The sequence below is a fragment of the Streptomyces sp. NPDC098781 genome, assembly GCF_044759995.1.
In the GTDB taxonomy this organism is placed as follows: Bacteria; Actinomycetota; Actinomycetes; order Streptomycetales; family Streptomycetaceae; genus Streptomyces.
This window is the reverse complement of record NZ_JBIWAK010000015.1, coordinates 1-57,671: the sequence shown is the minus strand read 5'-3', so window position 1 is coordinate 57,671 and position 57,671 is coordinate 1. Positions and strand designations below refer to the sequence as shown.

Below are 57,671 nucleotides of genomic sequence, written 5' to 3'. Positions count from 1 at the left end.
ACAGTTCCCCGGTCCAGCCGCCGCGCACGAGTGTGATCACCGGCGTGAGCGGCAGCAGTTCGCAGACCGACGCCACCCGGTCGGGCAGCACCTCCAGCGGGACGGCCATCCCGGAGCCGAGCATCGAGACGAACAGCACCGGCAGCGGCGTGACCTGGGCGCTCTCGGTGGTGCGGGTCAACGCCGAGGTGACCGCGGCGAGCGCGGCGCACAGCACGAGACCCAGGAGCAGCGCCAGTACGGCGAGATGGGCCGCGCGGGGCGCGGGGACGTCGAGCACGACCGTGCAGCCGACCGCCAGGAGCAGGCACTGGGCGAGCCCCGTGGCCAGCGACGGCAGGGCGGACCCGGCGAGGATCTCGTTGTCCCGCAGTTCACCGGTGCGCAGCCGCTTGAGGACGAGTTCCTCGCGCCGGGCGGTGAAGACGCCGACCAGCGCCGAGTACACCGCGAAGAGCAGCGAGAACCCGATGGCGGCGGGCAGGACGACGGTGCCGGGGGTGAGGCCGGACTTCTCCAGTTCCATGTCCTTGGTCGCGGACCACACGCTGAACGGCAGGACCAGCGGCACGAACATGGCGGCGACGAGGGTTCCCCTGCTGCGTCCGAGCAGGGTCAGCTCGGCGCGGGCCAGCGCCGACATCCGGCCCGCCGGGGTGGTGACCGTACCGGTGCTCATGCCACGTGCTCCTTCATCTCGGACGCGGACGCCTCCCGCGCGATTCCCAGGAACGCCTCCTCCAGCGACGCCGACCGCACATCCAGCCGCCGCAGCTCCACCCCGGCCTGTTCGGCCCACACCAGCAGCCGGGTGGCCGCCCGCTGGAGCTGATGGGTGCGCAGCCGTACGACCCGTCCGTCGACCTCGTGCCCGGCCACGCCCAGCTCGCCGAGCGGCGGCAGGTCCCCGAGGAAGTAGCCGTCGGGCAGTTCGAAGGCGATCCGCGAGGGCTGGGCCGCGGTCACGTCGGCGGGCGTCCCGGCGGCCGCGATCCGTCCCTCGTGCAGGATCGCGAGCCGGTCGGCGAGACCCTCGGCCTCCTCCAGGTAGTGCGTGGTCAGCAGCACGGTCGTACCGGTGTCGCGCAGCGCCCGCACCAACTCCCAGGTGTCCCGGCGCCCTTCGGCGTCAAGACCGGTCGTGGGCTCGTCCAGGAACAGCACCTCGGGGTCGCCGAGCAGCGCGAGCGCCAGGTCCAGCCGCCGCCGCTCACCCCCGGACAGCTGTTTCACCCGGACTCCGGCCTTTCCCGCCAGCCCGACCCGCTCCAGCACCTCCAGTGGGGGCCGCGCCCCGCTGACGCACCCGGCCCACATCCGCGCGGTCTCGGCGACGGTCAGCTCGGACGGAAACCCGCCCTCCTGCAACATCACCCCGGTCCGGGGCCGTACTACGGCCCGTTCGACGTGGGGGTCGTGCCCGAGCACCCGCACCTGCCCGCCGGCCGGCGGCGCGAGCCCCTCCAGCAGCTCGACCGTCGACGTCTTGCCGGCGCCGTTGGTGCCGAGCAATGCGAAGACCTCCCCGCGGTCCACGGAGAAGGAGATGCCGCGCACCGCCTCGAACCCGCCCCCGTACACACGCCGCAGGTCGGTGACCTCAATCACGTGTTCGTGTTCGTTGATGTTCATGACACCAGCGTCCCGGCGGTACCGGTCCGGCAGCAGTGCGCGGTGTCACCGCTCCGCATGACAAATGTCAGTCGGCGGGGATACGGGGATACCGGGATACGACGGGAGGGGACATGAAAAGACCCCCGGTCCATCAGGACCGGGGGTCTCATTCCCGAGCGGACGACGAGGCTCGAACTCGCGACCTCAACCTTGGCAAGGTTGCGCTCTACCAACTGAGCTACGTCCGCATTGCCCCCGACCGGCTCTCACCGATCGGTGCGAGCACCAGCCTACCTGATCCACATCAGTGCTCAGGACGGCGGTGCGGAGCGGGTGACAGGAATTGCACACTGCGCCTTCCCCCTGGAAGGGGGATGTTCTGCTACTGAACTACACCCGCATGCTCGGCGAGCTGGGATTTCTCGGCCCCGCCCGGCGGCGTGCTCCAGACATTAGCTGATCAGCGGGGGGGTAGCGCAAGTCGGTTGTCGCACCGGCCCAAGTCGTCCGTCCCCAGGGCCCGCTGACGGACCCTGAGGACAAGGACCCGAGAGGGGCCCGCGGGCCGCGTCACTGCGCCGAGGCGAACGCCTCGTAGACCTTCTTGGGGATACGGCCGCGGGCCGGCACCTCCATCTTGTTGGCCTGCGCCCAGGCGCGGACGGCGGCCGGGTCCGGGGCGACCTCCGTCTGCTTGTACGCCTTGCCCGACTTGGACCGCTTGCGGCCGGCGTCCACGTAGGGCGCGAGCGCCTTACGCAGTTTCTTGGCATTGGCTTCATTCAGGTCGATCTCGTACGACTTGCCGTCGAGTCCGAAGGCGATCGTTTCCGCCGCTTCCGAGCCGTCGATGTCGTCAAAGAGAGTGACCACGACCTTCTGCGCCACGAATATCGGTCCCTTCGTACGGCACGTGAACAATTCATTTGTACAGTGCCGGGCAATGTATTGTGAAGCTCGACTAAATCCTCCCGCGTGTCCCAGCGCAATAGGTATCAGGTGTCGATCCGGGATCTTTTCCGGAACTTTTCGTCGACACCCCCTCTTCCTCCGTCCCGTGACAGCGGTCACGTAGATTCCTACAAGTCGACGCGCGTAGAAATTTTGTGCAGGTAGTCTGAAACCACTGTAGGAACCTGCTCAGCACCACACCACCGGGAGTGCACGTGGCACGCGTCGTAGTCGACGTCATGCTCAAGCCGGAGATCCTCGACCCCCAGGGCCAGGCGGTGCAGCGCGCACTGCCGCGGCTGGGATTCGAAGGCATCTCCGACGTCCGTCAGGGAAAGCGTTTCGAACTGGAAGTTGAGGGACCGGTCGACGAGGCCGCGCTCGCCCGCATCCACGATCTTGCGGAATCCTTCCTCGCCAACACTGTGATCGAGGACTTCACGGTTCGTGTGGATGAAGTCGCGGAGGCCGCGAAGTGACCGCTCGTATTGGCGTCGTCACTTTCCCGGGGAGTCTCGACGACCGTGACACCCAGCGGGCGATCCGGCTCGCGGGTGCCGAACCGGTCGCGCTGTGGCACAAGGACAAGAACCTCCATCAGGTCGACGCCGTGGTGCTGCCGGGCGGTTTCTCCTATGGCGACTATCTGCGGGCCGGAGCCATCTCCCGCTTCTCGCCGGTGATGGAGACCGTCATCGAGCAGGCGAAGGCCGGCCTTCCGGTCCTCGGTATCTGCAACGGATTCCAGGTCCTCACCGAGGCCCACCTGCTCCCGGGCGGGATGCTCGGCAACGACCACCTGCACTTCATCTGCCGCGACCAGAAGCTGCGGGTGGAGAACGCGGAGACGGCCTGGACCGCCGACTACGAGTCCGGCCAGGAAATCCACATCCCGCTGAAGAACATGGACGGCCGCTACGTCGCCGACCGGTACACGCTGGACAAGCTGGAGGCCGAGGGCCGGGTGGCGTTCCGCTACCTGGACTTCAACCCCAACGGCTCGCTGAACGACATCGCCGGCATCACCAACGAGGCCGGCAACGTCGTGGGCCTGATGCCGCACCCCGAGCACGCCGTGGAGCCGCTCGTCGGCACCGGCCGCACCGACGGCCTCCCCTTCTTCACCTCGATCCTCAAGAAGCTGGTCAACGCATGAGCCGGACGCCTCTGGACACGGTCGAGCACGCGGCCGCGACCCCCGACGTCGAGCTGCCCTGGGCCGAACTCGGCCTGAAGAAGGACGAGTACGAGAGGGTCGTGGAGATCCTCGGCCGTCGGCCCACCGGTGCCGAACTCGCCATGTACTCGGTCATGTGGTCCGAGCACTGCTCGTACAAGTCGTCCAAGGTCCACCTGCGCCAGTTCGGCGAGAAGGCACCCCAGTCGGACGCCCTGCTGGTCGGCATCGGTGAGAACGCCGGTGTGGTGGACGTCGGCCAGGGCTACGCCGTGACCTTCAAGGTCGAGTCGCACAACCACCCGTCGTACGTGGAGCCCTACCAGGGCGCCGCGACCGGCGTCGGCGGCATCGTGCGCGACATCATCGCGATGGGCGCGCGGCCGGTGGCCGTCGTCGACCCGCTGCGCTTCGGTGCCGCCGACCACCCCGACACCAAGCGAGTGCTCCCCGGTGTCGTCGCGGGCATCGGCGGCTACGGCAACTGCCTGGGCCTGCCCAACATCGGCGGCGAGGTCGTCTTCGACTCCTGCTACCAGGGCAACCCGCTGGTCAACGCCGGTGCCATCGGCGTGATGCGACACGAGGACATCCACCTCGCGAAGGCGTCCGGCGCGGGCAACAAGGTCATCCTGTACGGGGCCCGCACGGGCGGCGACGGCATCGGCGGCGCGTCGATCCTCGCGTCCGAGACCTTCGACGACGCCAAGCCGTCGAAGCGCCCGGCCGTCCAGGTCGGCGACCCCTTCCAGGAGAAGCTGCTCATCGAGTGCACTCTGGAGGCGTTCAGGGAGAAGCTGGTCGTCGGTATCCAGGACCTGGGCGCGGCAGGCCTTTCGTGCGCGACCTCGGAGCTGGCGTCCAACGGCTCGGGCGGCATGCGCGTCACGCTCGACGACGTTCCGCTGCGCGACTCCACGCTCTCTCCCGAGGAAATCCTCATGAGCGAGTCGCAGGAACGCATGTGCGCGGTCGTCGAGCCGGAGAAGGTCGACCGGTTCCTGGAGATCTGCGAGAAGTGGGACGTCATCGCCACCGTCATCGGTGAGGTCACCGACGGCGACCGCCTGGAGATCTACTGGCACGGCGGCAAGATCGTCGACGTCGACCCGCGCACGGTGGCGCACGAGGGCCCGGTCTACGAGCGCCCGTACGCCCGCCCGTCCTGGCAGGACGGGCTCCAGGCCGACGACGCGAACAAGCTGCCCAGGCCCACGACTTCGGCCGAGCTGAAGGACCAGGTCATCAAGCTGGTCGGCTCCCCGAACCAGGCCTCCAAGAAGTGGATCACCTCGCAGTACGACCACTTCGTGCAGGGCAACACCGTCCTCGCCCAGCCCGAGGACTCCGGCATGATCCGCATCGACGAGAAGACCGGCCTCGGCGTCGCCATCGCGACCGACGGCAACGGCCGGTACGCCAAGCTGGACCCGTACGCGGGCGCCCAGTTGGCCCTCGCCGAGGCCTACCGGAACGTGGCCACGACCGGCGCCAAGCCGCTCGCCGTCTCCGACTGCCTGAACTTCGGCTCGCCCGAGGACCCGGCGGTCATGTGGCAGTTCGCGGAGGCCGTGCGTGGACTCGCCGATGCCTGCCAGCAGTTGGGCACCCCGGTGACCGGCGGCAATGTCTCCCTCTACAACCAGACCGGCGAGGTGGCCATCCACCCGACCCCGGTGGTGGCCGTGCTCGGCGTGATCGACGATGTCGCGCGCCGCACGCCGGTCGCCTTCCAGGAGGAGGGCCAGCTGCTGTACCTCCTCGGCGACACCCGTGAGGAGTTCAGCGGTTCGGCCTGGTCGCAGGTGGTCCACGACCACCTCGGCGGGCTGCCCCCGCAGGTCGACCTGGAGCGTGAGCGGCTGCTCGCCGAGATCCTGATCTCCGCCTCCCGCGACGGCATGATCGACTCCGCGCACGACCTGTCCGACGGCGGTCTGATCCAGGCGGTCGTGGAGTCGGCGCTGCTCGGCGGCAAGGGCGCGCGGCTGGTCGTCCCGGACGGTCTGGACGCGTTCACCTTCCTGTTCTCCGAGTCGGCCGGCCGCGCCGTCGTGGCCATCCCGCGCTCGGAGGAGGTCCGCTTCAACGACATGTGCGGTGCGCGGGGCCTCCCGGTCACCCGCGTCGGTGTCGTGGACGGCGACTCGGTGGAGCTCCAGGGCGAGTTCACGCTCTCCCTGGAGGAGTTGCGCGAGACGCACGAGGCGACGATCCCGGCGCTGCTCGCGTAAGCAGTCGTACGGCGTTCAAGCCCCCGTCCGGTCCGCCGGGCGGGGGCTTTCGCATGCGCTCACCCGGCATCGCTTGCACGTAATTACGTAGTTCCGTAATATCGACGGCGTGGAACTCGAAGAACGGGTCGCCGACCTCGAACGCCGACTGGCGGCTCTGGAAGGCGCACAGCACACCGCACCCCGACTGGGCGAAGGCGACTTCTGGGCCCTGGACGGCCTGAAGGAGCGGCTCGCCGGTCTGGGCGCGGCCGACGGAGGTGTCCTGTTCACCGGTGCCGTACGGCTTCCGTCGGGGGAGCAGTACGTCTGGCAGCAGGGCACGACGACGGAAGAGCTGCTGGACGCCGAGTGGACCGAGGCCGCGGAACCCTTCGCGGCGCTCGGACATCCCGTCCGGCTGCGGCTGCTGCGCGAGATCCTCGGCGGCCGGCGCACCGCGGCCGAGCTCGCCGAGCTGGACGAGGTCGGCACGACCGGCCAGATCTACCACCACCTGCGCCAACTGACCGGCGCGGGCTGGCTCCACACCGCGGGACGGGGCCGCTACGAGGTGCCGCCGGGGCGGGTCGTACCGCTGCTGGTGGTGCTCTCGACGGCCCGTCCGTGACAGCGACCGAATTGGGGGAACGATGTCCGGGCGCAAGCTCGTCAAGATGGTCTACCGCCTGCTGCAACTGACCTTCGTCGGCCTGGTGATCGCCGACCTCGCACTGGACCTGGGCCACCCCTGGTGGTGGAACTTCCTGCCGCTGGTGCTGTCCTACGTGATCCTCGTCGCGGCCCACCGCTGGGGCGGCGCCCCGGACAGCCCCCGCGCGGCGCGGGAACCGGTCGAGGTCGAACCGCCCGTCACCGGACGCTGGTCCGCGCTGAACAGCCCGGCCGACCGCACACCCAGTCACGGCACACACGCCTACGGCCAGACCTACGCCATCGACGTGGTCGCCGAGCCCGAGGAGGGCGCCCGCCCCGGCTTCAGCCGGCTGTGGCCCGTCGCCCGCCGCACCACCGACTTCCCCGCCTTCGGCGCCCCGCTGCTCGCGGTGGCCGACGCCACCGTCGTACGGGCCGTCGACGACCAGCGCGACCACCTCAGCCGCACCTCGCTGCTCGGGCTGCTGTACCTGATGATCGTGGAGGCGTCCGTACGCGACCTGTCCGGCGTCAAGCGGGTCGTCGGCAACCACGTCGTCCTCGACCTGGGCGACGGCACCTTCGCGCTCTACGCCCACCTGCGCAACGGCTCACTCACCGTCCGCGAGGGCGACCGGGTCACCGCCGGCCACCACCTCGCCGACTGCGGCAACTCGGGCAACTCCACCGAGCCCCACCTCCACTTCCAGCTGATGGACACCCCCGACCCGGACACCGCCCGCGGCATCCCCTTCACCTGGCGCGGCCTCGGCGTCCCCCGCAACCACCAGATGTTCGAGGCACCCATGGCGCAGGTGCGGCCGGCGTAGCGGCGGACATGCTCCGACGCCGGCACGTCGGCCCGCATAGGCTGCCGTGCATGCCCCCGGCCAAAAAGCGCGCGCGCAGCTACGACCCCGTCAAGACCCGCACCGCCGTGCTCACGCAGTTCGGGCACGTACGGCAGGCCGTCAGCGGTCTCACCGGTGAGGAACTGGCCCTGCCCACCCGCCTGGGGAGCTGGACCGTACGGGATCTGGCCGCGCACGTGGTCCTGGTCGTGGGGGCCGCGAGCCGTGCCCTCGACCGGGACGAGCCGGCCAGGGCGGAGCTCGGCCTCCTGGAGTGGCCCTCCGCGATCGCCGCCCGAGCCGGCGACATCGACGAGGCGACCCGGGAGCTGGCCGGGGCCGAACCCGACCTCGCCGCCCTCTACGCCCGCACCGACGAACGCCTCGCCCGGGACCTGGCCGACACCCCCGGCGACCGCGTCCTCGCCGTCCGCGCCGGCGTGATGACCCTGGCCGACTTCCTCATCACCCGCACCGTCGAACTCGTCGTCCACGCCGACGACCTGAACGCCGCTGTCCCGGGCCTCGACATCCCCTACGACCGCCAGGCCCTCGCCGCCTGCACCCGGCTCCTCGCCGACACGCTCGCCGTGAAGGCGCCCGGCGGTTCGACCGAGGTGCGGATCCCGCCGTACGCCGTCGTGCAGTGCGTCGAAGGACCCCGGCACACCCGGGGCACCCCGCCCAACGTCGTCGAGACCGACCCGCTGACCTGGATCAGGCTGGCGACGGGACGGCTGGCGTGGCGGGACGCCGTCGCGCAGGCCGCGGTGAGCGCGAGCGGGGAGCGGGCGGACCTGGGCGGACTGCTGCCGGTCATGGCCTGAGGAGCACCTCCTCGGGTGACAAGCGGAACCGAGCGGAACCGGTCCCGTGTCCCTCCCGTCCCACCGGCATGGACACACTCGGCATGGACACAAAGCGACTGACCGCCCTCGCCGCGCTCACCCTCCTCCCGCTCGCCGCCGCGTGCGGCAGTGAGGACGCGGGCAGCGAATCGGTCGGTGCCGGGGCCAAGGCCTCCGTCACCGGCGTCCACTGGGCCGTCGACGGCGTCACCGTCGACGGCAAGAAGAGCGACGCCCCGAGCGGCGCCTGGCTGAAGATCGCCGACGGTGGCGAGGTCAAGGGCAACCTGGGCTGCAACCACTTCGGCGCCGACGCCGCCTTCGCCGACTCCCAGGTCACGTTCGGCCAGATGCAGGCCACCGAGATGGCCTGCGAGGGCGTCCCCGTGGACTTCGAGCAGACCCTCGCCGACACGCTCGCCGACGGCGACCTCACCACCGAGGTCGACGGCGACAAGCTGACCCTCACCACCGGCGGCGGCGACCGGATCGCTCTCAGCAAGCAGGAGGCGGCCCCGCTCAAGGGCACGAAGTGGGCCGTCACCAGCCCCGAGACCGACGGCAAGGCCCACCTCACCATCGACCCGAAGACCGGTCAGGTCAGCGGAAGCCTGGGCTGCAACAAGGTGAGGGCCGACGCAACGGTCCGCGACGGCAGTATCACGCTCGGCACCGCGTCCACCACGCGAATGATGTGCGACGCCTCACTCATGAAGACGGAGAAGACCCTCCTGGGGCTCTTCGACGGAACGGTCGACTACCGGATCGATCACCGCACCCTCACTCTGACCAGCGAAAACGGTGAGCAGGTGAACGCGGCCGCCGCCGAGTGATCGTTTGCGGCCGCGCTGATCAGGCGATTCCCCAATTCGGACCAGTGGTCGATCTCGCCTACACTCGGTGCCGTGCCACGTGGTGACGGTCGACTCAATCACGATCTGCTCCCCGGCGAGAAAGGCCCCCAGGACGCGTGTGGCGTCTTCGGTGTCTGGGCTCCGGGCGAAGAGGTCGCAAAGCTCACGTACTTCGGGCTCTACGCCCTCCAGCATCGGGGCCAGGAATCCGCGGGAATCGCGGTCAGCAACGGCTCCCAGATCCTCGTCTTCAAGGACATGGGCCTGGTCTCGCAGGTCTTCGACGAGACATCGCTCGGTTCGCTCCAGGGTCACATCGCGGTGGGTCACGCCCGGTACTCGACCACCGGCGCCTCCGTCTGGGAGAACGCCCAGCCGACGTTCCGCGCCACCGGGCACGGCTCGATCGCGCTCGGCCACAACGGCAACCTGGTCAACACGGCGCAGCTCGCCGAGATGGTCGCCGACCTGCCCAAGCAGGAGGGCGGCCGCACCCCGCGCGTCGCGGCCACCAACGACACCGACCTGCTGACCGCGCTGCTCGCGGCCCAGGTCGACGAGGACGGCAAGCCGCTGACCATCGAGGAGGCCGCCCACACGGTCCTTCCGCAGGTCAAGGGCGCCTTCAGCCTCGTCTTCATGGACGAGAACACCCTCTACGCGGCCCGTGACCCGCAGGGCATCCGCCCGCTGGTCCTCGGCCGCCTGGAGCGCGGCTGGGTCGTCGCCTCCGAGTCCGCCGCCCTCGACATCTGCGGCGCCAGCTATGTCCGTGAGGTCGAGCCGGGCGAGTTCGTCGCCATCGACGAGAACGGTCTGCGCACCTCGCGATTCGCGGAAGCGAAGCCCAAGGGCTGTGTCTTCGAATACGTGTACCTGGCCCGCCCGGACACCGACATCGCCGGCCGGAACGTGTACCTCTCCCGCGTGGAGATGGGCCGCAAGCTCGCGAAGGAAGCCCCGGTCGACGCCGACCTGGTCATAGCGACCCCGGAATCCGGCACCCCGGCCGCGATCGGCTACGCGGAGGCCAGCGGCATCCCGTTCGGTGCGGGTCTGGTGAAGAACGCGTACGTCGGACGTACGTTCATCCAGCCCTCGCAGACCATCCGCCAGCTCGGTATCCGGCTGAAGCTGAACCCGCTGAAGGAAGTCATCAAGGGCAAGCGCCTGGTCGTCGTCGACGACTCGATCGTGCGCGGCAACACCCAGCGGGCCCTGGTGCGGATGCTCCGCGAGGCCGGCGCGGCCGAGGTCCACATCCGGATCTCCTCGCCGCCGGTGAAGTGGCCCTGTTTCTTCGGCATCGACTTCGCGACCCGCGCCGAGCTCATCGCCAACGGCATGACGATCGAGGAGATCGGCACCTCGCTGGGCGCCGACTCGCTGTCGTACATCTCCATCGACGGCATGATCGAGGCGACCACCATCGCCAAGCCGAACCTCTGCCGCGCCTGCTTCGACGGCGAGTACCCGATGGACCTCCCGGACCCCGAGCTGCTCGGCAAGCAGCTGCTGGAGACGGAGCTGGCCGCCGGCCCGGCCGCCACGGCCGCCGCCGACGCGATCCGCCGCCCGTAAGCGCAGCCCCGTGCTGTGCCTTTTCAAAGAACGCCTGCCGTACGACACGAAGGTTCTCTACTGCCATGTCTGAGACAACTGGTGCCAGCTACGCAGCAGCGGGCGTCGACATCGAGGCGGGCGACCGCGCGGTCGAGCTGATGAAGGAGTGGGTGAAGAAGACCCAGCGCCCCGAGGTCCTCGGCGGCCTCGGCGGTTTCGCCGGCCTCTTCGACGCCTCCGCCCTCAAGCGCTACGAGCGCCCGCTGCTCGCCTCCGCCACGGACGGCGTGGGCACCAAGGTCGACATCGCGCGCCAGATGGGCGTCTACGACTCCATCGGCCACGACCTGGTCGCCATGGTCATGGACGACATCGTGGTGTGCGGCGCCGAGCCGCTGTTCATGACCGACTACATCTGCGTCGGCAAGGTCCACCCCGAGCGGGTCGCCGCCATCGTCAAGGGCATCGCCGAGGGCTGTGTGCTCGCCGGCTGCGCCCTCGTCGGCGGCGAGACGGCCGAGCACCCGGGTCTGCTGGGCGAGGACGACTTCGATGTCGCCGGCGCCGGTACGGGCGTCGTGGAGGCCGACCGGCTGCTGGGCCCCGATCGCATCCGTACGGGTGACGCGGTGATCGCCATGGCGGCGTCCGGCCTTCACTCGAACGGGTACTCGCTGGTCCGTCACGTCCTGCTGAACCAGGCCGGCCTGGCCCTGGACGCGCGGATCGAGGAGTTCGGCCGCACCCTCGGCGAGGAGCTGCTGGAGCCCACGAAGATCTACTCGCTGGACTGCCTGGCGCTGACCCGGACCACGGACGTACACGCCTTCTCGCACATCACCGGCGGCGGTCTCGCGGCCAACCTGGCCCGGGTGATCCCGGACGGCCTGCACGCGATCGTCGACCGCTCCACCTGGACCCCGGCCCCCGTGTTCGACCTCGTCGGCAGGACGGGTCAGGTCGAGGGCCTGGAACTGGAGAAGACCCTGAACATGGGCGTGGGCATGATCGCGATCGTCCCCGAGGAGTCCGCCGAGGCGGCCCTGGCGACGCTGGCCGACCGAGGCGTGGACGCCTGGGTGGCCGGCGAGATCACGGAGCGGGACGACCACGACAGCGGCGCCGCGCTGGTCGGCAGCTACGCGAAGTAGGGCAGCCGCCCGACAGGCAGCACGAAACCCGGTCCAGTGCTGGAGGCCCGGACCGGGTGAAGTGCAGTTGTGACGGGAACTGCGAAGGGCGCTACGTCAAGCGCCGCGACGCTGCGACGTCGGACCGGACTCGTCGTCCTCTTCGTCCTCGTCGTCGTTATATAGATCCGCGTACTGCGCGTACGGGTCGTCGTCGTCTTCGTCATCCTCGAACGGCTCGCCGTTCGGCGGCTGGCTCGAAGTCGAAGCGCCCAGCTCGTTGGCCAGACGCGACAGGTCAGTCCCGCCGCTGTTGTACTTCAGCTGGCGGGCGACCTTCGTCTGCTTGGCCTTGGCCCGGCCGCGCCCCATGGCTCGACCCCCTCGGTGACGGGGCTCGACGGCCCCAGAGTCTCGACACGCGTTCATGATCCGGAACGGACTCTCCATGGAGAGGCCGGTCCGTAGGGCTTCCACGGTACCTGAGCCCGCGCCCATACGGTACGTCGCCCGCAGCACGCGCGTGTGCACAGGACCTTCGAGGCGCCCTGTCCTCGCTGGTCAACCGCGATTTTAACCACTTATTGGCGGTCGACCCGCCGGTAGAAGTGAGAGTTCTCTCCAACTACCCACCGGCGGGTACCGCACGAACTCCCCGAGAGGGGTCCGAGCAGGCGGATCACAGCGCTCCGCGTGCCTCCGCCATCCGCTGCTCGGCGATCCGGTCGGCCGCGGCGGCCGGCGGAATCCCATCCGTCTTCGCACGTGCGAATATGGCCAGCGTGGTGTCGTAGATCTTCGCGGCCTTCGCCTTGCACCGGTCGAAGTCGAAGCCGTGCAGTTCGTCGGCCACCTGGATGACACCGCCGGCGTTCACCACGTAGTCGGGCGCGTAGAGGATCCCGCGGTCGGCGATGTCCTTCTCGACGCCCGGGTGGGCGAGCTGGTTGTTGGCGGCACCGCAGACGACCTTGGCGGTGAGCGCCGGCACGGTGTCGTCGTTCAGCGCCCCGCCCAGCGCGCAGGGGGCGTAGATGTCGAGGCCCTCGGCGCGGATCAGCGTCGCGGTGTCGGCGACCGCCGTCACGCCCTCCGGGTGCGCGGCGAGGATCCGGCCGACGGCCTCCTCGCGCACGTCCGTGATGACGACCTCGGCGCCCTCGGCGCGCAGGTGCTCCACCAGGTGGTGGCCGACCTTGCCGACGCCCGCGACCCCGACCTTGCGGCCGCGCAGCGACGGGTCGCCCCACAGGTGCTGGGCGCAGGCCCGCATGCCCTGGTAGACGCCGAAGGCGGTGAGCACGGACGAGTCGCCGGCTCCGCCGTTCTCGGGGGAGCGGCCGGTCGTCCAGCGGCATTCGCGGGCCACGACGTCCATGTCGGCGACGTAGGTGCCGACGTCGCAGGCGGTGACGTACCGGCCGCCGAGCGAGGCCACGAACCGGCCGTAGGCCAGCAGCAGCTCCTCGGACTTGATCATCTCCGGGTCGCCGATGATCACGGCCTTGCCGCCGCCGTGGTCGAGACCGGCCATGGCGTTCTTGTACGACATCCCGCGCGCGAGGTTCAGCGCGTCGGCGACGGCCTCTTCCTCGGTCGCGTAGGGGTAGAAGCGCGTACCGCCGAGGGCGGGGCCCAGGGCGGTGGAATGCAGGGCGATGACGGCCTTGAGGCCGCTGGCGCGGTCCTGGCAGAGCACGACTTGCTCATGACCTCCCTGATCCGAGTGGAACAGGGTGTGCAGGACGCCGTGTGTTACGTCGGTCACTGTGGTGACTCCTGAGTACGGTGCGGCGGTTGGAGCGGAGCTCCCGTGCGGGTGGCGGGGGCTGTGAGCATGAGATTAGACCCGTCGGCGCCTGTCCAACCCGCAGAGCTCAGGATCACCTACTCCCGGAGTACACCCGTGCGACGATTTGCATAGATTTCCCGCACGTTTGTCAGCGGGTTTCGCAGGTTTCCCTGGCAGACGGCGGGGGAGGGAGCAGGCGTGCCCAAGGTGTCCTCGGTGATCGTCCCGTACGCGACCTATCTGCGGGTGTACGAACCGCTTGCGGCCTTCCCGGAACCAGAGCGCGGCCACTGGGCCCGCTACGCCCGCAACCCCGACCGGCCGTCGTACCAGGACGAACTGCGCCGTTCCCTGGCGGACTTGCTGCCCACCCCGCCCATCGCCGTGCCGGTGCACGAGAGCGGCGACGCCTTCGTGCTGGAGATCGACGGCGTGCTGTGCGTGTGCCCGTGGCGCACCCGGCTGCGCGGCTGGCAGGCGCTGGACGAGCTCGGCGACGAGCTGCCGGGGCCGGTGCTGGACGCGGTGCTCCCGGAGGTCGTACGGCGCCAGGCGGCCCAGGACTACGAGCGCTGGCTGGCCCGCAACCCGGACGCCCGGCCGTGGATCCGCACCTCGACCTGGCAGGTGCCGCTGCACTGGTTCGTGCTGGTGTCGGACGAGGAGCGGCGCTTCGACAAGGGCTCCGGCGAGATCCCGCCGATGCTGCGCTACCGGACGCCGATGGTGCAGGCGCGGCGGCGTGTGGCGCGGGCGCTGCGGACGCTGAAGGACACCGTCGACGAAGGGCCCCTCATCGACGGCCTGGTGGACGTGGGGCGCTGGCTGGAGGAGTTCCACCCGCGCTCGCTGGTCGAGTTGGACTACGGCGGTCTGGTGCACGCCCTGCCGGCCGGCGAGCTGGAGGACGACCACTCGGCGGCGGACGTGGCCGACGGCATCGAGGCGCTGCGGCAGGGCGACGGCGCGGGCGCCGGGGAGGCCTACGGGCGGCTCGTGGAGCGGTGGCGGTCGGTGCGGGACCGGCGCTCGGCGAACTGATGTCCCGGTGTGATGCACAGCACTGTGTGATGTAACGAACTGGCGTTTGACGAGACGCCCGTTTTGGGGTTTCGTGCTCGTTCTGAGGTTCTTGATGCCTCGTCAACAAGGGACGTAGGGCCCGATCCGGGCGTATGCATCAAGGAAGCCTCAACACGCGTAAGCGTGATGGACCGCACGTACGCGGCCCTTGCGTCCCTAACCCCCCCTCGTGCCAAAATAGGACAAGGAGTCCGGGGAGGACTCCATCTCGACATTGCACACTTTGGGGGGTCTTGAGACTCCTGCACGCCACTGTGACTGATCGTCACAGTGGCGTGACTGTCCGCTATGGCATGGTCCATCGGCTTCCGTCGCTGATGAACACCTGGAGGGGCAATTCCATCGGTTTGGCCGACGCGGCTGGACAGATGGTGTAGTTGTAGTGCCGAGGACAAGCCGTTCGTCCTATAACCGACTCGACTCGCGTCCGCCATTTCGGGCAACGCGGGTCAAGGTGCAGAATTTAGAGGAAAGAACCGAGAAGGTTCGGTTCTCCCGAGGAGGCCGCTCATGACCGCTCGCACCCCTGATGCCGAGCCGCTGCTGACCCCGGCTGAGGTCGCCACGATGTTCCGCGTCGACCCCAAGACGGTCACGCGGTGGGCGAAGGCCGGGAAGCTTACTTCCATCCGTACGCTCGGCGGACACCGCCGCTACCGCGAGGCTGAGGTCCGCGCTCTGCTCGCGGGTATCCCGCAGCAGCGCAGCGAGGCCTGAACAGCTGCATAACCGGGCAAACCGGCGGTTCCCCCAACTCGCCGCGGCGTCCGGACCCTAGCTCCAAGCGACGCGGGTTCTGCCCCAACAGAGCCCACGCCCAAGCCGTCAGAGCACTTCAGGCACGCAACAAGGGTGCGTCGTAGATCGCGCTGGACTCCGCCGGGTCCAGCGCGATCTTTTTTGTGCGTGGACTGTGCGCCGGCCGGCACTCCTGTGAGTGGGCTTGTCGAAGTCTGGGGAGGGCTGTCGGATGTCCTGTGGACTCACTCTGTGTGGTCGCCGAGAGTGAGGCCGGCCGGGGGGCGCGTGAGGCACGGGTGAGGCCCGGAAGCTGGTGCAATTGCACATATTAAATTGACCTGTTGTAGGCGGGGTGTAAGTCCTACCCAACCGGAAACTTATGCGGTGACACCCGTCACATGCCTCACTCCTTGTTGCCTCCGGTCCAAGTGCGCTAAAGAGCGGGCGCAGGGTTCAGCCGCCCATGATCGGGCGGGAGTTGACGCGGAGACACGGCCCCGGATCACGCGGTGGACGGTGCCTCGTCCTCGATGAGCTCGTCCTCCACGGCCTCCTCCGGAACCGGCTCGTAGATGTGTGTGCCGGGATCCATCGCCAGACGCAGCAACTGATGGCAGATCGGGCAATGGCGGGTGAGATGCCGGTAGCCGGATGCCGCCGACAGATGGGCGCGGAGCAGCGCCCGCGTCTCGTGCCTCGCCGATGCCGCCATACGCCACCTCCAGGGGCCACGCGGGGAAGGGCCCTGATTTCTGGGTACCGAGCGAATGTGACTCCGTCAAGGCGGCGTGGAGGCCCGGGTGCCCGCCGTGGAGGCGTACGCCGGATCCCCGCCCTCGCGAACCCCGGCCCCGGGCAACGAGCGAGGCCCGCCTCCCTCTCGGGAAGCGGGCCTCGCTTCTACTGCGGTCCTGACGGGATTTGAACCCGCGGCCTCCACCTTGACAGGGTGGCGAGCACTCCAAACTGCTCCACAGGACCAGATTTCGCGGCGCCATTCGTGCGTTGCGCTGCGAGAAGAGACTGTACAGGAGGGTGAGCCCACTGGTCGAACTCACCCAACGTACACACCCCGTCACGGTGCCAGCGCGTCGATCGCCTTCACGATCCGCTTGTCCGAGACCGGGTACGCCGTACCCAGCGCATGCGCGAAGTAGCTCACCCGGAGCTCCTCCAGCATCCAGCGGACATCCAGGACCTGCGCCGGCACCGGACGCCCCTGCGGCATCTGCTCCAGCAGCCAGGCGTACTCGTCCTGCATCTCGTGGACCTTCTCCATGCGCGTCGTGTCCCGCTGGACGTTCGTCGGCATCTGCTGGAGCCGGCGGTCCACCGCGATCAGATAGCGCATCAGGTCCGGCATCCGCCCCAGCCCCGCGTCCGTCACGAAACCGGGCTTCACCAGCGCGTCCAGCTGCTTGCGGACATCCGTCAGGTTCGCCAGCAGCACCGGGCTGCGCACGCTCTTCAGGCGGCGCTCGGCGGCCTGCCAGGCGGCGAGGACCTGCTGCACCTGACCCACCGTACGAACCGTCGTGTCGACGATCTCGGCCCGCACCTTCTCGAACAGCTTCCGATACGACTCCTCGTCCCATGCCGGGCCCCCGAAGTCACCGATCAGCTTGTCCGCCGCCGCCCTCGCGCAGTCGTCGAAGAGGCCCTGCATCGAACCGTGCGGATTCGCCGACAACGCCAGCTTCTGCGCGTTGTTCAGACGATCGCTGGCGAATTTCGCCGGATTGACCGGAATGTTCCGCAGGATCAGCCGACGTGTGCCCTTCCACATCGCCTGCTGCTGCTCCGCCTCCGTGTCGAACAGCCGCACCGACACCGTGTCCCCGTCGTCCACCAGCGCCGGATACGCCTTGACCGGCTGCCCGGCCCGCCGCGTCTCGAACACACGGGTGAGAGAGCCGATCGTCCAGTCCGTCAGACCCGCACGCTCCAGGGACTCACCGCCCTGACGGGACGCGGAGGCCGCCGCGGCCTGCGACAGGGCCTGGCGCGCCTTGGGCTTCAGACGCAGCCTCAGGGCCTCCAGATCCTTGTCCTCGGCCAGCTTGCGCCGACGCTCGTCGATGATCCGGAAGGTGATACGCAGGTGCTCCGGAACCTTCGACCAGTCGAAGTCGTCCGCGGTGAACGGCACCCCGACCATCCGCTTCAGCTCACGCGCCATCGTCACCGTCAACGGCTCCTGCAACGGGACGGCCGTGGCCAGGAACCGCTTCGCGAAGTTCGGCGCCGGCACATAGTGACGGCGGATCGGCTTCGGGAGGGAACGGATCAGCTCCGTCACCAACTCCTCCCGCAGACCCGGGATCTGCCAGTCGAAGCCCTCGTCCGTGACCTGGTTGAGGACCTGCAACGGAACATGGACCGTCACACCGTCCGCGTCCGCGCCCGGCTCGAACTGATAGGTGACACGGAACTTCAGCTGCCCCTGCCGCCACGAGTCCGGATAGTCGGCCTTGGTGACCGCCTCCGCCGACTCCCGGATCAGCATCTCGCGCTCGAAGTCCAGGAAGTCCGGCTCCTCGTGCCGCTTGCGCTTCCACCACGCGTCGAAGTGCGCGCCCGACACCACGTCCTCGGGCACCCGCTGGTCATAGAAGTCGAACAGCGTCTCGTCGTCGACGACGATGTCCCGGCGCCGCGCCCGGTGCTCCAACTCCTCGACCTCGCTGAGGAGTCTGCGGTTGTCGGCGAAGAACTTGTGATGCGTGCGCCAGTCGCCCTCGACCAGCGCGTTGCGGATGAACAGCTCCCGGCTGACCTCCGGGTCGATCCGGCCGTAGTTGACTTTGCGCTGCGCGACGATCGGCACGCCGTACAGCGTGACCTTCTCGTACGCCATCACCGCCGCCTGGTCCTTCTCCCAGTGCGGCTCGGAGTACGTGCGCTTGAGCAGATGCCCGGCGAGCGGCTCCACCCACTCCGGCTCGATCTTCGCGTTGACCCGCGCCCACAGTCGGGACGTCTCCACCAGCTCGGCGGACATCACGAAACGCGGAGGCTTCTTGAACAGGGCCGAACCGGGGAAGATCGCGAACTTGGCGCTCCGGGCGCCGAGATACTCGTTCTTCGCGCCGTCCTTCACGTCCTTCATGCCGACGTGGGACAGCAGACCCGCGAGCAGCGACACATGCACCCGGTCGGCCGGGGCGTCCTCCTCGTTGAGGTGAATGCCCATCTGCTTGGCCACGGTCCGCAGCTGCGTATAGATGTCCTGCCACTCACGGATGCGCAGGAAGTTCAGATACTCCTGCTTGCACATCCGCCGGAAGGACGACGAGCCGCGCTCACGCTGCTGCTCACGGACGTAACGCCAGAGATTCAGGAAGGCGAGGAAGTCACTCGACTCGTCCCTGAAGCGCGCGTGCTGCTGATCAGCCTGGGTCTGCTTGTCCGCCGGGCGCTCACGCGGGTCCTGGATGGAGAGCGCCGACGCTATGACCATGACCTCACGGACACAGCCGTTCTTGTCGGCCTCCAGAACCATACGGGCCAGCCGCGGATCGACCGGAAGCTGAGCGAGCTTGCGGCCCGTCTGCGTCAGCCGCTTGCGTGCGTCCTTCTCCGCCGGGTCGATCGCGCCGAGCTCCTGCAACAGCTGGACGCCGTCCCGGATGTTGCGATGGTCCGGCGGATCGATGAACGGGAACTTCTCGATGTCACCCAGGCCGGCCGCCGTCATCTGCAAGATGACGGAAGCGAGATTCGTCCGCAGGATCTCGGCGTCCGTGAACTCCGGCCGGGCGAGGAAGTCGTCCTCCGAGAACAGCCGGATGCAGATACCGTCGCTGGTCCGCCCACAACGGCCCTTGCGCTGGTTCGCGCTGGCCTGCGAGATCGGCTCGATGGGCAGCCGCTGCACCTTCGTCCGATGGCTGTACCGGCTGATCCGGGCGAAACCGGGATCGATGACGTACTTGATACCCGGCACCGTCAGCGACGTCTCCGCGACATTGGTCGCCAGAACGATCCTGCGGCCGGTGTGCGGCTGGAAGACCCGGTGCTGCTCCGCGTGCGACAGACGGGCGTAGAGCGGCAGAACCTCCGTGAAGCGGTACTGCTTCTTGGTGAGCGCGTCCGCCGTGTCCCGGATCTCCCGCTCACCGGAGAGGAAGACGAGGATGTCGCCCTTCCCCTCCCCCATCAGCTCCTCGACCGCATCCGTGATCGCGGTGATCTGATCCCGGTCCGAGTCCTCCGAGTCCTCCTCCAGCAAAGGCCGGTACCGCACCTCCACCGGATACGTCCGCCCACTGACCTCGATGATCGGCGCATCACCGAAATGCCGGGAGAAACGCTCGGGGTCGATCGTCGCCGAAGTGATGACGACCTTGAGGTCGGGCCGCTTCGGCAGCAACTGAGCCAGATACCCGAGCAGGAAGTCGATGTTCAGCGACCGCTCGTGCGCCTCGTCGATGATGATCGTGTCGTAGGCGCGCAGCTCGCGGTCCGTCTGGATCTCCGCGAGCAGGATGCCGTCGGTCATCAACTTGATGAAGGTGCCGTCCGGATTCACCTGATCGGTGAACCGCACCTTCCAGCCCACCGACTCACCGAGCGGGGTGTCCAGCTCCTCCGCCACCCGCTCGGCCACCGTACGAGCCGCGATCCGGCGGGGCTGCGTATGCCCGATCATTCCCCTGACCCCGCGCCCCAGCTCGACACAGATCTTCGGAATCTGTGTCGTTTTACCGGAACCGGTCTCACCCGCGACGATCACGACCTGGTGATCACGAATGGCCTCGGCGATCTCGTCCCGCTTCTGACTGACGGGAAGCTGCGACGGGTACGTGACGGCGGGGACGCGGGCGCGGCGAGCAGCGATACGCTCCTCACCCTTGAGGATCTCCGCCTCGATCTCACCGAGCACAGCGGCCCGCGCCTCCGGCTTACGGATCTTGCGCGCACCTTCGAGCCGCCGCCCGAGCCGGTGCGCATCACGCAGCGACAACTCGGTCAGACGGGGGGCGAGGGCGTCCAGGGCGGGGACAGGGTGCGTAGACATACGGATCCCAGGATCTCATCCCGGCGAAAACGATGGCGAACCCTTTTGCCGCGCCCTGCTGCGCCCGGCCGTGCCGGCGGCAGACATGCAGTGAGGGCCCCGATCCGAAGATCGGGGCCCTCACGGTGACGGTGGCTGGGGCCGGGGTCGAACCGGCGACCTATCGCTTTTCAGGCGATCGCTCGTACCAACTGAGCTACCCAGCCGTCCAAGGCCTTTTTCAAAGCCTTTGCGGTCCTGACGGGATTTGAACCCGCGGCCTCCACCTTGACAGGGTGGCGAGCACTCCAAACTGCTCCACAGGACCTTGCGATGCGTACGACAGTGTCGCACACCGTACTGCGTGCCCCCAACGGGATTCGAACCCGTGCTACCGCCTTGAAAGGGCGGCGTCCTAGGCCGCTAGACGATGAGGGCTATCGGCCCGCCTGGGCGCTTCTCAGCGCGTCGGGGACGTGAGAAGCATATGGGATGGCGGGAGGTATCGCCAAAACGGTTTACGGCGAGGGGCTGGACGGGGGACTCGGTGAGCCGGTCGGGTCGGGCCCGCCTGGCTGGTTCTCCTCGACCAGGTGGCGGCGTACCTCGGCCGTGGTCAGGCCCAGGCCGCCGAGTTCGATCTCGTCCCAGGCCTGGAGGCGGTGGGTGGCGCGGTCGAAGTAGAGGACCGAGGTCTGGATGGGGTCCGGGTGCTCGCCCTCGATGGCGCGCAGCCCGCTGCCGCCCGTGGAGCCTTCGATGCGCAGGCGGGTGCCGTAGGGCAGGAGCTCCATCTCCTGGTGGTGGAGGTGGCCGGACAGGACGAGAGGGACTTCGCCGTCGGTCTGGCGGGCGGCGACGGGTTCGTGCGCGACGGCCACGTCGACGGGGGTGTCGGAGGCCTTCTGGTCGCGCAGGGAGGTGGCGAGGCGGGCGCCGGCGAGTTCGTTGGCGGCGTCGCCGCCGGGGACCGTGGAGCGGTCGGGGGTGAACTGGGGGTCGCCGATGCCGGCGAAGCGCAGGCCGGCGATGGTCTTGGCCTTGCCGTCGTCCAGGACGTGGACGTTCTTGAGGTCTTCCAGGTAGCGCTGGGTGAGGCGGGAGTCGTGGTTGCCGCGGACCCAGACGTAGGGGGCGCCGAGGTCCTCGATGGGGTCGAGGAAGCCGTTCTCGGCGGCTGTGCCGTGGTCCATGGTGTCGCCGGAGTCGACGATCACATTGACCTTGTACTGGTCGACGAGCGAGGCGATGATCTTCCAGCTCGCGGGGTTGAGGTGGATGTCGGAGACGTGCAGGACGCGGATCGTCGACGGGTCGGGTGCGTAGGCGGGGAGCGTGGAGGTGGCGTCGTAGAGCTTGGTCACGTTGGTGACCAGGCGGGCCAACTCCTTCTGGTAGACGTCGAATTCGGTGACGATGCTGCGGGCGTTGCCGACCAGTGACGGGGCTGAGGAGAGCAGGCCGGAGAACTTCGGTTCCAGGACCGACTCCGGGTTCCAGGTGGCGAACGCGGTGCCGCCGGACGCGGCCAGGAGGGTGAGGGCGAGGCCGCCGGCGGCCAGGGCCCGGCGGGGGCGGCGGTAGATCGCGAGGCCGAGGGCGGTGGCGCCGGTGACCACGGCCACGCAGCTGCGTACGGCGAGGTCACGGGTGCCGTCGGCGACGTCCTGGGCGACCTCGTCCTGGAGGCCGGACAGGCGTTCGGGGTGGTCGACGAGGGCTTGGGCGCGGTCCGGGTCGAGCTGGTCGACATTGACGTCGAGGCGCACCGGGGCGATGTGGCTGTCCAGGGTGAGGGCGCCGAGGGGGGAGACGTTGATCTTCGTGCCGCCGGTGACGGAGGGGCGCAGGGTCATCGTCGTGTTCATGGGGCCGACGGGGACGCGTACGTTGCCGACGATGAGCAGGCCGAGCCAGGTGCCGAGCAGGACGACGGTGATGAGGCCGAGGGCGCGGACCCAGGGGTGGGGCTGGGTGACGAGTTCGGGCGTGGGGAGCGGGCGGCGGGTGGCGTAGCGGCGGGCGAGGGCGCGTGGCGCCTTGGGCAGTTGACCTAGGACCTTGGTTGCGGCGGCGGGGACGCGGGCCATTGATCCCGTATGCCCAAGTGCGGCGGTGGGTATGCGGGGCCGTTCGCGGCTCCTTCGTGGGGGTGTCGTGCCTGACAATGGGCGTGTGCTGGAGATGACGCGCGAGGAGTTCGAGGAGCTGGTCGCCGAGGCGCTGGACCGGATTCCGCCGGAGCTGACGCGGTTGATGGACAACGTCGCGGTGTTCGTGGAGGACGAGCCGCCCGCGAACGATCCCGAGTTGCTGGGGTTGTACGAGGGCACTCCGCTGACCGATAGGGGTGAGTGGTACGCCGGAGTGCTGCCGGACCGGATCACGATCTATCGGGGGCCGACGCTGCGGATGTGCGAGTCGCGGGAGGAGGTCGTCGAGGAGACCGAGGTGACGGTGGTGCATGAGATCGCGCATCACTTCGGGATCGACGACGAGCGGCTGCACGCGCTCGGTTACGGGTGAGCGGGCACTGTTACGAAGGTGCGGCCGTGCTGTGTCGTGGGGCGCGTGTCCTCTTGTGGGCGGCGGGAGTTGGGCAGGTTGACTTCTTCGCCCGCCACTGGAGGTGGCCGCCGTGCGCCCCTTGTACGTACCTGTCCGTCTGGCCGCGACGGTCGTCGCTGTCGCTGCCGCAGCCGGCTGTATGAGTGTGGGTGACGACGGGGGCGGCGACGGTGTGAAGCCGTCGCGGTCCGCCGGACAACGAGGCGGTGAGGCGCCTGACGGGGGCTCCGCGGTGTCGGGCGGTGGCTCCGGGATCGGGGCGCACGCGGACGACGGCAAGCGGGGCAAGGGGAAGAAGGACGGGAAGGGGCCCGGGGAGTCGGCCGCTCCGTCGGCCTCGCCGTCGGCGCAGGCGAGTGTGTCGGCCCCTGCGGGGGGCGGCGGGCCGCAGAAGCCGGGGGTGACGCAGAAGCCGGGTCCGACGCGTCCGGCGGAGCCCACGCCCACTCGAACGGTGGAACCGGAGCCGACGCCGACGCAGGAGCCGACGTCGGTCGCGCCGACGCCGACGGAGGCGGAGCCGTCCTCGTCGGCGCACGAGGAGACGGGGCCGCAGCTGGGGGAGCGGGAGCCGGCACCGGCGGCGGGGGCGCCGGCGTGAGGTCCGGCGAGTGACGTTGCCTACACCGGCTACGGCCGGTTTGCCTTGGGGGGCTGGGGGTGCGTATGGTGGTAGATCGTTTGATCCCATTTGCCCGGCGCCAACGCAGAGCGCGCCGTGTGGCGCGTACTCTCCCTTGCCGTGGCGGACCGCATTGAGGCGGTCGTAATGCGAAACACGGAGTTGACGGGCGCGTGCCGACGAGACTCCGGAAGGTTTCGCTTACGCATGTCCATTTCCAGTACTGATCACGTCGTCGTGCCCGAGAACGGCGAGAACAACGACGAGACGACCACCCCCGAGATCACCTTCGCGGACCTCGGTCTGCCCGAGGGCGTCGTGCGCAAGCTCGCGCAGAACGGCGTGACCACCCCCTTCCCGATCCAGGCCGCGACCATCCCGGACGCCCTGGACGGCAAGGACATCCTGGGCCGCGGTCGCACCGGCTCCGGCAAGACGCTGTCGTTCGGTCTGCCGACGCTCGCGCGTCTGTCCGGTGGCCGCACCGAGAAGCACAAGCCGCGCGCTGTCATCCTCACCCCGACCCGTGAGCTCGCGATGCAGGTCGCGGACGCGCTCCAGCCGTACGGTGACCAGCTCGGCCTGAAGATGAAGGTCGTCTGCGGCGGTACGTCCATGGGCAACCAGATCTACGCCCTGGAGCGCGGTGTCGACGTCCTCGTCGCCACCCCCGGCCGGCTGCGCGACATCATCAACCGCGGCGCCTGCTCCCTCGAGGACGTCGAGGTCGCGGTGCTCGACGAGGCCGACCAGATGTCCGACCTGGGCTTCCTGCCCGAGGTCACCGAGCTGCTCGACCAGGTTCCGGCGGGCGGTCAGCGGATGCTGTTCTCCGCGACCATGGAGAACGAGATCAAGACTCTCGTCGACCGCTACCTGACGGACCCGGTCCTGCACGAGGTCGACGCCGCCCAGGGCGCGGTGACGACCATGTCGCACCACATCCTGATCGTGAAGCCCAAGGACAAGGCGCCGGTCACCGCCGCGATCGCCTCCCGCAAGGGCCGCACCATCATCTTCGTCCGCACCCAGCTGGGCGCCGACCGGGTCGCCGAGCAGCTGCGTGACGCGGGTGCCAAGGCGGACGCGCTGCACGGCGGTATGACGCAGGGCGCGCGGACCCGGACGCTGGCCGACTTCAAGGACGGGTACGTCAACGTCCTGGTCGCCACCGACGTCGCCGCGCGCGGTATCCACGTCGACGGCATCGACCTGGTCCTGAACGTGGACCCGGCCGGTGACCACAAGGACTACCTGCACCGGGCCGGCCGTACGGCCCGTGCGGGTCGCACCGGCACGGTTGTCTCGCTCTCCCTGCCGCACCAGCGCCGCCAGATCTTCCGGCTGATGGAGGACGCGGGCGTCGACGCCTCGCGTCACATCATCCAGGGCGGTGCCGCGTTCGACCCGGAGGTCGCCGAGATCACCGGTGCCCGGTCGATGACCGAGGTGCAGTCGGAGTCGGCGGGCAACGCCGCGCAGCAGGCCGAGCGTGAGGTCGCTCAGCTCACGAAGCAGCTGGAGCGGGCGCAGCGCCGTGCCGCCGAGCTGCGTGAGGAGGCCGACCGGCTGGTCGCCCGTGTGGCGCGCGAGCGGGGCGAGGACCCGGAGGCCGCGGTGGCCGAGGCTGCTGCTGCGGCGGCCGTCGAGGTGGCCGTGCCGGAGCAGCCGGCGGCGCAGGACGTCGACCGGGCGGAGGCTCCGGCGTCGTACGAGCGTCGTGAGCGGCGTGACGACCGCGGCGACCGTGGTGGGTTCAACCGGGACCGCGACCGTGACCGTGGCGGACGTTCCTTCGAGCGCCGGGACGACCGGGGCGGGTTCAACCGCGACCGTGACCGGGACCGTGGCTTCGAGCGTCGGGACCGGGACGGTGACCGTGGCGGCTTCCGTCGCGACGACCGCGGTGACCGTGGTGACCGTGGTGGCCGTTCCTTCGACCGCGACCGTGGCCCCCGTAACTTCGAGCGCCGGGACAACGACCGTGGCGGCTTCCGTCGCGACGACCGCGGTGAGCGTGGTGACCGCGGTGACCGTGGTGGCCGTTCCTTCGACCGCGACCGTGGCCCCCGTAACTTCGAGCGCCGGGACAACGACCGTGGCGGCTTCCGTCGCGACGACCGTCCGGCCGGCCGCCCCTTCGAGCGTCGTGACGAGCGCGGCGGTCACCGTGGCAGCGACCGTCCCTTCAACCGCGACCGCCGCGACGACCGTCCGGGCTTCCGCTCCGGCGGCCACGAGCGTCCGTACGGCCGCCGTGACGACCACCGTGGCACGGGTGGCTCGTCGTTCGGCCGCCGTGACGACAAGCCGCGCTGGAAGCGCAACGGCTGACGCCTGCTGAACCGATCCTGAAGGGCCCGTACGACTCCGGTCGTACGGGCCCTTCGCGCGTCGGGGGAAGGCGGGCGGTCAGGGATGATCGTTCTCGCGACTATCGCTGCCTGTGCGGCGGTTGTTAGCATCCGCTGTCTTTTCTTGGAGGCGCGCGTCCGGGGGGTTTCGAAGCGGGCGCGCCGGCCTCGTTCTCGTTTTCCCTGGGGAGGGACCCTTGTCTCGGCGCGTGCGCGCACGCTCTGTTCTGGTGGGCCTGGCAGCCTTGTGCGCCGGCTCGCTGACCACCGCGGTACCGGCTGCCGCGGACACCACACCCACGCCTGTCCAGACGGTGGACGGCGTGTGGGGCATCGATTTCGCGGGCGGCGTCCTGACGACGACCGAGACCGCCCCGAACGGTGACCCGTATGTCACCAACCGTCCGATCTCCGCGGACGGCGCCTCTGCGGGTGACCGGCGCGCATGGATCTACGCCGGCACGTTCGCCGGGGGCCAGCACGTGAAGAGGGTGCCGTGCGACGCCGGCTCCTGCGTGGTGCTGCGCGCGGCGGGCAACGGACACGTAGGCGTCTTCTTCGGGGACGGTGACAACGAGAAGGCGCAGATCTGGAGCGGCCCCGACAGCTACCACGGCGTGGAGCCGGCCGTGTCCGGCGGCCGGTTCGTGGACGTCACCGGCCGCTACTTCGTCTACGACGCGGCGTCCACCGGCAAGCAGTACGTCGACGCCACCCACCGCTACCACGGCCATGACGTGCGCCTCACCCGCTCGGTTACCGCTGCCTCGGTGTGGGGTTCGCGGTTGTGGACGCCGGGTTCGGGTGCCGGGGCCGTCACCGCCTTCGACCTGGAGACGAAGAGGACCGTCGAGACGCTCGCCACGGGCGCGCCCTGCTCGGTCAGGGAGCTTCAGGCGGTGGGTCGTTGGATCTACTGGAACTGCGGGCCCACGGGCGCCGCGGGAGTGTACGACCGTGCGGCGAAGAAGAAGATCTCGGTGCCGTCCGGGCCCGCCCTCGTCGGCGACGGCTATCTCGTCCGGCACGACCGGACGGCCGGGAAGCTGCTGCTCACCGACTTCCACACCGGTACGGCCGCCGCGCCGCGCGTCATCGGCGACCTGCCCGGCGGGAACACCGCCGACCAGCGGCGGCTGACCTGGGCCGTGGACGAGTTCGGCGGTGACATCGCGTATGTCGAGCAGGGCAAGGCGGTACGGATCGTGCCGAGCGGTGTGCCGTCGTCGTCGCTGGCGGTGATCGAGGCGGAGCCGGACGACGGTTACGTGAATGCCAAGGACGACCACTGGAACAGCATCTGGCAGTTCAACAAGCCGGCGTCCTGGAAGTTCACCGTGAAGGACTCCCGCGGTCGTGCCGTATACACCGACTCGGGCACCACGACCGGAGCGGAGGCCGAGGCCGGCTGGAACGGTAAGACGGACGCGGGCGCGTATGCCTACAACGGCTCCTACACCTGGTCGCTGACCGCCACGGCGACCGAGGGCGGCGGCACCTCGACGAGCAGCGGCACGTTCGCGCTCACGGGCGGCCGTCAGGGCCATCACGACCAGGGTGGTCGCAGCTACGGCGAACTGGTCACCCTCAACTCCTCGGGGGCGCTGACCCTGCACTACTCCGAGGGCAAGGGGAAGTTCGACTGGAAGCAGTCCGCGTCCGGCTGGCCCGCCGGGACGGTCGCCGTCCCCTTCGGGGACATGGGTGTGGACCGGTGTGCCGAGATGCTGATCCGCATGCCGAACGGCGAACTGCGGCGGTACGCGGGCAAGTGCGGGCCGTCGTACACCCCGTCGAGCAGCCACACCTCCCTGGGCACCGGCTGGAACGCGTACGACGTCCTCACCGCGCCCGGTGACCTCACGGGCGACGGTCGTACGGACCTGTTGGCGCGTCAGAAGTCCACGGGTGACGTCTACGTGTTCGCGAACGACGGTGCCGGGAAGCTGAAGGCCCGGGTGAAGATCGCGTCGGCCTGGAAGGGCTACACGAGGATGGTCGGCGCCGGGGATCTGACCGGTGACGGCATCGGTGATGTGCTGGCGCACGACAAGTACGGGGCGCTGTACCGGCTCGATGGTGCGGGCAACGGCAAGCTGAAGGCGCGGGTGAAGATCGTTTCCCGGTGGGGGACGTCGTACAACGCCGTGGTCGGCGTCGGCGACATCACCGGGGACGGGAAGAACGACCTGATCGCGCGGGACAGGGCCGGCGACGTCTACCGCAACGACGGCGACGGCAGGGGGTCGTTCGGCCCGCGGGTGAAGATCGCGAGTGGCTGGCAGGGCTACAAGGGCCTCTTCTGAGAGGGCGCCGTCCTCGTCCTCCGCTCCCGCCGACGTGGCCGTGACCCGGATACCCGATCGGAGACTCGGCCACGTCCGGCTATGCTCGGGGTGGCAACATCGCTTGGGCCCTTAGCTCAATTGGCAGAGCAGTGGACTTTTAATCCATTGGTTGTGGGTTCGAGTCCCACAGGGCCTACGGGTTGCAGGCGGGGGGCAACCCTCTGACCTGCTACACAGCGCCCGGGTCGGCTTCGGTCGGCCCGGGCGCTGTTGTGTTGTGCGGCCCCAACCCGCCCACACCTCGGCCGACTTGGCGGTTCTCACGTTTCAGGTTGCGGCTTTCCGTGAGGTGCCGTTAGCCTCCCCTCACGGATGCACTCGTTCTCAACCGTGAGGTCTGGCGATGGTCGACACCCGCACCACCAGTGAGCAGGTCCCCGTCCCCGTGCGTGTCCTCGGCGGCCCCACGGCCCTCATCGAGTACGGCGGCCTGCGGTTTCTCACCGACCCCACCTTCGACGGCCCCGGTGACCACCCCTTGGGCGGCGGACGTGCGCTGACCAAGACCGCTCCGGCCGCCGCCCGGCCCGCGGAGCTCGGGCGGATCGACGTCGTTCTGCTCTCGCATGACGAGCACCCCGACAACCTCGACGTCTCCGGGCGGGCGCTGCTCGCCGAGGTGCCGCTCACCCTCACCACGCCGGGTGGGGCGAAGCGGCTCGGCGGTGCGGCTCGGGGGCTCGCCGACTGGGAGTCCGTGGAGGTCGATCGGCCCGGCGGCGGCGTGGTCACCGTCACCGGGGTGCCCGCGCTGCACGGGCCGGGGGAGCGGGCGGAGATCGAAGCGGTCGTCGGGCAGGTCGTCGGGTTCGTACTGACCGGCGACGGGCTGCCCACCGTCTACGTCAGCGGTGACAACGCCCAGCTCGGGCCGGTCGAGGAGGTCGCCGAGCGGTTCGGGGCGGTGGATCTCGCCGTGCTGTTCGCCGGGGCCGCCCGTACCGCCGTGCTCGACCGGCAGTTGCTCACGCTCGACAGCGCGCGGGCCGTGGAAGCGGCGCGGATCCTCGGGGCGCGCAGGATCGTTCCCGTCCACTTCGACAGCTGGGCCCACTTCACCGAGGGGCGGGCGGAGCTGACGGCCGCCTTCACCGCGGCGGGGCTGATCGGACGGGTGCAGTTCGGGTGACCGGGTGACCCGGCGGGCCCGGGGGGCCCGGGGGCGTCCTGTGCCGCCCCCGTGCCGTTCGCTCAGCCGGCGCTGAGTTCCGCGAGGTCCCCCAGCGGCAGGGTGTGCTGGGTCTGGAGGACCTTCGCGCGCAGATAGCGGACGTTGTCCGGGGTGGCGAAGACGCCGGTGGGGACGCGGTCGCCGACCTCGATGCCGAGGGCGCGCAACTGGGCCGCCTTGTCGGGGTTGTTGGACAGCAGGTCCAGTTCGCCGATGCCGAGGGCGTTGAGCATCTGGGCCGCGGCCGTGTAGTCGCGGTCGTCCTCGGGCAGGCCCAGGGCGGCGTTCGCGGCGTAGGTGTCCAGGCCCTGGTCCTGGAGGGCGTACGCGTCGAGCTTGTTGTAGAGGCCGATGCCGCGGCCCTCCTGACGCAGGTACAGCAGCACGCCGCCGCGCTCGGCGATGCGCTCGACGGCCTCGCGCAGCTGGGGGCCGCAGTCGCAGCGGGCCGAGCCGAAGACATCGCCGGTCAGGCACTCGGAGTGCAGCCGGACCAGCGGGGTGGTGCCGGGTGCCGGGTCGCCGAGGACGACGGCCACGTGCTCCAGGCCGTCGGTCAGGCCGTGGAAGGTCACCAGTTCGGCGTCGACGCGGTAGCCGTCCTGGAAGCGCAGCGGGACCCGGACGCGGGCGCGCTGGGTGGCGGCGGCGGGGAAGTCGGGCATGCGGGGTCTCCGGGTTCCTTGGGAGGGCCGACTGCTTGCGGATCCTGCTGACTGCTGACTGCGGGGCTGCTGGCTGTTGGAGCTCTGCTTCAGATTTGAATCAGCTACTCGGTCTGAACCCTACTCCCTGCTTTAAATTTGAATCAACGCGATTCGACGAGTTCCGGAGGCCATGTTGCGCAGATCACAAAGTCGCGCAGGTCACGAAGTCGCGCGGGTCGCGAAGTCGCTCAGGTCACGAGCAGGGCTTGTTGGAGCGCCGACGCCAGGGCACGTCCTCCGGACCGGCGTGTGCGCCCTCGCCCTGGAACCCCTCGCCGACCGCCGTGAAGATCTCCTCCAGCTGGCCGACCTGCTCCGGGGTCAGCCGGTCGAAGAGCAGCGACCGTACGGTCTCGACATGACCCGGGGCCGCGCGCTCCAGCACCCGCATGCCCTCGTCGGTGAGGGCCGCGACGCTGCCCCGTTTGTCCCAGCGGCAGTCCTCGCGCCGCACCAGGCCGTCCCGCTCCAGACGGGTGACGGCGTACGTCAGCCGACTGCGGGTGATTTTCAGTCCTTCCGCGAGCTCGGTCATGCGCAACCTGCGCTCCGGGGTTTCCGAGAGGGTGGCGAGGATGGAGTAATACAGATGGGGCATGCCGGCCTCCTGCTGGAGCTGCCGGTCCAGCGCGTCCTCCACGAGCGCGGCGGCGGCGATGTACGCGCGCCAGGCGCGCTGCTCCTCCGAGGTGAGCCAGCGAGTCGTCATACGACCAGTGTAGGTTTGTTTCAAACTTGAACCAAGATCGGATCGCCGAGCCGGAGAGCGCGCCCATGCCGTCGTACCCCTACGTCCTGCTGTCCGCCGCCGTCTCCCTGGACGGCTACCTCGACGACACGGGCCCGGACCGCCTGCTGCTGTCCAGCCCGGCCGACTTCGACCGGGTCGACGAGGTCCGCGCCTCCGTGGACGCGATCCTGATCGGCGCCGGCACGATCCGGGCGGACAACCCGCGGCTGCTGGTGAACTCGGCCGAGCGGCGGGCCGCACGGGTGGCGGCGGGCAAGCCGGAGTACCCCTTGAAGGTCACGGTCAGCGCGTCGGGCGAGCTGGACCCGGCGGCGAACTTCTGGCACACCGGCGGCGACAAGGTCGTCTATACGACGGAGAAGGGCGCGGACCTGCTGCGGCGCGCGCCGGTCGCGGCGGACGTCGTCGCGCTGGGCGAGGAACTCGACTGGCGGGGGCTGCTGGCCCATCTGCGCGAGGTGCGCGGCGTGGAACGGCTGATGGTCGAGGGCGGCGGCACGATCCACACGCAGCTGCTCCAGCAGGGGCTGGCGGACGAGGTGCAGCTGGTGCTGGCCCCGCTGTTCGTGGGGGATGCGCGGGCGCCCCGGCTGTTCGGGCCGGGTGCGTACCAGGGCGGGCGGCTGCGGCTGGTCGAGACGCGGCGGATCGAGGACGTGGTGCTGATGCGCTACGAGCCGACGGCGCCCGGTGCCGGGGGCCTCGCCTCCGCCGCGGACCGGCACTGGCTGGCGCTGGCGTGCGAGCTGGCGGCGCAGTGCCCGCCCTCTCGGACGGCGTTCAGCGTCGGGGCGGTCGTGGTGGCCGCCGACGGGACGGAGCTGGCGCGCGGGTACTCCAGGGAGGGCGGTGACTCGGTGGTGCACGCGGAGGAGGCGGCGCTGGCGAAGATCACGGCGGGGGATCCGAGGCTGGCGTCCGCGACGGTGTACAGCAGCCTGGAGCCGTGCACCCGGCGTTCCTCGCGACCGGTGCCGTGTGCCCGGCTGATCCTCGAGGCGGGGGTGCGCAGGGTGGTGACGGCTTGGCGGGAGCCGGACACGTTCGTGGTGGGGGCGGACGGGAGCGGGGTGCTGGCGGGGGAGGGCGTGGATGTGGTGGTGCTGCCGGAGTACGAGGAGCGGGCGATCGCGCCCAATCGGCATCTGGTGGGTGGGTGAGGGCGTGGGGCCTTTTCCTGGCCGGGCTCGCCGGATGGACCTGGCCGGATGGGCCTGGCCGGACGGGCCTCACCGGACGGGCCGGGAGGGCCGCGGCAGCTGAGCGGAAAGTCCTGGTCAGGACCGGCCCCGGGAAAGGCGTGTGCTTCGGGTCCCGCGGATGGCGTACTATGGACTCATCGACGCGGGGTGGAGCAGCTCGGTAGCTCGCTGGGCTCATAACCCAGAGGTCGCAGGTTCAAATCCTGTCCCCGCTACTGAAGGCTCAGGGCCGGAACTGATCAGTTCCGGCCCTGAGTGTTTTCCCCGGTCGGCTTCCAGCGCTCGCCCGCCGCCCCCGCTTCGGCAACCCTGGTGAGGTGGAGCAGCGGCGGATGTCATACGCACGCCGGTTCGTCCGGCTGCTCCCCGCCCTGCTGATCGCGGCCGGAGCCGTGTACGACCACGTCACACCGACGGACTTCACCGGCGCCCCCTTCCTCACGGCCGCGCCACTGGTCGCCGCCCCCCTCTACTCACAGCGCGGCACCGTGCTCACCGGAGCCCTGGCCCTCCTCGTGGTGCTCGTGATGCGCGCGCCGCGCGGGGAGCTGTCCCAAGCGGAGGTGGTCACCGAGCTGGCGACCATCGTGGTCGTCTCCGTGCTCGCGGTCCTCATCAACCTCCTCGTCCGCCGCAGCGACGAACGCCTCGCCTCCGCCCGCGAGATCGCCGAGGCCGCCCAACGCGCCGTACTGCCGGAGCCGGCCGAGCGGATCGGCGGGTTCCGGATCGCGGCCCGGTACGAGGCGGCGCAGGAGGGCGCGGCCATCGGCGGGGATCTGTACGCCGTGCAGGACACCCCCTACGGCGTCCGGCTGGTGGTGGGGGACGTGCGGGGCAAGGGAATGGGGGCGGTCGGGGCCGTCGCCGTGGTGATCGGGGCCTTCCGGGAGGCCGCCGAACAGGAGGCCACGCTGGAGGCGGTCGCGCAGCGGCTGGAGCGGGCGCTGGCCCGGGAGCGCGCACGGCGCGACGGACCCGAGTCGCAGGAGTGGTTCACCACCGCCATGCTCGCCGAGCTGCCGCACGGCAACGAAATCGTGCGGCTGGTCAACCGCGGGCACCCGCCGCCGCTGCTGCTGCACGCCGACGGCACCGTCCACCCCCTGCCGGCCACCGAACCCGCCCTGCCGCTCGGCATGCGCGAGCTCGGCGCCTGGCCCGACCGGGCCGACGACGCCGGCTTCCCGGACGGGGCCACCCTGCTGCTGTACACCGACGGTCTGACCGAGGCGCGGGACGCCGGCGGGCGGTTCTACGACCCCGAGGTGGGCCTCGCGGGCCGCGTGAACGCCCTGCGCGAGCCGGCCGAACTGCTCGGGGTGCTCGCGGCGGACGTACGCCGGCACTCCGGCGGAGGGATGGCGGACGACCTGGCACTCATGGCCGTACGACGACCGTGAAGCCTTCTGACCGATCACCTTGACCGTTGTCACCAGCGGTGATCGCGCGACCGCCCTCCGCATAACAACTGACATACCGTCAATACCTGTGTGACTCCAGAGTCTTGGTCAACTCGCCCGATTTAGGCCGCTCATGACCCCTAAGTCCGGGCGAAAATCGTTAATGATCAAGTGGAACAGCTTGGAATACGCGCCCCGGGTCTATTAACGTTCGATAACGCAGCGCGGTCGTCCCAGCCGTCACAAGAGTCGGCTCCGTGCGCACGCGCCGAATCCCGTAAGGGAACCGGGGAACCACCACCTTGGGGTGAATCGCACGGATTCCACCGTGGAAGCACGGTTGGTATACGCGCGTAGGAGACCTTCCTGCTCCGAACCCGTCAGCTAACCCGGTAGGCGAGAAGGAAGGAAAGGAGTACGCCCACGTGGCGTCAAACCGGCCTGCTCCGCAAGCCCCGTTCGTGCCGAGCGAACGCAGCGACACCTTCGGCTACGACCGCTACCGCACCGACGAGGGCCCGTTCGAGGAGTGGAACCCCACCGCGGATTCCATTCGTCCCGTTCGTGGCAGGCACCGCGTCTCCAAGCAGCGTGGCGGGGGACTCGCCCGCAGCTCCACGGTTCTCGGCGTAGGCGTCATAGCCGCCGTCGGCGCGGGCGGCATGGCCAGCGCCAACAGCGGCAAGCCGCCGGTCGCCATCACGATGCCGGACCTGCCCCTGATCTCGGACGACTCCTCCGAGCCCGCCGAGGACACGGCCACCGCGTTCAGCACCATGGGCGAGGCCACCGAGGAGACCACGCAGGGCACCTCCGACGCCGGCGAGGTGCTGCGCAGCCGGATCATCGCGCAGGCCGAACTCCAGCAGACTCAGATCGACAGCAAGGCCGCCGCGGCCGCCGTCGCCGCCGCGGAGAAGGAGGCCAGGGACGCGGCCGCCAAGGCGGAGAAAGAAGCCAAGGCCAAGGCCGCCGCCGCGAAGGCCGCCGCCGAGGAGGAGGCCCGCAAGAAGGCCGAGGCCGAGCGTCTCGCCGAGCTGGCCAAGCAGTACACGCTGCCGACCTCCTCGTACACCATCACCTCGACCTTCGGTCAGGCCGGCGCCTACTGGTCCTCCGGCTACCACACCGGCCTCGACTTCGCCGCCCCCACCGGGACGCTGATCAAGGCGATCCACTCCGGCACCGTCACCTTCGCCGGCTGGGACGGCTCGTACGGCTACAAGACGGAGATCACCCTCGACGACGGCACCGAGCTCTGGTTCGCGCACCAGTCCTCGATCAGCGTCAGCGTGGGCCAGAAGGTCAACACGGGCGACGTCATCGGCCGCGTCGGCGCCACCGGCAATGTGACCGGCGCCCACCTGCACCTCGAGGTGCACCCCGACGGCAGCGCGAACGGCATCGACCCGCTGGCCTGGCTTCAGGGCAAGGGCCTCACGCCCTGAGGCCCGTGACGGGCGACCACATGTGATCCCCGGCGGTCCTGACGGCGTCCCCCCGACGTCAGGGCTGCCGGTTCTCGGTGCGTGCGACGGTGTTCGTCGCGAGCGTCTTCATTACGCAGCCTTGGTCCCCGGTGTGGAATGAGCCGTTCCGGTACGACGGTTGACGTAGAGCATGAGTGCTCTTCGTCAGCTCGGCTCCTCCGACCTGGAGGTCCACCCGCTCTGCCTCGGCGGCAACGTCTTCGGCTGGACCGCCGACGAGACCCGGTCCTTCGCCGTCCTCGACGCATACACGGAGGCGGGCGGCAACTTCATCGACACGGCCGACGTCTACTCGGCGTGGGCCGAGGGCAACTCGGGCGGCGAGTCCGAGACGGTCATCGGCCACTGGCTGACGGCACGCGGCAACCGGGACGACGTCGTGATCGCCACCAAGGTCAGCCAGCACCCCGACTTCCAGGGCCTGACCGCGGCCAACATCAAGGCGGCCGCCGACGCCTCCCTGCGGCGCCTGGGCACCGACCGCATCGACCTCTACTACACGCACTACGACAAACCGGAAGTGCCCGTCGAGGAGATCATCGGCGCGCTGGACGAGCTGGTGAAGGCCGGCAAGGTACGGCACATCGCCGCGTCCAACATCTCCGCCGAACGCCTCGCGGCCTCCCTCGCCTTCTCCAACCGCGAGGGCCTCGCCCGCTATGCCGCCCTCCAGCCGCACTACAACCTGGTCTCCCGCGACACCTACGAGGGCCCCCTGCGCGACCTGGCCGAGCGGGAAGGGCTGGCGGCGATCCCGTACTACTCCCTCGCGGCCGGTTTCCTCACCGGCAAGTACCGACCGGGGACGGCCGTGGACAGCGCCCGCGCGCGGGGTGCCGGCAAGCACGCAGAGTCCGAGCGGGGCCGACGGGTGCTGGCCGCCCTGGACGAGGTGGCCCGTTCCCACGACGTGCCGATGGCGACGGTGGCCCTGGCCTGGCTCGCGCAACAGCCGACGGTCGCGACGCCCCTGGCTTCGGCCCGCACGGTGGAACAGCTGCCGGCGCTGCTGGGGATGGCGGAGCTGAGGCTGACGGACGACGAGGTGGAGCGGCTCACGGAGGCGTCGGCGTGAGGCGCCGCCTCTTTCTCGACCGCTAGGACCTCTCGACCGCTAGGACCGATACGGGTTGTAGAGGGGGTACGGCGCCACCGAGCCGTAGCCCGGTGCGGGGCCCGGTCCGTTCAGCTGCCCGTACGGCTGACCGTGCGGGTGCCCGTATGGCTGCGGGTAGGTCGGTCCGTACGGCTGTGGGTACGTCGATCCGTACAGCTGCTGGTGAACGGCCGGCCCCGGTTGCGGGTGGCCGTATGCCGTCCAGGCCTGCGCGGCGGCCGCGTGCTCCAGCGCCGGCCGGGCGAACTCCCGCCGCGCCCACAGTTCGTGCAGCAGCTCCTGTTCTCGCACGACGTAGTCCGCGCCGGCCCGGCCGCGGCGGCCCCGGTGCCGTAGGAACGCCAGCGACGTGGCGTAGGCCTCGTACTGCGCCACCGCTCGCGCCGCCTTCCGGCCCCCTTGGCGGCGCGCGTACTGCCGGGCCACCCGACGGTCTCGCATCGAGCCCAGCGTGAAGGGCGCGCTCGGCGACAGCCATCCGGCGGCGACGTAGGCGGGGAGTTCCTCGCGCACGGTCCTCAGCTCGCGCTGCCGGGTCCAGATCACCAGCCAGGTCAGCAGCCCGAACGCCGGGACCATGAGGGTCGCGTACACGCCGAAGAAGCCGTACTCGCCGAAGGCCGAGGAGCCGTTCCACAGGGCGTGCATGCCCATGGCGAACAGCAGGCCGAGGAGGGGGAGCAGGACGCGGCGCACATGCTGGCGGTCGCCCGACAGCGCCGCGATGCCGAAGCCGATGCCGGTCAGAACGGTGAAGAGGGGGTGCGCGAAGGGCGACATGATCACGCGGACGAAGAAGGTCGCCGCGGTGACGGAGGCGATGCCGCTGTCGCCGGTGAGCTGGTCGGTACCGAAGGCGGTGCCGAGGTAGAGGATGTTCTCGGTGAAGGCGAAACCGGTCGCGGTGACCCCGGCTATCACCACTCCGTCGACGATCCCGGTGAAGTCCCGGCGGCGGAAGAGGAAGACGAGCAGGACGGCCGCGGCCTTCGCCAGCTCCTCGACGACCGGCGCTATGACGGTCGCGCCCAGGGTGTCCGCGTGCGACGGATCGGCCGTCGCGGTCGCTATCCATCTGGTCGCGAAACTGTTGGCGACGATCGCTATCAGCGCCGCGGCGCAGGCGCCCCAGGCGAAGGAGAACAGCAGGTTCCGCCAGGGGCCCGGCTCGACGCGGTCCAGCCACCGGAACGACGCCACGAGCAGCGGCACGGGCAGCACGGCGAGCCCCAGCCCGACCAGGAACCCCTCGGTGCCGGTCTGCTCGCGCACCAGGGCGAGGATGACCAGCCCGGAGAGCGCGAGCAGCGTGCTGAGCGCGCCGTAACGCACCCAGCGCCGGTGCCACCAGTGCGCGTGCCGCGGTGCGCCGCCGGTGGGACCGGCGGGGTGCGTCGGGTACGGGGGACAGGTGGCCACGGCATTGACCCTAACGAGGCAGGGGCGCCGCCCGCAGCAGCGCGAGGGGCTCGGGCGCCGGTGGGGGGTGCTGTCGGTGCTGCTGTCGAAGTCCCTGGGGACGGTTCGTTGTCGGTGCTGTTCTTCCCGCTGCTGTTACCGCTGTACGCGGCGGAAGAGCAGGTCGTTCACCACATGACCCTTGTCCAGTCCCTGGCCCTCGAAACGGGTCAGCGGCCGGAACTCGGGACGGGGCGCGAAACCACCGTCGGGGCGGGTGTTCTCGAAGTCGGGGTGCGCGGTCAGCACGTCGAGCATCTGTTCGGCGTACGGCTCCCAGTCCGTGGCGCAGTGCACCAGGGCGCCGGGCCGCAGCCGGGTCGCGGCGAGGTCGAGGAACTCTGGCTGGATGAGCCGCCGCTTGTGGTGGCGCTTCTTCGGCCAGGGGTCGGGGAAGTAGACGCGCAGCCCGTCGAGCGAGTCGGGGCCGAGCATCTCCCGCAGCAGGATGATGGCGTCGCCGTTGGCCACGCGGATGTTGCCGAGGCCGTTCTGGTCGGCCAGGTTGAGGAGGTTTCCCTGCCCGGGGGTGTGGACGTCGACGGCGAGGATGTTGGTGCCGGGGTCGCCGGCGGCCATCTGCGCGGTCGCCTCCCCCATGCCGAAGCCGATCTCCAGCACGACGGGGTTGTCGTTCCCGAACAGCTCGCCGAGGTCGACGACGCACTGTCCGTCGATGTCCAGCCCCCACTTGGGCCACAGCCGCTGCAACGCGTCCGCCTGGCCCGCGGTCACCCTGCTCCGCCGCGGCTGAAAACTCCGGATCCGCCGCTCGAAGTGCGACCCGGCCGGATCGGCCTGTGGCCCGTCCGGGAACCGCGGCTCCCCCTTGGCCCGGGTATGCCGAATCGACTCACCGGGGACGGGGACGGGGGCATGGCTCGCGAGCTCACCGTCGGCCACGGTTCGACCGGGGACGGCGGGGCGGGGGGCTTCGGGGGCGTTGAGGGAGTCAGACACAGTGGGGTCGATTTTACGGGGAGCGGGAAGGGGGTGGAATTACGGCTGGGATCCGTCAGCCCGTCCGGCGTTTGAGGACGAGGCCCTTCGGGACCGATGGGGGTCCGGGGGGCGGAGCCCCCTGGTGGGGTCGAAGGGGCGATCAAACCCCCTCCAACACCGCCAACGCCCGCCGAGCCACCTCCCGCCCGATCGGCAGCGAAGCGGTAGCCGCAGGACTGGGCGCATTCAGCACATGCACCGCCCGCTCCCCCTCCCGAATCAGAAAGTCATCCACCAGCCCCCCGTCCCGCAGCACGGCCTGCGCCCGCACCCCCGCAGCCGCCCGCACCAGATCATCGGAGGTCACCGCGGGCAACAACCTCCGCACCGCCCCCGTGAACGCCACCTTGGACACCGACCGCCGCAGCTCCCCCGCCCCGTACCGCCAGTGCCGCCCGGCCATCCGCCACGCCCCCGGCCAGGACACCGTCGCCGCGACCTCCCTCGGCCGCACGACCCCCCACCCGTACCCCTCCCGCGCCAGCGCGGGCACCGCGTTCGGCCCGATGTGCACACCCCCGTCGATCCCGCGCGTGAGATGCACCCCGAGGAACGGAAACGCCGGATCCGGCACCGGATACACCAGTCCCCGCACCAGCTCGGGCCGGGCCAGCGACCAGTACTCCCCCCGGAACGGCACGATCCGCACCTCCGGCTCGTCCCCGGTCATCCGGGCCACCTCGTCGCAGTACAGCCCGGCACAGTTCACCAGCACCCGCCCCCGCACGACGTCCCCCCGCGTCGTCCGTACGGCGACCCCCAGCGCGGGCCGCCGGTCGATCCGCTCGGCCCGCGCGCCGTAGCGGATCTCCGCCCCGGACGCCTCGGCGAGCTGCCGGGCGACCCCGACGAAGTCGCACACGCCCGTCGTCCCGACGTGTATCGCGGCGAGTCCGCGCACCTCCGGCTCGTACTCCGCGATCTGCGCGGCGCGCAGCTCCCGTACCGGAATGCCGTTCTCCCGTCCGCGCTGTACCAGGGCGTGCAGCCGCGGCAGCTCCTCCCGCTCGGTCGCGACGATCAGCTTGCCGGTGACGGCGTGCGCGATGCCGTACTCCGCGCAGAACTTGACCATCTCGGCGGCGCCCCGCACCGCGTACCGGGCCTTGAGGGAGCCCGGTCGGTAGTAGATCCCGCTGTGGATGACCCCGCTGTTGCGCCCCGTCTGGTGCCGGGCCGGGCCCGGCTCCTTCTCCAGCACGGTCACCCGGGTGCCCGGCGCGGCACGCGTGATCGCATACGCCGTGGCCAGCCCGACGATCCCACCGCCGATGACCAGCACGTCACAGTCGTAAGCGAGCGTCCGCACCTGCTCCACCTCCCGGATTCGATAATGCACTGCGCCACTGACAACGCACTCAAACCCTCCGGACCGCCATGTCCCGAGGGGAGAGCGGCACTCACGCTTCCCGCCGTGGTGATCCGGCTGGGGAACTTCTGGCAGGCGGGGGAACCTTTGGCAAGGGTGGGAAGTCCGGCCACTCGTCCGCCGAGATCCGGCCACGGCGAGTTCACGCGCCGCTCTGCTCGGCGACTGCTTCAAGCAGGTCGAGGCCAAGGGCGACGGCGGCAGCGACCTGGGCGCCGAGCTGCGTTTCACGCACGCCGAGGAGCTCGTTCCGATGGCCGCGCTGACGGGCCTGCCCGGCAGCGCGAAGGGCGCCACGGCCGTGCGGCCGTACACCTGCGCCGGCAACCCGTGGCGGGGCGCTTCGCAGCCGCCCGGTTCGCGCAGGACGGAGGCGGCGGCGGCCCGGGACTGCCGGGCCGCCGCGCACCGCACGCGCGCGTGAGGGCACGCTCAGGCCGGTGCCATGAGCAGCGGCCGCGCCCTCTCCCGCAGTTCGACCACTCGGGGCTCGTCGCCGTACGGCTCCAGCCGGTGCAGCAGGTCCTTGACGTACTCCGTGGTGCGCGCGGACGATATCCGCCCCGCGACCTCCACGGCCCGTACGCCCTGCTCGCACGCGGCATCCAGGTTGCCCGACTCCAGTTCGGCGACCGCCGAGACGACGAGCCGCAGCCCGTGCGAGCGCACGAACTCCTCCGTCGGCTTCGACAGCGCCTGCTCGGTGAACCGCCGTACCTGGCGCGGCGCCTTGAGGTCCCGGTAGCACTCCGCGGCGTCCGCGGCGAAGCGGTCGTAGGAGTAGAAGCCGAGCCAGGACGGATCGTGGTCGCCCTCCCTGGACCGCTCCAGCCAGCCCTCCGACGCCTTCAGGGCGGCACCCGCGGCCTGGGCGTCATTCGCGCGCGCGTGTGCGCGTGCCTCGACCAGCCGGAAGAAGCTCATGGTGCGGGCCGTGGCGAGGCCTCGGTTGCGCTCCAGCGCGGCCTGCGCGAGGTCGACGCCCTCGTCGCCGAAGCCCCGGTAGGTCGCCTGGAGCGACATCGACGCCAGGACGTACCCGCCGAGCGGTACGTCGGCCGCCGCGCGCGCGAGGCGCAGCGCCTGGATGTAGTACCGCTGCGCCGCCTCCTGCTGGCCGGTGTCGAACGCCATCCACCCGGCGAGCCGGGTCAGTTCGGCGCTAGCCCCGAACAGCGCGCGGCCCACTTCGTCGGAGTACGAGCCGAGCAGCAGTGGTGCCGCCTCGACCCGTAAGCACTCGGGCACCATCGACGAACGCCAGTCGCCGCCTCCGTACTTGGAGTCCCAGCGCCTGGCGTCCTCGGCGGCCTCCCGCAGCTTCTGCACATCGCTGTGGCCGACTTTGAGCGGTGCGCCGGACCCGTCGGACGGGTTCACCTCGCGCGCGACGGAAGTGTCGGCCGGTGTTATCAGCCACCGTGAGGCAGGCGTTGCGTATGCGCTGACCGCGAACGAACCGGCCAGCGACTGCCAGATGCCGCCGGAGCCGGCGCGGCGTCCGGCGAGGTCGAGACGGTAGAGCTCCGTCGCCGACTTCACCGCCTGTCCGACGTCCCTGGGGAAGGCGAGGCCCACTTCGGGTGCGGGGTCCGCGTCCGCCAGGCCGATCTCGTGGAGCGGCACCGGGCGGCCCAGCTTCTGGCCGATCGCGGCGGCGATGAGGTGCGGCGCGGCACCTTGCGGCACCATGCCCTTCGACACCCAGCGCGCCACCGAGGTCTTGTCGTAGCGAAGAGTCAGGCCCCGCTGAGCGCCAAGGTCGTTGACGCGTCGAGCGAGTCCTGCGTTGCTGATTCCCGCGAGGGCGAGAACGGTGCCGAGTTTTTCGTTCGGCCCGCGTTGCTCCCTGGACATGCGCCACCCCTCGACACAGACGGCTGCCGCGCTGGCATAACCACGCGGCATTCGTAAACCCAGCGTAGTTCGCCGCATCCCAAGCGTTAAGGGGCATTGTTCCGGATGGCGGGATTGTGGTCCGTACTCAAGTGCGCACCCCCTACGCACAGTTGTGACGTGCTCCCGGTGTGTGGCTGTGCGCCCGTCCGTGCGCTCTTCTCCAGCCACCGGGGGAGCGGTTCCATGGCTTCTGCGTGGGTCGGCCCGCTGTACTGGATCCAGTGGGCTGGGGGATTCCGCCGCCTACATCCCCGCGGGCGGCGGAACGGTCCGGGGGGCGCACTCCGTTCCCCGGACTGCGCACGCGGCGAGCACGGCGAGTAGTGCGGAGGGCTTGTACGGAGCGTGCGTAAGCCTGTCTCTACGACGCCGATTTGGCCGAAAACCGACCCAGCCGCTCGCGGGTGATTCCCGCTCTCACCATGGCACTTGAGGGCGCGAAGGGAGTTTTTGGGGAGCGTATCGGGGGCGCATTCGCGCCGCGAAGGTCTTGCCACTGACTTGACCGGGTGCCTGGATCTCTTCGTTCCGCGCGCGTGGATCTCCTTGTCCGTCAGGGGTGTTCGGCACCCCCTCCGTCCCCGCCGCGCGCGGCCGTGCGGGGGTGACCGCCCGATCCCGAGCGGCTCCGCCGCCGCTCCGGTGTGCGTCCTTCATGGCAGCATGGTGACCGGTTCGTACGGTGCACTGGTTGTCCACAGCCTGTGGAGGCGTCCATGCGGTGGTTGGTGGGATGGAGCAGCACCGCCGCGGTTTCCGCCGGAGTCGGCTCCGCGGGGGCGACCGGAGGCGACGGCGAGACCGTGCACCCGGTGGGGTCCCAACTCCTGTGGGGCGACCCCGATCCGCTCTGGGCGGTCGGCGACTGGCGCCCCGACGAGGTCCGTGTGGTGCGGGCCGACGCGCAGAACCGGATCGCGGTCCTCGGCACCTGCGGGGCGAGCGACGAACAGCTGCGCCTGGGTCTGTTCGCCGCGCGCGGAGGGGCACTTCGGCATCTGACGGCCTGGTCCGGCAGCTACACGGCCGTCGTCCAGGTCGGCCGCAGGATCACCGTGTGCGGCGATCTGGCCGGCGCGCGGCCGGTGTTCCACACCCCCTGGGCCGGCGGTACGGCGTACGCGACCGCCGCACTGCCCCTCGCCGACCTCATCGAGGCCAACCTCGACTTCGGGCACCTCGCCGCGCTGCTCGCCGCCCCCGACGTACCGGCGGCCCTGCACGACTCCACGCCGTACGACGGCGTACGCCGCATTCCACCGGGGCATGCGCTCATCCTGCGCGCGGGGGCGCGTGAGATCGCCGGGTACGAGCCGGTCGCCTCGCTGGCGGTGGCGGCACCGGCCGCCGACCCCGACCGCGCGGTGGACGCGGTGCGCGACGCCCTGGTGGAGGCGGTGCGCGCGCGTCTGTCCGCGCCGCGCCACGTCCCCGACATCGATCCCGGCCCGGTACCGGGGATGGGGCCGGCCGAACGGCGTGCCGCGCGCGGGATGCCGGTTCCGGGCATCGGCGCCGACCTGTCCGGCGGCCCGGCCTCGGGCACCCTGGCCCTCCTCGCGGCCGGCCTCCCGGGAATGCCGGGCACGGTGCTGGGACACGGCACGGGCGCGGGCGAACGCCTCCTCGCGGTCACCTTCAACGACCTGGCGGTGGGCGGCCGCGAGGCCGAGCTGGAACGCGCCGGCGCTCTCGCGGCCAACCCCCGTCTGCACCACGTGGTGGTGGCCGGCGGCGAGGAGACACTGCCGTACGCCGAACTGGACGGCCCCCTGACGGACGAGCCCGGCCCCAGCCTGGTGACGGCCGCGCGGCACCGCGCCCGCCTGGCGTCCGGCAGCGCGGACCACTTCACCGGCTACGGCGCCCGCCAGGTCCTGGACGCCCACCCGGCTCGCCTCGCGGACCTCCTCATGGACCGCAAACGCCGCCACCTGGTCCGTCCGGTGGCGGCCCTGGCGAAGGCGGACGGCTCCGTGCTGGTCCCCGCGCGCGTGTACGGCGCGGCTCGGAGGCTGGCCCGCACCCCGTACCGCACCGGCCTGGAGTCCCTGGCGGCCCGTCTGATGGACCGGCGCTTCGAGGATCCCGGAGGTGCCGTGGGGGCGTCGCTCGCCGCGCTCACCTGGGCCAGACCGGGTCCGGCGGCACGCTGGCTGACCGGCGAGGCGCTGGCTGAAGTATCGGTTCGCCTCCAGACGGCCACGACCCGCAACGGCGTCGGCCCCGGCCAGCGCCCCGGCGACCACCGCGCGCGTGCCGCCCTGGCCCGCTACGCCGCCGACATCCGCATCCTGGAGCAGGCCGCCGAGATCCGCTCCCAGCGCCTGCACACCCCCTTCCTCGACAACCAGGTCGTCCGCGCCTGCCGGGCCCTCCCGGAGGCCCTGCGCGTCCAGCCCGGCGCCCGCGCCGCGATCCTCCGTACGGTCCTGGAGGGCGCCGGGGTGGCCGACCTCCCGCCCGGCTGGGGCGCACCGTCCCACGCGTCGGCCGCGGTAGCGGCACGGACGGGCCTGAAGATGGCCACGGACCCCCTGATGTCCCTGTTCGGCACGCCCCTCCTGGCCCAGGCGGGCCTGGTGGAGGCAAGAGTGGTCCGCAAGGCCCTCCGCGCCGCCTCGGAGGGCGAACCCCTCCCCCTGGACGGCCTGGCAGACCTGATCTCCCTCGAGCTCTGGCTGACCCGCCTCCTGGCCCGCCGAGGCACCTGCTGGACAGGAACCCCGGCCCGCCAACGCGCGGTACCGGCGGGAATCCGACCGCAGCGGGGGGCGTTGGGGGCGGGGGCGGGAGGGGCTCGGCCTTAGCTTCCGGGGGCCGGCTGTGCTTGTCAGCGCGAGGTCGGCACTTCCAGCCCGTCCGGCGTTTGAGGACAAGGCCCTTCGGGGCCGATAGGGGTCCAGAGGGCGGAGCCCCCTGGTGGGGTCGAAGGGGCGAAGCCCCTGGGCATGGGACGGGTAAGGGCGGCGGGGGCGAAACCCCCTCCCCACCCACCCACCCGCACCCGAACCCCCACCGCAACCAACCCCCCGCCGACAAAACCCGCGCCCCCACCCCCCACCCCCGCGACAATGACAAGGTGCGGTACAAAATCCTCGGCGTCACCCAGGCAGAGAACGACCAGGGCACCACCGTCCCCCTCGGCGGCCCCCGCCTACGCGCCCTGCTCACCGCCCTGGCCCTACGCCCCGGCCAACTCACCACCCCCCACACCCTGATCGACGAGATCTGGCCCGACGACCCACCCCAAGACGCCCCCGCCGCCCTCCAGGCCCTGATCGCCCGCCTGCGCCGCACCCTCGGCAGGAACACGGTCACCTCAGCCCCCGGCGGCTACCGGCTCACGGCGACCAGGGAAGACATCGACCTCTTCGTCTTCGAACGCCTGGTGCACGAGGGCACCTCCGCCCTGGCCGAGGACGACCCCGCCACCGCCGCCCAGACCCTCACCACCGCCCTCGCCCTGTGGCGCGGCCCGGCCCTCACCGACCTCCCCGACCGCACCACCGCCGTCACCCGCCCGGACGCCCTCCGCCTGGAGGCGACCCGAGCCCGCATCGAGGCGGACCTACGGCTCGGCCGCGCCCACCACGCCGTACCGGACCTCAAGGCACTGACCACGGAGCATCCGTACGACGAACCGCTGCACGCCCTCCTCATCCGAGCCCTGCGCGACACGGCCCGCCCAGCCGACGCCCTCGCCGCCTACGAGACGGCCCGCCGCACCCTGGCCGACGGCCTGGGCACCGACCCCGGCCCGGAACTCCGCGCCCTGCACACCGAACTGCTGACACCGCCGCCCGCACGAAGCAACGACACCCCCACCGAGCCCACCCCGGCCGGGAAAGCCGTTCCACGGCCCACCCCGTCGGCCGCCCACCACCCCCACACCGCGGCACGGAACGGCAACCTCCGTCCTCGCCTTACCTCTTTCGTGGGCCGGGAACTCGAACTCGACGCCATCCGTTCCGAATTGCACAGGGCCCGACTGGTCACACTCACCGGACCGGGCGGCTCTGGAAAGACCCGCCTCGCCGAGGAAGCCGCCGTCGGCCACCCCCAGGCATGGCTCGTCGAGCTCGCCCGGCTCGACCGGCCGGAGGCGGTACCAGGCGCGGTGGTCAACGCGCTCGGTCGGCGCGAGACCGTGCTCATGACCAACGAGCTGACGACCCCGCAGGACGACCCGCTCGCCCTGCTGATCGAGCACTGCGCCCAGCGCAGCGAGCTCCTGATCCTTGACAACTGCGAACATGTCATCGGCGCCACCGCCACCCTCGCCGAGACCCTCCTCACCCACTGCCCGGGCCTCACGATCCTCGCCACCAGCCGTGAACCCCTGGGCGTCCCCGGCGAGTCGGTCCGCCCGGTCGAGCCCCTGCTCCCCGACCAGGCGCACCGCCTCTTCACGGACCGCGCGGCGGCCGTCCGCCCCGACACCGCCCCCGCGCTCCTCGACGGCCACGCCCAGGAGGCCGTCGAGGAGATCTGCCGCCGTCTCGACGGACTGCCGCTCGCGATCGAGCTGGCGGCGGCCCGGCTGCGGCTGCTCACTCCCCGGCAGATCGCCGACCGCCTCGACGACCGCTTCCGCCTCCTCACCTCCGGAAGCCGTACGGCCCTGCCCCGCCAGCAGACCCTGCGCGCCGTCGTCGACTGGTCCTGGGAACTGCTCGACGAGCGCGAGCGCGTCGTGCTGCGCGAGGTGTCCGTCTTCGCGGGCGGCTGGGATCTGACCGCGGCGGAGGCGGTGTGCACCGGGCCGGTCGCGGACATCCTCGGCGCGCTCGTGGACAAGTCCCTGATCGTGGCCGACCCGGACGACCGGGACGGCGCCGACGGCATGCGTTACCGCATGCTGGAGACCATCCACGAGTACGCCGTGGAGCGCGCCGCCGAGGTCCCCGAGCCGCGGCGCGCGGCCGGGCGCCGGCACCGCGCGTGGGTGCGCGCGCTCGTGGAGGAGGCCGATCCGCTGCTGCGTTCCGCCGACCAGCTCCCGTGGATCTCCCGCCTGGAGACCGAGCTGGACAACATCCGCGCCGCTCTCGACCGTGCCCTGACCGAGGGCGACGAGGCGGACGCCACCGCCATCACCCTGGCCATGGGCTGGTTCTGGTGGCTGCGGAACTACCGTGTCGAGGGCGCGGCTTGGGTCGAGCGCGTGCTGCGCATGTGTGCCGCCTCGGACGCCACAGCCCCGGGCCCCTGCGCGGCCTCGGCCGTCCCGGACTCCGCACCGCCGGGCGTACCGTCCTCCGCCCACCCGGTGGACGTCTTGCTTCCGGCCCTGGAGGGAGAGGACGGCCACCCGCGGCAGGACGCGCGGATGAGCCTTCGTATGCAGCACCTCTTCCTCGCCATCGAGTTCGAACCGGTGGAGCACTGGCAGGACGAGCGATGGGGGCGGTACATCGGCCGGGTGCGGGCCCACTTCGCGCGCGGCGGTCCTGACGCGGCGCGCCTCCCAGGCATGGTCTGGCCGCTGACCCACTACATCCTGGGCGACACGGCCGACACCAAGTACGTCATGGACACTGTGCTGGCCAACTGCCGTGCGTACGGCGGTGACTGGGAGGTCGGCTGCATCCTGATGTTCCGCACGCACATGCTGGTCGACGCACCGGGCGATCTGACGGGCCTGGACGACGACCTCGCGGAGCTGCGGACCCTCAGCCGCCGGGCCGGGGACCGCTGGATGCGGGCCCAGGTGTGCAGCGCCGCCGGCGAGACGGCGATGTCGCGCGGTCGCTACGAGGAGGCCGAGGAGGAGTACGAGGAGGCGCTGCACCTCGCCCACGAGGTGGGCGCCTACACCGAGACGCCCTTCCTCATCGCCCGGCTGGCCGAGATCGCCTACCGCTCGGGCGACCGTGCGGCCGCCCTGAGCGCGCTGGACGAGGCGGGCGCGGTGGCCGACCGGCACGGCGTGGCGGACTCACGGGCGTTCGTCCTGCTGATGCGAGCCCAGGTGGCGCTGGACGACAAGGACCTCGTACGCGCGCGCGAGTTGTGTGTGGCGGTCCGCGCGGAGACCGAACGGGCGACGGTGCCGCCCCAGTTCATCGTGATGCTGACCATGGTGGAGGCCTTGGTCGTGACGGCCGAGTCCAGTCCGGAGGAGGGACTGCCGCTGCTGGCCGAGGCCCTGCGCATGGCCGTGGAGGACCGGTGCGCCGAAGTGATCACGGCGACCCTCACGGACGCCGCGGCGGATCTGCTGACCCGGCTCGGCGACCATGCGCGCGCGGCCCGTCTGCTCGCCGCCTCGGAGCACTGGCGGGGCGGCCATCCGCGCCGGATGCCGGAGCGCGCGCACGCCGAGCGGGCCGAGGCCGACGCCCGTGCGGCCCTGGGTGCCCAGCGGTTCAGCGCGGAGTACACCGGCGGCGTTGCCCTCACCCACGCCGATGTCGTGGGGGAGCTCGCTCAAGCCGTCCGGGGCCTTCACCCTCCGACCGGCCCTACCGGCAGCTGAACTTCGACTCCGCCCAGTCCGCCAGCAGCAGATTGTCGAGGGTGCCGCGCGGTTCGACCACCAGTCGGACAGTCTTGCGCCCGGTGAGGTCCACCTGGACGGGCACCGCCGCGGCCCCGGCCCTGACGACGGCGGACCGCCACAGTCGTACGCCGTCGGCGTAGACCGAGAAGGAGAACCGGCCCAGCCCCAGGTTCGAGTCGTCGACGCCGACCTGCGCCCGGTAGGCGGAGCACTCGCGGTTGAGGTCGATGGTGACCGAGGACCGGCCGTGCACGGTGACACCGTGCGCGTACCGCGTGCCGGCGATCGCCACGTCGTCGCGCTGCCACACCCAGCTGCTCTCGTGCAGCCGCATCTCGGGCTCGGTGCCGTCGCCGGTGAGGTCGTACGACAGCTCGCTCCACTGGTAGTCGGCCGGGGCGGGCGGTGGCGGTGGGGGCGGAGTGGGTGTGGGCGTCGGAGTGGGGGTCGGAGTCGGCGTAGGGGGAGCCGTGGGCATGGGCGTCGGACTGGGCGTGCGCGTGGGGGTGGGCGAAGGGGTCGGTGTCGGGGTCGACTCGGGCTGCACGGCCGGGATGATCGCCGGTGGCCGCGGGGTCGGCTCCTTGCTCGGCTCCTTCTCCGGCGGCTTCGGTGTCGGCGTCTCCTCGACGATGGGGGAGGGGACGCGGGGCTGCTTGGCGTCCGGTTCCCGGGTGGGTGTGTCGTTGCCGGCCAGGGCGAGCAAGATCGCCGCCGCGACGCCCACGGCGACCACACCGGCCGCGATGCCGGCCTTCAGAGGCGCGCCCAGCCCCTCGGAGGCCGCCGCACCGCCCCCGGCACCCGCTCCGCCGGACGAACTCCCGCCCGCCGCGGCCGCCCCGCCCGAGGCCCCGGCCCCGCCCGACGAACCACCGCCCGCCGCGACGGCCGCTCCCGCCGCACCCGCCCCGGCACCGCCGACGATGAGCCCGGCCGCCTTGGCGTACCCGGCGGCACCGAACCAGCCGATGACCGCGACCGGCACCACGGCGGGGATACCGCCGGCGACTTCCTTGATCTGGCCCGCGGCCAGCCGGCACTTGGCGCACTCGTCCAGGTGCTTGCGCAGACCGCGTTCGGCACGGGTGCGCAGGCTGCCGCGCGCGTAGGCGCCGAGCCGGTCGGCATAGCGGGCGCACGCCTCGTCGCCGGCCAGGCTGGCGCTGACATGGGCCTGGAGGTAGGCCTGCTTGAGGCCCTCACGGGCCCGGCTGGCGAGCACGCGCGTGCCGTTGGCGTCCAGCCCGAAGAGCGTGGCGACCTCGCTGGGCGACTCGTCCTCGACCTCGGTGTGCCACAGCACGGCCTGCCAGCGCTCCGGCAGTGACCGGAAGGCCTGCATGGCCATGGACTGCTCGGCCTCGTGCATCGCCCGTACGTCCGCGCCGAGATCGAGGGTGTCGTCGTCGGACACCGCGGCCACCCGCGCGGACTGCGCGGCGAACACCGCGAAGTCGTCGACCAGTTGCTCCCGCCGAGCCGATTTCGTCCAGTCCGCGGCGGCCCGTCGGATCGAGGTGAGCAGATAGGCGCGTACGGCGTGCTCGGGACCCGAACCGCCGCGTACGGCCTGGAGCATGCGGGCGAACACCTCGGCGGTGAGGTCGTCCGCGGTGTGGGCGTCACGGCAGCAGGTGCGGGCGTACCGGCGCACCGCCTCCGCATGGCGCCGGTACAGCTCCTCGTAGGCGCTGTCGTCGCCGGAGCGCATCCGGCCGATCAGGTCGACGTCCGAGGGCGGCAGTTCGCGCGGGGGCGGCAGCACGCCGTCCTCACGCCGGTCGCGCTGCGCCGGGACGCCACCCTCCGCGCCACGGCCCTGCGGCAGGTCGGCGTGTCCGCCCTGACTCGGCACCTGTGGAGTTCCCGAGTCGCCGTCACCGCGTGACTCGTCCCACCCGTCAACGCTCATCGCGGAAAGCCCCCGCCGCCGACTCCACCAGTCCTGGACACCGGGTCAGGGTGCCACATCGGCTTTTGGTCAGGACCCACGCGTGCGAACATCCACTCGTCCGTGGGGACTTCCCGCGACTCAGTACGGGCCTGGGCCCGCCGAGGAAGGCTCAACCAGTCCTCGCCGGGCACCAGTTCGGTGCCTGCCCGATGTGCCGGGCGTGTTCGGCAGCGGTGTTCGAGGCGAGGTCGGTGGGGCACCCCGCCTCCCGGTCACCGCCGGCCGTAAGTCACCCGCCGGCCATACGTCACCCGCCGGCCGTACGGCACCCCGTCGGGGTCACCGGTCGGCTCAGGTCTTCGGCCGCGACCGCAACCCCTCCAGCAGGATGTCCAGCAGTCGCGCCGAGGCCGCCGCCTGCTGTGCCGGGTCCGGCAGCGAGGGCGCCGCCGTCGCGATCACCAGCAGTACGTCCGACACCGAGACGTCGGCCCGCAGCGCACCCGCCGCGCGCGCCCGCTCCACGAGCTGGCCCACCACGTCGAGCAGCGCCGCCGCCCCCGCATCGTCCACGGGTCCGGCCACGGCCGCTTGCGGATGCTCGGGCACCAACCGCAGCTCACCGGCGCCCGGCTGTATCCGCTGCTGCGGTACGCGCGCCTCGTCGAGCCCGGTGCCGTCCTCGGCGACCCCGACCCGCAGCACCTGCGGCGGCAGCAGCCGGCCCGCGCCGGAGGCCACCGATGTGCGCAGGAAGCGCGACAGCGCCGACCACGGCTCGTCCTCCTGGCCGAGCGCCGCACGCGCCTGGTCGGTCAGCCGGGACGTCTCCTCCTCGGCTATCCGCCGCACCAGGACGTCCTTGCTCGGAAAGCGCCGGTACACGGTGCCGACACCGACCCGCGCGCGCCGCGCCACGTCCTCCATCGGCGCGCCGTAGCCCAGCTCGCCGAAGACCTCACGCGCCGCACGCAGCACGTGCTCCAGATTGCGCTGTGCGTCCACGCGCAGCGGCGCGGTACGCGAGCTGTCCCCGCGTCCGTTGGTCGCGGCCGCGCTCATCGTGCCGCCCACCGCGCCGCCGCCGGGTGCGATGGCGGACGCGGAAGACCATCGAGAATCCTGAACATGCATAAGCGATCCCCCGGTAATGACGTCTCCCCCCGGAGACTCTCCCCGTCATTGCAAAGCCGGAGCGTCGCGGAACTGGCCCGGACCCCGAGTCCGTACCGTCTGACTCGCGGACCCGAAGAGCGCATCCCCCTACACCCCGTCGACACACGAACATAGTTGAGCGGGAGTCAATTCAGAAGGGGCAGGTTCCGCACGGAGCGCCCCTCGATCGGAGTACGGGTCGTTTACGTCCGGATTGCGCCACCCGCCATGCTCCGGCGCACACCCTGTGACCTGCGAAGTTTCCGCGCACTCCGGCAATTCGCCAAATCGCGGCTTCGTCGGCCTCCGGTCACACAAATTGTCGAGCCTGTGGACAAACGCAAGCGCCGGGTGCGTCATGGGATGGTGAAGGAACGTGCGCGCATTCTCGTTGTCGGCGGCGGCTACGTCGGGATGTACACGGCCCTGCGTCTCCAGCGGAGACTCAAACCGGAACTCGAACGGGGCGAGGCCGAGATCACCGTCGTCACTCCCGACCCGTACATGACGTATCAGCCGTTCCTCCCCGAAGCGGCGGCCGGCCTCATCTCCCCGCGCCATGTGGTCGTACCGCTGCGCCGCGTCCTGCCGCGCTGCCGCGTCATCATCGGCGAGGCCACCGCCATCGACCACACCGCACGCATCGCGACCCTCACCACTCTCGCCACGGAGGAGGAGGGCACCGGCACCGAGAAGCTGTCGTACGACGAACTCGTGCTCGCCCCCGGTTCCGTTTCGCGCACCCTCCCCGTCCCCGGTCTCGCCGAGCACGGCATCGGCTTCAAGACCGTCGAGGAGGCCATCGGCCTGCGCAACCACGTCATCGAGCAGATGGACATCGCCTCCTCCACCCGTGATCCCGCGATCCGCGACGCGGCCCTCACCTTCGTCTTCGTCGGAGGCGGCTACGCGGGCGTCGAGGCGCTCGGCGAGCTGGAGGACATGGCCCGCTACGCCACGCGCTACTACCACAACGTCCGGCCCGAGGACATGAAGTGGATCCTGGTCGAGGCCTCCGACCGGATCCTGCCCGAGGTCGGCGAGGACATGGGCCGCTACACCGTCACCGAACTGCGCCGCCGCAACATCGACGTACGCCTGCACACCCGCCTGGAGTCCTGCGCCGACCGGGTCGCCGTCCTCGACGACGGCGCCCGCTTCCCGACCCGTACGGTCGTCTGGACGGCCGGCGTCAAGCCGCACCCGATCCTCGCCGCGAGCGACCTGCCACTCAATGCGCGCGGCAGGCTGAAATGCACCCCCGAGCTGACGGTCGACGGCGCCACGCACGCGTGGGCCGCGGGAGACGCCGCAGCCGTCCCGGACGTCACCGCGGGCGCACCCGGCACACAGTGCGCCCCCAACGCGCAGCACGCCCTGCGCCAGGCGAAGGTACTCGGCGACAACATCGTGCACGCCCTGCGCGGCGAGCCCCTGGAGACTTACGCCCACAAATACGCGGGTTCGGTGGCCTCGCTCGGCTTCCACAAGGGCGTCGCCCAGGTCTACGGACGCAGGCTGAAGGGCTACCCTGCCTGGTTCATGCACCGCGTCTACCACCTCAGCAGGGTTCCGACCTTCAACCGCAAGGCCCGCGTCCTGGCCGAATGGACCCTGTCGGGGCTGTTCAAGAGGGAGGTCGTGTCCCTCGGTTCGCTCGAACATCCCCGAGCGGAGTTCGAACTCGCGGCCGGTGGAAAGCATCACCTCGACCCGGGAGACGACACGAAGGGGTCGTCCTGACCGGACCCAGGAACTCCACCGACGGGGCAGGCGTCAGACGGGTGTCGGCCAGGTCGGCCGCACTGCCAGACTGATCCCGAACCGCTCCTGTACCGCTCCCGACCCAGGACGACCCTTGGACGACCCTGGACGGGCACCCGCCCGCCCTTCCACCCACGAGGCTCTCCCCACGGTGCCGCAATCCCGGGGTGCCGCCGCCCCTCGGACCCCCGGCCGGGTCCGGAGCCGGCCGAAGACGACGACACGAGGCAAGGATTCGTGAACTTCACGCGCTGGAGCGCCCGGCTCCCCGGAACACAGCGTCGCGCGGCAGCGCGGACCGAGACAGCGGCGGCGGCCGCCCCGGACCTCCGGGGAGAGAGCGCCGGTCCCGTCCCCGCGGCCCGCGGAGAACAACTCACCGACGAGACGGGACCGATCCCCGCCGTGGACGAGCTGCCGGTCCGCGAGGTCCTCGACCGGGTCCCGGCCCTGGTCGCCCTCGTCCACGGCATCGACCACCGCCTCGCCTACGTCAACGCCGCCTACGAGACGGCCTTCGGCGCCCGCCCCCCGGGCGAACCCGCCCGAGATGCCCTCCCCGAACTCGCCGAACTGGGCCTGCTCCCCCTCCTCGACCAGGTCCTGCGCAGCGGCAAGCCCCGCACCCTCAAGTCCCGCAAAGCCCCCGACGGCCGCTCCTACACCTTCGCCTGCACCCCCGTGGCCGACGGAGACGGCGGAGTCCTCGTCTTCGCGACCGACGTCACCGACCACGCCGAAGCCGCCGAACGCCTCCGTGCCAGCGAACGCCGCCAACGCGAAACGGCCGTCACCCTCCAGCGTTCCCTCCTCCCCCAGGAGCTCGAACAACCGGACGACCTGCGCATCGCCGCCACCTACCACCCCGGCGGCACCGAGGCCGCGGTCGGCGGTGACTGGTACGACGTGATCACTCTGGGCGGCGGCCGCACGGCCCTGGTGATCGGCGACGTCATGGGCAGAGGCGTGCGGGCCGCCGCGGTGATGGGCCAGCTCCGCACAGCCGTCCGTGCCTACGCCCGTCTCGACCTCCCCCCGCACGAGGTCCTCCAGCTCCTCGACGGCCTGGCCACGGAGATCGACGCCAACCAGATCGCCACCTGCGTCTACGCCATCCACGACCCCAACGAGGGCCGCCTGGTGTACGCCTCCGCCGGCCACCTCCCGATCCTGGTCCGCGACGAGAACGGCGAGGTCCAGCGCGCCGACGAGCCCACCGGCCCGCCCCTCGGCACCGGCGGCTGGATGCACGCGTCCGGCTCGATCGCCCTGAGCCCCGGCTCCACCGCGGTGCTGTACACCGACGGCCTGGTGGAGCGCCGGAACGAGGACCTCGACGAGGGCATCGCCTCCCTGGAGCGAGCCCTGGCCGGCGCGACCGGCACCCCCCAGGTCGTCTGCGACCGACTGGTCCGTTCGGCGGGCGTCACCGCGGACCACGACGACGACGTGGCGGTCCTCGTCCTCCAGCACCCGGCCCGCACCGGCCCCGACGGCGACCTCTTCCGCAACGCCGCCCTGGAACTCCTCGGCGGCGTGGAAGCGGCCCCCCGCGCGCGTGCCTTCGCCTCCGGCGTCCTGACCAGCTGGCGCTTCCCGCCCGAACTCCACGACCTGGGCGTCCTGGCAACCAGCGAACTCGTCGCCAACTCCCTCCAGCACGGCACCCCACCCATGCGCCTGCGCCTGCGCCGCACCGACCGCCGCCTGATCGTCGAGGTCACCGACGGCGACGACCACCTCCCACGCCGCCGCCGAGCAGAACCGGCCGACGAATCAGGCCGAGGCATCGCCATCGTCGCCACCATCGCCTCCGCCTGGGGCTCCCGCCGCACACCGGGCGGCGGAAAGGCGGTGTGGTGCGAGTTCGCACTACCGAAGGGGGCGGGCCGCTGAGCCCCGACCGGTGAGGGCTGCGCATGTCAGCGCGGGGTCGGCCCTTTCAGCCCGTCCGGCGTTTGAGGACGAGGCCCTTTCGGGGCCGGCGGGGGTCCTGGGGGTGGAGCCCCCTGGTGGGGTCGAAGGGGCGAAGCCCCTGGGGATGGGACGGGTAGGGGCGGCGGGGGCGAAAACCCTCAGGCACGCGCCTCCGACTGCCCCACACCCGAGACCGCCCCCTGAGCCACCACCCGACTCTTCCCCAACCACGGCCGATCCTGCACCGCAGTCAGCTCCCGCCCCAACCGCAACGCGAGATACGTGATCCCCAGCGAGAACAGCAGAAACGTCACGACATACGGCCCGTGCAGCGCCGCCCCCATCGGCCCACCGACAGCCGGCCCCACAGCCAACGCCAACTGCTTCACCAGGGCGAACGCCGAGTTGTACTGCCCAGCCATCCCACTCGGCGCCAGATCGGCCACCAGCGGCGCAACGGTCGGCGACAACATCGCCTCACCCAGCCCGAACAGCGCATACGTGGAAATGAACGCCGCCGTGGCCATCTCCTGACTCCCGTGCCCGAGCCCGGCATACCCCGCCGCGACCCAAGCCACGGCCCAGATCAACCCCACGGCCGCGATCACCCGAGACCGCCGACGCCGCTCCACGAACTTCAACACGGCGAACTGCGCCACCACGATCATCGCGGTGTTGGCCGCCAACGCGGTCCCCAGCGCCGACGTGGAAACCCCGGCGGCCTCCACGCCGTACGCACTCAGCCCCGACTCGAACTGCCCGTAGCAGGCGAAGAACAGCACAAAGCCCAGCACACACAGCTGCACCATCGCCCGGTTCCCGAGCAGCTGCTTCCAGCTCCCCTTGGCCGAGAGCTGCCCCGGCGCCCCGTCGACCCGCGGCGCATGCGGCACGCGCACGGTCGACATGACCGCCACGAGCAGCAAGAACATCGCCGCCTCGATCGCGAACAGCAGGGTGAACGACGAGACACTCGACGTGTCGACGAGGTGTCCACCGATCAGCCCACCGACGCCCAGCCCGAGGTTCTGGAGAAAGAACTGCATCGCGAACGCCCGTGACCGGGTCTCCGTGGTCGAGCAGTCCACGATCATCGTCGCGAGCGCCGGCTGCATCACGGCCTGCCCCGCTCCGAGCGCCGCAGCCGACAGCAGTACGGCCACGGCACTCCCCGCGAGCCCGAGGCTCAGCGAACCCAGGGCGGCGGTGACCAGAGCGGCGAGCAGCACCGGAAGCGGGCCCCGCCGGACGATCGCTCGCCCGGCGAACGGCAGCACGATCAGCGCGGCCACGGCGAAGACGGCGAGGACCAGCCCCGCCGTCAGGGATCCCAGCCCCCGCACCTGCGCCACATAGACGTACAGGTAGGGGACGGTGAATCCGAGCCCGAACGCGCTGAGTGCGTTACCCACGTGAATCCGGCGCATCGCTGCGCCCTTCGCCCTGGTCACGTTCACCTCTCCTCTTATGCAGACCTGAAGACTTCAAAGCTAAAGTTCGAAGCTAAAGAGTACACACAGAAGGACTTCAACGCCAAGCAAGCCCGTGCCATACTCGGCCCATGGGCGACACCGACATGAGCGAACCGACACTCGAGGAACAGATCGCCGCCTACCAGCGCGAGTTCCAGGACCTCGACCCCCAGGTCGAGAAGATCGTCTCGGCACTGTCCCGCCTGAACCGCCGTATGAACGTCGCCTACGGCCGCCAGACCTCCGCCCTCGGCATCAGCAACGCCGAGTGGGAGGTCCTCAAGGCCCTCGTGCTGTCCGGCGCCCCGTACCGGATGGGCCCCAGTGACCTGGCCAAGCGCCTCGGCCTCACCCCGGCGGCCATGACCCACCGCATCGACCGCATGGTCGCCGAGGGTCTGGTCACCCGGGAACGCGACGAGTCCAACCGCGTCCGTGTCATCGTCGAGCTGACAGCGGAGGGACGCGAGAAGTGGCTGGAAGCGATGCGGCTCGCGTCGGTCTTCGAGGAGGAGCTCCTCCAGGACCTCTCTCCGACAGAGCGCACGACCCTCGGCGATGTCCTCACCCGCCTGCTCCGTAGGGTGGAACACGCCCAGCCGGACGCCGGCGGACGCCTCAGCGACCTGGACTGACGACGGTCCAGGAGGCAGCGGAAAAGATCTTGACAGGGGTCGCTTGACAGCCCCCTGCCCGATCCGTAAAGTTCTTCGGGTTGCCGCCGAGCCGTAACGGTTCTGCGACAGCACCTCCCGCCGCGACAGCGGCAACAAACCACCAGCACGATCTCCCGCACGGGTCGATTTCGGCATGCCCGAATTCAATTCGAATTGGGACTCGGCAGCCCGATTGGGAATCGCCGAGAGGATCCGCTAAGGTTTGAGACGTCGGAACGGCCCAACAGCCGCGAGGACAAGCCCCACTGACTGGGAGTCAGGCCCGAAAGGATCTGATAAAGTCGGAACCGCCGGAAAGGGAAACGCGAGAGCGAGAACCTGGAAAGCACCGAGGAAATCGGATCGGAAAA

Annotated in this window: 43 protein-coding genes, 8 tRNA genes and 1 riboswitch (1 of these 52 running past the window's edge); of the genes, 28 read left to right on the top strand and 23 right to left on the bottom strand. The window is 70.7% G+C overall.

Translation table 11 applies throughout. From position 1 onward, the window contains the following. The 5 genes from ACIQWG_RS39165 to ACIQWG_RS39145 form a co-directional block, all read right to left on the bottom strand. Positions 1-679, bottom strand: the 5' portion of a protein-coding gene (locus ACIQWG_RS39165) for an ABC transporter permease (RefSeq protein ID WP_404105388.1). Its footprint begins 101 nt before the window's first position; the window shows 679 of its 780 coding nt (coding positions 1-679); its start codon is at positions 677-679; the stop codon falls past the left edge of the window. Continuing rightward, complete coding sequence (locus tag ACIQWG_RS39160) at positions 676-1,632, bottom strand: ABC transporter ATP-binding protein (protein WP_404105385.1); 957 nt, start codon at positions 1,630-1,632, stop codon at positions 676-678. Before ACIQWG_RS39160 ends, ACIQWG_RS39165 begins: the two co-directional genes overlap by 4 nt. Before the next feature lie 157 nt (positions 1,633-1,789). Further along, positions 1,790-1,862, bottom strand: a tRNA-Gly gene (locus ACIQWG_RS39155). Positions 1,863-1,942: 80 nt separating this feature from the next. Continuing rightward, positions 1,943-2,014: transfer RNA gene (locus ACIQWG_RS39150), tRNA-Gly, on the bottom strand. Between the two features lie 170 nt (positions 2,015-2,184). Beyond that, positions 2,185-2,502, bottom strand: coding sequence for an Lsr2 family protein (locus ACIQWG_RS39145; RefSeq protein WP_148000186.1), 318 nt, complete (start codon positions 2,500-2,502; stop codon positions 2,185-2,187). Between the two features lie 278 nt (positions 2,503-2,780). On the opposite strand from ACIQWG_RS39145, the gene purS reads away from it, so the two are divergent. The 9 genes from purS to purM all read left to right on the top strand — a co-directional run bounded on the left by purS (position 2,781) and on the right by purM (position 11,879). Then, positions 2,781-3,044, top strand: coding sequence for a phosphoribosylformylglycinamidine synthase subunit PurS (gene purS, locus ACIQWG_RS39140; RefSeq protein WP_404105381.1), 264 nt, complete (start codon positions 2,781-2,783; stop codon positions 3,042-3,044). Beyond that, entirely contained in the window at positions 3,041-3,721 is a 681-nt protein-coding gene (gene purQ / locus ACIQWG_RS39135; protein ID WP_404105378.1) for a phosphoribosylformylglycinamidine synthase subunit PurQ, read from the top strand. The genes purS and purQ overlap by 4 nt, the downstream gene beginning before the upstream one ends. Beyond that, the gene (gene purL, locus ACIQWG_RS39130) at positions 3,718-5,976 is read left to right on the top strand and encodes a phosphoribosylformylglycinamidine synthase subunit PurL (RefSeq protein ID WP_404105376.1); all 2,259 of its coding nucleotides are present in this window, start codon (positions 3,718-3,720) and stop codon (positions 5,974-5,976) included. The genes purQ and purL overlap by 4 nt, the downstream gene beginning before the upstream one ends. Positions 5,977-6,085: 109 nt before the next feature. Then, positions 6,086-6,586 (top strand): ArsR/SmtB family transcription factor, encoded by a 501-nt coding sequence (locus tag ACIQWG_RS39125; RefSeq protein WP_404105373.1) that lies wholly within the window; start codon positions 6,086-6,088, stop codon positions 6,584-6,586. Between the two features lie 22 nt (positions 6,587-6,608). Continuing rightward, positions 6,609-7,442 carry a M23 family metallopeptidase gene (locus tag ACIQWG_RS39120; protein ID WP_404105371.1) on the top strand — a complete coding sequence of 278 codons (834 nt, stop codon included), beginning with the start codon at positions 6,609-6,611 and terminating at the stop codon, positions 7,440-7,442. A 50-nt stretch (positions 7,443-7,492) separates the two neighbouring features. Then, positions 7,493-8,290: a sterol carrier family protein gene (locus tag ACIQWG_RS39115; protein WP_404105369.1), complete on the top strand. Its 798-nt coding sequence runs from the start codon at positions 7,493-7,495 to the stop codon at positions 8,288-8,290. Between the two features lie 83 nt (positions 8,291-8,373). Continuing rightward, positions 8,374-9,144 carry an META domain-containing protein gene (locus ACIQWG_RS39110; RefSeq protein WP_404105367.1) on the top strand — a complete coding sequence of 257 codons (771 nt, stop codon included), beginning with the start codon at positions 8,374-8,376 and terminating at the stop codon, positions 9,142-9,144. A gap of 72 nt (positions 9,145-9,216) precedes the next feature. Next, positions 9,217-10,746 (top strand): amidophosphoribosyltransferase, encoded by a 1,530-nt coding sequence (gene purF / locus ACIQWG_RS39105; protein WP_404105365.1) that lies wholly within the window; start codon positions 9,217-9,219, stop codon positions 10,744-10,746. 65 nt (positions 10,747-10,811) lie between these two features. Further along, complete coding sequence (gene purM, locus ACIQWG_RS39100; RefSeq protein WP_404105363.1) at positions 10,812-11,879, top strand: phosphoribosylformylglycinamidine cyclo-ligase; 1,068 nt, start codon at positions 10,812-10,814, stop codon at positions 11,877-11,879. Between the two features lie 96 nt (positions 11,880-11,975). On the opposite strand, the gene ACIQWG_RS39095 is transcribed toward purM, so the two are convergent. Together ACIQWG_RS39095 and ACIQWG_RS39090 are read right to left on the bottom strand one after the other, a co-directional pair. Next, a complete protein-coding gene (locus tag ACIQWG_RS39095) occupies positions 11,976-12,230 on the bottom strand; it encodes a DUF3073 domain-containing protein (protein ID WP_404105361.1) in 255 nt (84 codons plus the stop codon). Between the two features lie 307 nt (positions 12,231-12,537). After that, positions 12,538-13,626, bottom strand: a complete 1,089-nt coding sequence (locus ACIQWG_RS39090; protein ID WP_404105358.1) for a Leu/Phe/Val dehydrogenase — start codon at positions 13,624-13,626, stop codon at positions 12,538-12,540. 222 nt (positions 13,627-13,848) lie between these two features. Between ACIQWG_RS39090 and ACIQWG_RS39085 the strand changes: the two genes are divergently transcribed. Both ACIQWG_RS39085 and bldC read left to right on the top strand, forming a co-directional pair. Continuing rightward, on the top strand, positions 13,849-14,691 hold the full coding sequence (locus ACIQWG_RS39085; protein WP_404105355.1) for a hypothetical protein: 843 nt from the start codon (positions 13,849-13,851) through the stop codon (positions 14,689-14,691). Positions 14,692-15,243: 552 nt separating this feature from the next. Then, positions 15,244-15,450 carry a developmental transcriptional regulator BldC gene (bldC, locus tag ACIQWG_RS39080; RefSeq protein WP_003949541.1) on the top strand — a complete coding sequence of 69 codons (207 nt, stop codon included), beginning with the start codon at positions 15,244-15,246 and terminating at the stop codon, positions 15,448-15,450. A gap of 526 nt (positions 15,451-15,976) precedes the next feature. Here the strand turns inward: bldC and ACIQWG_RS39075 are convergent. The 7 genes from ACIQWG_RS39075 to ACIQWG_RS39045 form a co-directional block, all read right to left on the bottom strand. Next, complete coding sequence (locus ACIQWG_RS39075; RefSeq protein WP_404105352.1) at positions 15,977-16,186, bottom strand: DUF6274 family protein; 210 nt, start codon at positions 16,184-16,186, stop codon at positions 15,977-15,979. Positions 16,187-16,380: 194 nt separating this feature from the next. After that, positions 16,381-16,455 (bottom strand) — tRNA-Asp (locus ACIQWG_RS39070). A gap of 94 nt (positions 16,456-16,549) precedes the next feature. Then, on the bottom strand, positions 16,550-20,494 hold the full coding sequence (hrpA, locus tag ACIQWG_RS39065) for an ATP-dependent RNA helicase HrpA (RefSeq protein ID WP_404105350.1): 3,945 nt from the start codon (positions 20,492-20,494) through the stop codon (positions 16,550-16,552). 132 nt (positions 20,495-20,626) lie between these two features. Beyond that, positions 20,627-20,700 (bottom strand) — tRNA-Phe (locus ACIQWG_RS39060). A 26-nt stretch (positions 20,701-20,726) separates the two neighbouring features. Next, positions 20,727-20,801, bottom strand: a tRNA-Asp gene (locus ACIQWG_RS39055). A gap of 37 nt (positions 20,802-20,838) precedes the next feature. Then, a tRNA-Glu gene (locus ACIQWG_RS39050) sits at positions 20,839-20,911 on the bottom strand. Between the two features lie 80 nt (positions 20,912-20,991). Further along, positions 20,992-22,563 carry a metallophosphoesterase gene (locus ACIQWG_RS39045; RefSeq protein WP_404105347.1) on the bottom strand — a complete coding sequence of 524 codons (1,572 nt, stop codon included), beginning with the start codon at positions 22,561-22,563 and terminating at the stop codon, positions 20,992-20,994. Between the two features lie 85 nt (positions 22,564-22,648). Here ACIQWG_RS39045 and ACIQWG_RS39040 point away from each other — a divergent pair, with 85 nt between their 5' ends. From ACIQWG_RS39040 to ACIQWG_RS39015, 6 genes are all read left to right on the top strand, one after another. Next, positions 22,649-22,999, top strand: a complete 351-nt coding sequence (locus ACIQWG_RS39040; RefSeq protein ID WP_404105344.1) for a metallopeptidase family protein — start codon at positions 22,649-22,651, stop codon at positions 22,997-22,999. A gap of 112 nt (positions 23,000-23,111) precedes the next feature. Next, positions 23,112-23,642, top strand: coding sequence for a hypothetical protein (locus tag ACIQWG_RS39035; protein ID WP_404105341.1), 531 nt, complete (start codon positions 23,112-23,114; stop codon positions 23,640-23,642). 228 nt (positions 23,643-23,870) lie between these two features. Continuing rightward, positions 23,871-25,997, top strand: a complete 2,127-nt coding sequence (locus ACIQWG_RS39030; protein ID WP_404105339.1) for a DEAD/DEAH box helicase — start codon at positions 23,871-23,873, stop codon at positions 25,995-25,997. Positions 25,998-26,247: 250 nt separating this feature from the next. Beyond that, complete coding sequence (locus tag ACIQWG_RS39025) at positions 26,248-28,323, top strand: FG-GAP-like repeat-containing protein (protein ID WP_404105336.1); 2,076 nt, start codon at positions 26,248-26,250, stop codon at positions 28,321-28,323. 105 nt (positions 28,324-28,428) lie between these two features. Beyond that, positions 28,429-28,501 (top strand) — tRNA-Lys (locus tag ACIQWG_RS39020). Between the two features lie 207 nt (positions 28,502-28,708). Beyond that, positions 28,709-29,494 (top strand): MBL fold metallo-hydrolase, encoded by a 786-nt coding sequence (locus tag ACIQWG_RS39015; protein WP_404105333.1) that lies wholly within the window; start codon positions 28,709-28,711, stop codon positions 29,492-29,494. Positions 29,495-29,556: 62 nt separating this feature from the next. On the opposite strand, the gene ribA is transcribed toward ACIQWG_RS39015, so the two are convergent. Both ribA and ACIQWG_RS39005 read right to left on the bottom strand, forming a co-directional pair. Then, on the bottom strand, positions 29,557-30,201 hold the full coding sequence (gene ribA, locus ACIQWG_RS39010) for a GTP cyclohydrolase II (RefSeq protein ID WP_404105331.1): 645 nt from the start codon (positions 30,199-30,201) through the stop codon (positions 29,557-29,559). A gap of 235 nt (positions 30,202-30,436) precedes the next feature. Continuing rightward, positions 30,437-30,952 carry a MarR family winged helix-turn-helix transcriptional regulator gene (locus ACIQWG_RS39005; RefSeq protein ID WP_404105328.1) on the bottom strand — a complete coding sequence of 172 codons (516 nt, stop codon included), beginning with the start codon at positions 30,950-30,952 and terminating at the stop codon, positions 30,437-30,439. Between the two features lie 65 nt (positions 30,953-31,017). On the opposite strand from ACIQWG_RS39005, the gene ACIQWG_RS39000 reads away from it, so the two are divergent. The 5 genes from ACIQWG_RS39000 to ACIQWG_RS38980 all read left to right on the top strand — a co-directional run bounded on the left by ACIQWG_RS39000 (position 31,018) and on the right by ACIQWG_RS38980 (position 36,164). Beyond that, positions 31,018-32,154 carry a dihydrofolate reductase family protein gene (locus ACIQWG_RS39000; protein ID WP_404105511.1) on the top strand — a complete coding sequence of 379 codons (1,137 nt, stop codon included), beginning with the start codon at positions 31,018-31,020 and terminating at the stop codon, positions 32,152-32,154. A gap of 183 nt (positions 32,155-32,337) precedes the next feature. Continuing rightward, a tRNA-Met gene (locus ACIQWG_RS38995) sits at positions 32,338-32,411 on the top strand. 117 nt (positions 32,412-32,528) lie between these two features. Continuing rightward, positions 32,529-33,599, top strand: a complete 1,071-nt coding sequence (locus ACIQWG_RS38990; protein ID WP_404105325.1) for a PP2C family protein-serine/threonine phosphatase — start codon at positions 32,529-32,531, stop codon at positions 33,597-33,599. 256 nt (positions 33,600-33,855) lie between these two features. Next, positions 33,856-34,013, top strand: a riboswitch (cyclic di-AMP (ydaO/yuaA leader). Between the two features lie 11 nt (positions 34,014-34,024). Then, entirely contained in the window at positions 34,025-35,047 is a 1,023-nt protein-coding gene (locus ACIQWG_RS38985; RefSeq protein ID WP_404105322.1) for a M23 family metallopeptidase, read from the top strand. A gap of 172 nt (positions 35,048-35,219) precedes the next feature. Next, positions 35,220-36,164, top strand: coding sequence for an aldo/keto reductase (locus ACIQWG_RS38980; protein ID WP_404105320.1), 945 nt, complete (start codon positions 35,220-35,222; stop codon positions 36,162-36,164). 39 nt (positions 36,165-36,203) lie between these two features. Here ACIQWG_RS38980 and ACIQWG_RS38975 read toward each other — a convergent pair whose 3' ends face one another. The 3 genes from ACIQWG_RS38975 to lhgO form a co-directional block, all read right to left on the bottom strand. Next, positions 36,204-37,625, bottom strand: coding sequence for a PrsW family intramembrane metalloprotease (locus ACIQWG_RS38975; RefSeq protein WP_404105317.1), 1,422 nt, complete (start codon positions 37,623-37,625; stop codon positions 36,204-36,206). A 135-nt stretch (positions 37,626-37,760) separates the two neighbouring features. Next, positions 37,761-38,624, bottom strand: a complete 864-nt coding sequence (gene trmB, locus ACIQWG_RS38970) for a tRNA (guanosine(46)-N7)-methyltransferase TrmB (RefSeq protein WP_404105314.1) — start codon at positions 38,622-38,624, stop codon at positions 37,761-37,763. 142 nt (positions 38,625-38,766) lie between these two features. Beyond that, on the bottom strand, positions 38,767-39,975 hold the full coding sequence (lhgO, locus tag ACIQWG_RS38965; RefSeq protein ID WP_404105311.1) for an L-2-hydroxyglutarate oxidase: 1,209 nt from the start codon (positions 39,973-39,975) through the stop codon (positions 38,767-38,769). Between the two features lie 313 nt (positions 39,976-40,288). Between lhgO and ACIQWG_RS38960 the strand changes: the two genes are divergently transcribed. Further along, complete coding sequence (locus ACIQWG_RS38960; protein ID WP_404105308.1) at positions 40,289-40,459, top strand: hypothetical protein; 171 nt, start codon at positions 40,289-40,291, stop codon at positions 40,457-40,459. A gap of 8 nt (positions 40,460-40,467) precedes the next feature. On the opposite strand, the gene ACIQWG_RS38955 is transcribed toward ACIQWG_RS38960, so the two are convergent. Further along, entirely contained in the window at positions 40,468-41,892 is a 1,425-nt protein-coding gene (locus ACIQWG_RS38955) for an MFS transporter (RefSeq protein ID WP_404105305.1), read from the bottom strand. Between the two features lie 758 nt (positions 41,893-42,650). Here ACIQWG_RS38955 and ACIQWG_RS38950 point away from each other — a divergent pair. After that, the gene (locus tag ACIQWG_RS38950; protein ID WP_404105303.1) at positions 42,651-44,744 is read left to right on the top strand and encodes an asparagine synthase-related protein; all 2,094 of its coding nucleotides are present in this window, start codon (positions 42,651-42,653) and stop codon (positions 44,742-44,744) included. 272 nt (positions 44,745-45,016) lie between these two features. Beyond that, on the top strand, positions 45,017-48,415 hold the full coding sequence (locus ACIQWG_RS38945; protein ID WP_404105301.1) for an AfsR/SARP family transcriptional regulator: 3,399 nt from the start codon (positions 45,017-45,019) through the stop codon (positions 48,413-48,415). Here the strand turns inward: ACIQWG_RS38945 and ACIQWG_RS38940 are convergent. Together ACIQWG_RS38940 and ACIQWG_RS38935 are read right to left on the bottom strand one after the other, a co-directional pair. Next, positions 48,402-50,354: a sigma-70 family RNA polymerase sigma factor gene (locus ACIQWG_RS38940; protein WP_404105298.1), complete on the bottom strand. Its 1,953-nt coding sequence runs from the start codon at positions 50,352-50,354 to the stop codon at positions 48,402-48,404. The two genes, ACIQWG_RS38945 and ACIQWG_RS38940, sit on opposite strands and share 14 nt — an antisense overlap. A 333-nt stretch (positions 50,355-50,687) precedes the next feature. Next, positions 50,688-51,470 (bottom strand): TetR/AcrR family transcriptional regulator, encoded by a 783-nt coding sequence (locus tag ACIQWG_RS38935; protein ID WP_404105296.1) that lies wholly within the window; start codon positions 51,468-51,470, stop codon positions 50,688-50,690. Positions 51,471-51,854: 384 nt separating this feature from the next. Between ACIQWG_RS38935 and ACIQWG_RS38930 the strand changes: the two genes are divergently transcribed. Then, a complete protein-coding gene (locus tag ACIQWG_RS38930; protein ID WP_404105293.1) occupies positions 51,855-53,234 on the top strand; it encodes an NAD(P)/FAD-dependent oxidoreductase in 1,380 nt (459 codons plus the stop codon). A gap of 258 nt (positions 53,235-53,492) precedes the next feature. Next, positions 53,493-55,151 (top strand): SpoIIE family protein phosphatase, encoded by a 1,659-nt coding sequence (locus ACIQWG_RS38925; protein WP_404105290.1) that lies wholly within the window; start codon positions 53,493-53,495, stop codon positions 55,149-55,151. A 179-nt stretch (positions 55,152-55,330) separates the two neighbouring features. Here ACIQWG_RS38925 and ACIQWG_RS38920 read toward each other — a convergent pair whose 3' ends face one another. Continuing rightward, positions 55,331-56,599 carry an MFS transporter gene (locus ACIQWG_RS38920; protein ID WP_404105508.1) on the bottom strand — a complete coding sequence of 423 codons (1,269 nt, stop codon included), beginning with the start codon at positions 56,597-56,599 and terminating at the stop codon, positions 55,331-55,333. Positions 56,600-56,733: 134 nt separating this feature from the next. On the opposite strand from ACIQWG_RS38920, the gene ACIQWG_RS38915 reads away from it, so the two are divergent. After that, the gene (locus ACIQWG_RS38915; protein WP_404105288.1) at positions 56,734-57,279 is read left to right on the top strand and encodes a MarR family winged helix-turn-helix transcriptional regulator; all 546 of its coding nucleotides are present in this window, start codon (positions 56,734-56,736) and stop codon (positions 57,277-57,279) included. Positions 57,280-57,671 lie beyond the last annotated feature (392 nt).

What these genes read in the sequence shown, in the direction of transcription:
- ACIQWG_RS39160 (WP_404105385.1), bottom strand. Translation starts at nt 1,632, where the DNA reads ATGAACATCAACGAACACGAACACGTGATTGAGGTCACCGACCTGCGG.
- purL (WP_404105376.1), top strand. Translation starts at nt 3,718, where the DNA reads ATGAGCCGGACGCCTCTGGACACGGTCGAGCACGCGGCCGCGACCCCC.
- ACIQWG_RS39120 (WP_404105371.1), top strand. Translation starts at nt 6,609, where the DNA reads ATGTCCGGGCGCAAGCTCGTCAAGATGGTCTACCGCCTGCTGCAACTG.
- ACIQWG_RS39115 (WP_404105369.1), top strand. Translation starts at nt 7,493, where the DNA reads ATGCCCCCGGCCAAAAAGCGCGCGCGCAGCTACGACCCCGTCAAGACC.
- ACIQWG_RS39110 (WP_404105367.1), top strand. Translation starts at nt 8,374, where the DNA reads ATGGACACAAAGCGACTGACCGCCCTCGCCGCGCTCACCCTCCTCCCG.
- purM (WP_404105363.1), top strand. Translation starts at nt 10,812, where the DNA reads ATGTCTGAGACAACTGGTGCCAGCTACGCAGCAGCGGGCGTCGACATC.
- ACIQWG_RS39095 (WP_404105361.1), bottom strand. Translation starts at nt 12,230, where the DNA reads ATGGGGCGCGGCCGGGCCAAGGCCAAGCAGACGAAGGTCGCCCGCCAG.
- bldC (WP_003949541.1), top strand. Translation starts at nt 15,244, where the DNA reads ATGACCGCTCGCACCCCTGATGCCGAGCCGCTGCTGACCCCGGCTGAG.
- ACIQWG_RS39075 (WP_404105352.1), bottom strand. Translation starts at nt 16,186, where the DNA reads ATGGCGGCATCGGCGAGGCACGAGACGCGGGCGCTGCTCCGCGCCCAT.
- hrpA (WP_404105350.1), bottom strand. Translation starts at nt 20,494, where the DNA reads ATGTCTACGCACCCTGTCCCCGCCCTGGACGCCCTCGCCCCCCGTCTG.
- ACIQWG_RS39045 (WP_404105347.1), bottom strand. Translation starts at nt 22,563, where the DNA reads ATGGCCCGCGTCCCCGCCGCCGCAACCAAGGTCCTAGGTCAACTGCCC.
- ACIQWG_RS39030 (WP_404105339.1), top strand. Translation starts at nt 23,871, where the DNA reads ATGTCCATTTCCAGTACTGATCACGTCGTCGTGCCCGAGAACGGCGAG.
- ACIQWG_RS39015 (WP_404105333.1), top strand. Translation starts at nt 28,709, where the DNA reads ATGGTCGACACCCGCACCACCAGTGAGCAGGTCCCCGTCCCCGTGCGT.
- ribA (WP_404105331.1), bottom strand. Translation starts at nt 30,201, where the DNA reads ATGCCCGACTTCCCCGCCGCCGCCACCCAGCGCGCCCGCGTCCGGGTC.
- ACIQWG_RS39005 (WP_404105328.1), bottom strand. Translation starts at nt 30,952, where the DNA reads ATGACGACTCGCTGGCTCACCTCGGAGGAGCAGCGCGCCTGGCGCGCG.
- ACIQWG_RS39000 (WP_404105511.1), top strand. Translation starts at nt 31,018, where the DNA reads ATGCCGTCGTACCCCTACGTCCTGCTGTCCGCCGCCGTCTCCCTGGAC.
- ACIQWG_RS38990 (WP_404105325.1), top strand. Translation starts at nt 32,529, where the DNA reads ATGTCATACGCACGCCGGTTCGTCCGGCTGCTCCCCGCCCTGCTGATC.
- ACIQWG_RS38980 (WP_404105320.1), top strand. Translation starts at nt 35,220, where the DNA reads ATGAGTGCTCTTCGTCAGCTCGGCTCCTCCGACCTGGAGGTCCACCCG.
- ACIQWG_RS38960 (WP_404105308.1), top strand. Translation starts at nt 40,289, where the DNA reads ATGGCCGCGCTGACGGGCCTGCCCGGCAGCGCGAAGGGCGCCACGGCC.
- ACIQWG_RS38955 (WP_404105305.1), bottom strand. Translation starts at nt 41,892, where the DNA reads ATGTCCAGGGAGCAACGCGGGCCGAACGAAAAACTCGGCACCGTTCTC.
- ACIQWG_RS38950 (WP_404105303.1), top strand. Translation starts at nt 42,651, where the DNA reads ATGCGGTGGTTGGTGGGATGGAGCAGCACCGCCGCGGTTTCCGCCGGA.
- ACIQWG_RS38940 (WP_404105298.1), bottom strand. Translation starts at nt 50,354, where the DNA reads ATGAGCGTTGACGGGTGGGACGAGTCACGCGGTGACGGCGACTCGGGA.
- ACIQWG_RS38935 (WP_404105296.1), bottom strand. Translation starts at nt 51,470, where the DNA reads ATGCATGTTCAGGATTCTCGATGGTCTTCCGCGTCCGCCATCGCACCC.
- ACIQWG_RS38930 (WP_404105293.1), top strand. Translation starts at nt 51,855, where the DNA reads ATGGTGAAGGAACGTGCGCGCATTCTCGTTGTCGGCGGCGGCTACGTC.
- ACIQWG_RS38920 (WP_404105508.1), bottom strand. Translation starts at nt 56,599, where the DNA reads ATGCGCCGGATTCACGTGGGTAACGCACTCAGCGCGTTCGGGCTCGGA.
- ACIQWG_RS38915 (WP_404105288.1), top strand. Translation starts at nt 56,734, where the DNA reads ATGGGCGACACCGACATGAGCGAACCGACACTCGAGGAACAGATCGCC.